Below are 54167 nucleotides of genomic sequence, written 5' to 3'. Positions count from 1 at the left end.
GTTGGGCAGGTTCAGCCCGAGGGGGATTTCCGACTCCTGGGCCAGGAGGGCCGTGGCCAGCAGGCACAGGGCGGATGCGCGGACGTTCATGGTCTCTCCTCGGAATGGGTGCCCAGCTCGTGGACCATCAGGCCGCCCAGACGCCCCGTCTGGATCAGCATCGTGAGCCAGGCTGCGCATAGGACCAGCCACAGGCCCAGCAGGAAGTTCAGCCTCGCCCGGCCAAGGGCTCCGGGCAGGAACCAGAGGAGGGCGAAGGCCGCGGTGAGCACGGCGAAGCCCGCAACCGTGAGCTGGGCGTAGTGTTCGTGGGCGGCCAGGGCCAGTCGCAGCGCAGGGGTCCGCTGGGCCAGGGAGGAGGCCGCCTCGCCGGTGACCAGGGCCGCCAGCCCGGACAGGACCCCCGCGGCCAGATCCATCAACGCCGCCAGGTGGATCCCCCTGCGCTGGGCGGGCCAGGCCAGGCCCAGCACCACCAGCGCCGGGGCGAACATCAGCAGGGCGATGGGGAAATGGACGATGAGCGGATGCAGGTGGTTGAAGGGGGGCATGGGGGCACCTTCACGGCCTGGCCGCCACGTCCCGGCCCTTGCGCGCGCCGCGGACGATGCGCACCAGGGTCGCGATCTCCTCCTCCGTGAACTGGTCCTTGTAGGACGGCATCTTCAGGCCGAAAAGCAGGCCCTTCCGGATGACGGAGGTCATCTCCGCATCCGTCACGCCCTCCATTTCCACGGCCGAGGTGAAGTTGCGCCCCTTCAGCCGGAGGCCCTCCGGAGAGACCCCTGAGCCGTCCCGGCCGTGGCAGGCCGCGCAGGTCCGTACGAAAACCTCGCGCAGTTCGGCTTCGGTGCGCGGTGGCGCTGCGAGGAGCAGGAGCGGCAGGAGGATGGGCATGGGACACCTGGAGGGGCAAGGGGAGGAACGGCTCCCAGGCAAGCATCCGTCCTCCCCGCAGGCCGCACAGATCCGGTCCCGAAATACCGACCCCTCCAGTCCGGAATCAGGCCAAGGAGCCCTGGGCCAGCGCCGCCCGCTCCAGCTCCGCCAGACGCCGCCGCAGTTCGGGCAGGTGCGGCAGCGAGCTGGTGGTGCGGAGGAATTTCCTCATGGGCTGCAAGGGGTAGCCCCCATAGGCTCCGGGCTCGGTGATGTCCTTGGTGACGGCGCTGAGACCGCCCAGGTGCACGCCGGAGCAGACGTTCACGTGGTCCGTGAGGGTGGTCCGGCCGCCCGTGACGCAGTGGTCGCCCACGGTGCTGGAGCCCGCCACGAAGAACCCCCCGGTGAGCAGGACGTGCTTGCCGATCTGGCAGTTGTGGGCGATGTGGCAGAGGTTGTCGATCTTGGTGCCCCGGCCGATGCGGGTGACGTCGAAGGCGGCGCGGTCGATGGCGCAGTTGGCCTGGATCTCCACGTCGTCCTCCACCACCACGATGCCCAGCTGGGGGACCTTGTGGTGATGCCCCTGGTCGTCCTGGGCGTAGGCGTAGCCGTCGCTGCCCACCGTGGTGTTGGGGTGGATCTCGCAGCGGTCGCCGACTTCGCAGCCGCGCCCCAGGAACACCATGGCGTGCAGCAGGGAATCGGCCCCGACCCGCGCGCCCTCCTCGATGACGCAGCCCGGACCGATGAGCGCCCCCTCCCCGATGACCGCGCCGGCGCCCACGTAGGCCCCGGGGCGGATGACGGCCCCCTTCCCGATCACCGCCTCCGGCGAGACGAAGGCGCCGGGATGCACGGGGGGCTGCTGGCGGAAGGGCTCGCGGGACGCGTCGAAGTGCCGCCGGAGCACGAGGGCCATGGCGAGCTTGACGTTCCGGGTGAAGAGGAAGGCGGCCCGGGCCCCTTCGGGGATGCGCCCTTCCAGCTTCAGGGGGAGGACGATGGCGCCGGCCCCGGCGGCCAGGGCCGTGAGGAGCATGCCCTCGTCGGAGGCGAACACGAGGCTGGCCCCGTCGGCGCGCTCCGGCGGCACGGCCCGCTCCAGGGTGACGCCCAGGTCCCCGAGGGTCCTGGGGAAGAGCTGGGCGAAGCCCGCGACAAGCTGATCGCATCCGATTTGCATGGGACTCCCATCGGCACGACCTGATCGACCGCACTCACCCATGGTAACCCGGGCGACCTCGTTTAACGATGCTCATCTCCGCCACGTGTAACGGTCGATGGTTTCGGGCGCGAACCCCATCTTGAGCCAGAAGTCCCGGGCCGTGTAACGGACCCGGTCGGCGACGATCAGGCCGTACCGGGTCTTGAAATGCGAGATGACGGCCCGGGCGTACCCGTGGCCCTCGTATTCCGGGTAGATCATGATCGAGAACACCGTGAAGCGGTCCGCTTCGATGCGGCAGCGGGACTTGCCCACCGGCGTCCCCCCCAGCTCCACGTCGAACCAGTCGTAGTCCCCCAGGTCGGGGCTGCGGGGGCGCTGGATCAGGTCCAGGCCTTCGTCGATGAGGGCGTTCATCCGGCGAACCCCCGGCAGAAGGCCAGCACGTTGGCGCCCAGGTGCGGGAGGTAGTAGCCCCCCTCCAGCACCGCGAAGCGCCGGCCGAGGCACAGGCGCAGGGAGGCCTCCCGCACCAGTTCGCCCAGGCGCGCGTAGTCGGGCGTGTCGAGCTTGCGGCCCACGTCCAGGCGATACGCGTCGAAGCCGGCCGACACCGCGAGGATCCCCGTGGGTCCGAGGCCGGCCAGGCGGGTCTCCACCACCTTCAGGTAGTCCCGGGCATCGTCGGCGAAGGGGTTGAAGACCGCGGCCCCGGGCCAGGAGGCCAGGGTGTTGCGGGTCCCGTCCCCGGTGTGGGCGTCGATGTCCAGGACGAAGGCCGAGTCGATGCGCTGTTCGGCCCGCAGGGCCAGCAGGGCCAGGGCCACGTTGCTGAAGGTGCAGTGGCCCCAGGCTTCGCCCGGCGAGGCGTGGTGTCCCGGAGGGCGGACGCAGGCGAAGGCCGGGTCGCCGCCGTGGGCCAGGCGCGCCGCCAGGATGGCCCCTCCCGCGGCCAGGCTGGCCATGGCGAAGCGGGGGCCGTCCTCGGCGACCCGGCGGAGATGGTCCTCGTCGTGGCCCAGGCGCAGCTGCTCCCATGTCGCCGGCGATGGGGCGACCACTTCCCAGACGCCCGCGATCCCGCTCATGGCGGCCTCCATGCGCCCGGCCATGGCCGCGTTGTCCTCGGCGTACCCGGGGGCGCGGAAGCGTTCGTCGAAGACGATCCTCATGGGTTCAGTCCTGGATCGGCGAGTGCGACACGTTGGCCAGGCAGGCCCGGATGAAGTCCGACGCGTCCCGGGTTATGGGGCTCCCGTGGCCGGGATAGACGGCGCGCACGTCCAGGCGGGAGAGGCGCTCCAGCGAGTCCAGGTAGGCCTGCGGATAGGACCCGAGGTGGTCGCTGATGCGGTAGAGGGTGTCCCCGGAGAAGAGCGTTCCGGTCGCGGGGAGGAACACGCACACGGAATCCTCCGAGTGCCCCGGGGTGTGAAGGAGGACCGCCGCCTGGTCCCCCACCGTCAGGGGCATGCCGTCCCGGATGGGGCGCGGGGCGCGGCCCGCGGGGTGCCAGGCGTAGACGTCCGGGGCGAACTGGTCCTCGATGCCCCGCAGGCCCCCCGAGTGATCGAAATGGCCGTGGGTGAGCACGACCTGCTCCACGGCTCGCTTTCCGACCCCCTTGGGCTGCCTGGCCATCACCCCCAGGAAATACTCCACGTTGGCGGGATCGGTGCTCCCGGTGTCGATGAGGGTGTTTCGATCGGCCGGTAGGTTGCTTTCCCCCAGCACCCAGTACGAGATGCATGAATAGTCGGCGTTGTCCGGCCGGTGGAGGGGAAGGACGCGCATGGTCAGGCGCCGGGCTTCCGGAACAGCGGGATGCCAGGTTCCACCTGGATGAAACGGCCCGCGAGGGCCCGGGGAAGCTCCTGGGCCCCGTCCATGGCCAGGTAGCCCCCAGGCACAAGACATTCATGGAACATCTCGAGCACACGCACCTGGTCGTCGGGCTGGAAATGCATGATGACGTTCTTGCAGACGATGAGGCCCTGCCCGGTCTCCGGCGGCTCGAGCGTGAGCAGGTCGTGCTGGAGGTAGCGCACCCGGTCGCGGATCTCCGTGGCCACCTGGTACACCTCGGGGTCGGCGGTGGCCTCGAAGTACGCGTCCCGGTGCTCCTGGGGCACCCAGAAGACGTCCTTGCGGCTGTACCTGCCGCTCCGGATCTGCTCGCCGAACTGCGGGAAGCTGCTCTCCTCGTAGTCGGTGGCGAGGATGTCCAGGTTGCGGAAGGGAAAGGGCCTCAGCTTCGATGCGAAGACGATGGCCAGCGTGAAGGCCTCCTCCCCGGTGGCGCAGCCCGCGTCCCAGACCCGGATCGAACGCCAGTGGGCGACGGCCGGAATGACGATCTCGCCGATGGCGTTCAGGGCATCGGTATCCCTGAAAAAGGACGTATAGGCCATGCTCCCAGCTTACTATACTCAAGAAGACCCCCGCCCCCGCCGAACAGGTAATCCCATGTATTTCGCCATGCGGAAGGACCCATGATGACCAGCCTCCACCCCTGCCCGGCGTTCCGAGGATCCAGGCATGGGCACTGAGACCATCCAGCCCTCCGACTTCCGGCTCATGCGGGAGTACATCGAGAAGAACTGCGGCATCGTTCTCGGCGAGGAGAAGGCCTACCTCGTGGAGACGCGCCTCGCGGGCCTCCTGATGGAGACGGGGTGCATGGACTACGGCGAGCTGTACCGGCGCGCCGCCAGCGAGACCGGCACCGCGATGCGCGACAGGATCGTGGACGCCATGACAACGAACGAGACGCTCTGGTTCAGGGACGGCCACCCCTTCGAGATCCTCCGGACCGTACTCCTTCCCGAGCTCGCGGCGCCGCTCGTCGCGGGCCTGCGCTTCCGCATCCGCATCTGGTCCGCGGCCAGTTCCACCGGGCAGGAACCCTATTCCATCGCCATCACCATCCTGGAGTTCTGCCGCAACAATCCCGGAGTGAGGCCGGACCAGTTCGAGATCCTGGCCTCGGACATCTCCCCCTCGGCGCTCTTCCTCGCCCGGGCGGGGCGGTACGACGCGGCGGCCCTGGGCCGGGGCATGCCCGACGAACTGCGGGCCCGGTACTTCCGGCAGGAGGGCCAGGTCTGGGTGGTCGACGACGCCGTGAAGAAGATGGTCACCCTCAAGAAGTTCAACCTCCAGGACCCGCTGGATCCCCTGGGGCGCTTCGACATCGTCTTCTGCCGCTACGTCACCATCTACTTCTCCGAAGCCTTCAAGCGCCAGATCTTCGAGGGCATCTCCAGGCTCACGGCCCAGGGCGGCTACTTCTTCACCAGCGCCGTGGAGAACCTCCAGACCTCCGAAGACCTCTTCGCACCCATCTACCACGGCTCGGGCACCTACTACCGCAGCCGGAAAGGCTAGCCCGATGCCCAGCAAGATCCTCTCCGTCGACGATTCCTCCACCATCCGGCGCATCGTGGGCCGCGTCGTGGCGACCCTGGGCATGGAGATGGTGGAGGCCGCCAACGGCCGCGAGGCCCTGGCCGTCCTGGAGCGGGACCACGCCGACATCGCCCTGGTGGTGCTGGACGTGAACATGCCCGAGATGGACGGCGGGGAGACCCTGGCCGCCATGAAGAAGGACCCGCGCTTCCAGTCCATCCCGGTCATGATGCTCACCACCGAGTCCGAGCGGGGACGCATCCTGGAATTCATCCAGGGCGGCGCCGCCAACTACCTGGTCAAGCCGTTCACGCCCGATGATCTGGCGGCCAAGATGGCCGCCTGCATGGGCGACCTTTTCTAGACCATCCCTCCGGGGATTCCACTACCATCGAGATCTATGTCCTCTCCCAAGCTCAGGATCCTCATCGTGGACGATACGGCGGTCTACCGCCGGATCCTCACGGAGGTCGTGGAGTCCTTCCAGCTCGACTGCGAGGTCGCCGCCTGCCCCAGCGGACGGCTGGCCCTCAACCGCCTGGACCAGGGCGAAACGGACCTGGTGCTCCTGGACGTGGAGATGCCGGACATGAGCGGGCTCGAGACGCTGCGCCTCATCCGGTCGCTCCATCCCGCCACGAGCGTGATCATGATCAGCGGCACCACGTCCGCCGCGGCCGCCTACACCGTGGAGGCGCTGGCCCTGGGAGCGCTCGAGTTCGTGAGCAAGCCCGAGGGGGCCGACGCCGAAGCCAGCCGGGCCGGGCTCAAGGACATCCTCCGGCCCCTGGTGCGCCACGTCCAGACCCGCGCCAACCTGCGCGTCGCGGCCTCCGGGATCCCTGCCCGGGAGGACCCCCGGATCCCCGCCCCTCCGGCGCCGCCACCGCCTCCGCCGGCGCCGCCCCGCCGCCACGCCCCGGGACCAACCCGGTTCGACGTGCTGGGCATCGGCGTCTCCACCGGGGGTCCCAACGCCCTGGGCGAACTGATCCCGGCCCTGCCGGCGAACCTTCGCGTGCCCGTGCTCATCGTGCAGCACATGCCCCCGCTCTTCACGGCCTCCCTGGCCGAGCACCTGAACCGGAACTCCCGCGTCCCCGTCCACGAGGCCGTCGAAGGCGAGCCGGTGCTCCCCGGCAAGGTCTACATCGCCCCCGGCGGCAAGCACATGGTCCTGCGCCGGTCCAGGGACGGGGACCAGGCCATCATCGGCCTGAACGAGAACCCCCCGGAGAACAGCTGCCGGCCCTCCGTGGACGTGCTCTTCAGGTCCATGGCCGCCCACTACGGCGGCAACATCCTCGCCGTGGTCATGACCGGCATGGGGAGCGACGGCTGCGAAGGCGTGCGCGCCATGAAGCGCGCCGGCTGCCACTGCCTCACCCAGTCCGAGGAGACCTGCGTGGTCTACGGCATGCCCATGGTGGTGGACGAGGCGGGGCTCTCCGACGAGCGCGTCCCCCTGCCCCTCCTGGCCTCCCGCATCTCCAGCCTCGTGGGGGCCGGGAGAACGTCATGAGTCCCGATGGAATCACCAGCGCCGAGTTCCGGCTGCTCCGGGACTACATCCAGGAGCACTGCGGCATCTGCCTGGGCGAGGAGAAGGCGTACCTCATCGAGGCGCGCCTCACCGGACTCCTGGCCAAGCACGGGTGCCCCGACTTCGGCACCTTCTACCGCCTGGCCAGGCACGACCCCTCCCCGGCGCTCCGGGAGGAGGTCATCGACGCGATGACCACCAACGAGACCCTCTGGTTCCGGGACGGCCACCCCTTCGCGATCCTGCGGGACAGGCTCCTGCCCCCCCTGGCGGAGGAGATCCTCCGGAAGGCCCGGGGCCGGATCCGCATCTGGTCCGCGGCTTGCTCCACGGGCCAGGAGCCCTATTCCATCGCGATGGCCATCCTCGAGTTCTGCCGCCTCAACCCCGGCGTCAACCCTGCCCAGTTCGAGATCCTGGCCTCGGACATCTCCCCTTCGGCCCTCTTCCTCGCAAGGTCCGGCCGCTACGACGAGAACGCCATGCGCCGCGGCCTTCCCCCCGAGATGAGGGACCGCTACTTCCATGCCGAGGACGCGTCCTGGGTCGTGAACGACGAGGTCAAGCGCCTGGTCACCTTCCGGAAGTTCAACCTGCAGGATCCCATGGATCCCCTGGGCCCCTTCGACGTGGTCTTCTGCCGCTACGTGACCATCTACTTCGCCGACGAGTTCAAGCGGCGAATCTTCGCCGGCATCGCCGGCCTCCTGGCCCCCTCCGGCCACCTCCTGATCAGCGCGGTCGAGTCCCTCCGGGGCATCGCCGACCACCTCCTGCCCAGGACCCACGCCGGCGGGCTCTACTACCAGTGCGACCCCTCGATTCCTGGAGGCGAGAAATGAAGATCCTGTCGGTGGACGATTCCACGACCATGAGAAGGATCATCGGCCGGGTCGTGGGCATGCTGGGCTACGACTTCGCCGAGGCCGCCAACGGGGTGGAGGCCCTGGAGCTCCTGGCCCGGGACCACGCCGACATCGCCCTGGTCATCATGGACATCAACATGCCGGAGATGGACGGGATAACCTGCCTGCAGACCATCAAGGCCGACGAGTCCCTCAAGCACCTCCCCGTCATGATGGTCACCACGGATTCCGACCGCACGCGCATCATCCAGGCGGTGCAGGCGGGGGCCGCGAACTACGTGACCAAGCCCTTCACGCACGACGACCTGGTGACGAAGATCGCGGCCACCCTGGGCGAGGACGAGTTCTAGAACCTGAGGCTCAGGTCCACCGACGGCGCGCTGTGGGTGAGGGCGCCCACGCTCAGGAAGTCCACCCCCGTCTCCGCCACGGCCCGGGCCCGGTCCAGGCCGAGGTTCCCGCTGGCCTCCAGGAAGACCCGGCTCCCGCCCCGCAGGATCACGGCCTCGGCCATCTGCGCGAGGGTCATGTGGTCCAGGAGCACCCCGTCCACGCCGGGCGTCGCGAGGCATTCGGCAAGCTGCTCCAGGGTCTCGGCCTCCACCTCGATGCGCACGAGGTTGGGGGCCGCGCTCCGGGCCTGCTCCACGGCCCCGCGGATGCCCCCGGCTGCGGCGATGTGGTTCTCCTTGAGCAGGACGCCGTCCCCCAGGGTGAGGCGGTGGTTGAACCCGCCCCCGCAGCGCACGGCGTACTTCTCCAGCAGCTTGAGGCCGGGCGTGGTCTTGCGGGTGTCCAGGATGCGGGCCCCGGTGCCGGCCACGGCGTCCACGAAGGCGCGCGTGAGGGTCGCCGTGCCCGACAGGCGCTGCAGGAGGTTGAGCATCACCCGCTCGGCCATGAGGATGGCCCGGCTGGACCCCTCGATGCGCATCACGACGGCCCCGGGCTCCACCGCGTCGCCGTCCTGGGCCCCGGGAACGATCTTCAGCGCCGGATCCACGGCCCGGAAGACCTCCGCGGCCACCGGCAGCCCCGCCAGGACCAGCCGTTCCTTGGCCACCACCCGCGCCTCCATGGGCCGGTCCGGAACCGAGGCCGTGGTCCAGTCCTGGGTGCCCCAGTCCTCCCTCAGGAAGGCCCGGACGGCGTCGACGTAGGTCAGGGGATGCGGGGGGTTGAACATGGCTAGACCATCTTTCCGGCCATGGGCCGGCCGCCGAGGAGGTGGAAGTGCAGGTGGAACACCGTCTGTCCCGCGTCGGGGCCGGCGTTGGACACCAGGCGCCACCCCGAGGCCACGCGTCCTTCATCGGCGGCCAGCTTCTTCGCGACGAGCCCGATCTTCCCCATGAGGGGCGCCAGGTCCGGCGTGAGGTCGTTGAGGCCGGAGAGGTGGACCCGCGGGATGATCACGATGTGGGTCGGCGCCTGGGGCGAGATGTCCCGGAAGGCCAGCACGTCCTCGTCCTCGTGCACGAAGGAGGCGGGGATCTGCCTGGCGGCGATCTTGCAGAAGATGCAGTTGGGGTCGGACATGGTGGCTCCCGGTTGCCCTGTATTTTGCCCGGATTATGATCGGAGGTATCGAAAGGTTGACCCCGTGCCCTTCCACATCGTCCTGCACCAGCCGGAAATCCCCCAGAACACCGGCAGCATCGGCCGCCTCTGCGTGTCCACCGACACCCGGCTCCACCTCGTCCACCCCCTGGGCTTCGACACCTCGGACTACTACCTGCGCCGCGCGGGCCTGGACTACTGGGAGCGGCTGAACCCCACCCACCACGCCTCCTGGGAGGCCTTCCTGGCCGCGGAACCGGAGATGCGGCTGTGGTTCTTCAGCACCAAGGGCGACCGCCGCCACACCGACGTGAGGTGGCAGGACGGCGACGGCCTCGTGTTCGGCCGGGAGACGGTCGGCCTGCCGCCAGAGATCATCGAAGCCCATCCCGAGCGGCTGGTGAAGATCCCCATGCGGGGGGAGTTCCACCGGAGCCTGAACTTGGCGCAGGCGGCGGCGGTGGGGCTGTACGAGGCACTGCGGCAGACGGAGGGCTGGTAGCGAAGTGGGAAAGTGGGTATTCCCACTTGCGACGGTATCCCACCTGACCCATACTTTTCCCGGAGGGTGGCAATGGCCGTCACTGAACCCAGGAAGTCGCTCCGTCCCGACAGCAAGGGCCGCATCACCCTCGGCAGCCTCGCCGCCGGCGCGAGCAGTTTCAAGGCCTACCGGGACGGCAAGGGCCGAATCATCCTCGAGCCGCAGGTCGAGGTGCCGGCCATCGAGGCGTGGCTCTGGAACAACCCCGAGGCCATGAAGGCCGTCCAGAAGGGATTGAAGGATTCCGCGGAAGGACGCATCGTGGAGCGCGGCAGTTTCGCCAAGCACGCGCAGGAGCCCGATGAGTGACCAGGCTGAGATTCACGGCTGAAGCCGATTCGAACTTATCGGATCTGGAAAGGGACAAAGGGCTTTCGAAGCGTCTCAAGGCCGTCAGGAAGGCCCTGGGCATCCTGGAGGTGGACCCTCGCCACAAGGGATTGAACACCCACGCGTATTCCTCTCTCACGGGTCCCGGCGGGGAGAAGGTCTTCGAGGCCTACGCCGAGAACCGCACCCCCGCCGCCTACCGCATCTTCTGGCACTACGGGCCAGGCAAGGACGTGATCACGATCCTCGCGATCACGCCGCATCCCTAGGACCCGTCCCACCTCAAGCAACGCGGTTTAAGCTTGGTGTGGGATGGGTCAACTCATGATGTCTAGAACGGACAATCCGCCGTCACCCGCATGGGGAAGGCCCCCTTCTCCACCGTGATCTCCGCCCGATCCCTTCCGGGCGCCGGCTCGCCGTCCATGTGCCAGGGGCAGGGCCGGTCCAGGCGCACCACGGCCCGCAGGAGGCGGCCCTCCTGACGCAGGGGGGTGCGCCCCCCCTCCCGGAACACCTGGGGCACCTCGGCCAGGATATCGAGCACGCCGGGGCGCTTGAGCCGGACCCAGCTGAGCATTCCGTCGGCGGGGTGCGCGCCGGGCGCGATCCAGAGGCCGGAGCCGTACTGGGGCAGGTTGGCGAAGCACAGGCTCCAGGCGGAAGCCGGCAGCTCGGGCTCGGGGCCCCTCCAGGCTGCCCTGAGCTTGTCCATGCGGCCCGCGGCCTCCTGCGCCGGAAGGTCGGCCTCCCAGCGCAGGCCCACGTCCTTGTGGTTCTTCCAGAGGGCCACGCAGTTGCGCGCGTAGGTCCTGAAGCCGCGGCCGTGGGCCTGGTCGAAGGCCAGGGCCACCTCGGCCTCGAAGCCGGTGCCGCAGAGGTTCAGGAAGGGCGCGCCGTCCAGGCGCCCCAGGTCCATGGCCAGGTCCCGGCCCTCCAGGAGCCTCAGGACGGCGCCGGCGGGGTCCAGGGGCGTGCGCAGGCCCCGGACGATGCCGTTGCCCGAACCGCCCGGGATCGCGCCCAGGGGCACCGGCAGGCCCAGCCCGGACAGGGCGGCGCCGGCGTGGTGGAGGGTGCCGTCGCCGCCCCACACGAGGAGCGGCCCCCCCGCGGCCAGGGCCTGGCGGATCCAGGGCTCGTAGTCGAAGGGGAGTTCCAGGGGCACCGGTTCCAGGCGGTCCCGGACCTCCCGGGGGAGCCGGGCCAGGAGCGCGGCGGGGTCCATCCGGCCGTGCCCCGACAGCGGGTTGAAGACCAGGGGCGTCCGGATCACGCAGGGTCCCCCAGGAACCGCCCGGGAGGCGCCACCAGGTCCATGCGCGCGCCGGTGATGGGGTGCTCGATGGAGAGCTTCCAGGCGTGGAGCCACAGGTGGTCGGACTTCTCGCCGAAGTAGAGGCCGTCGCCGTAGACCGGCGCCCCCAGGTGGGAGAGGTGGACCCTTATCTGGTGGGTGCGCCCGGTGTGCGGGGTGGCCACCACCCAGAAGCCGGGGAGGAAGCCCCCGGTCTCCTCCGCCGTGGCCGGGCGGAAGTCCGTGACCGAAGGCCTCGGATCCAGCAGGTCCCCGGTGCAGCCGAAGCGCGCCGGCCTGGATCCGCGCACGCGGCCGATGGGCAGGTCCACCGTGCAGGGTTCCAGGTGCCGGGAGACCCGGGCCAGGTAGGTCTTCCCGATGGTCCGGGCCTGGAACTGCGTGCCCAGGTGGGCGGAGGGGTCCTTGGCGATGACCAGGATGCCCGAGGTGCCCTGGTCCAGGCGGTGCTGGAGGGCCAGGAACCGCCCGGGGCGCTGCCGCTGCAGGAGGGCGGTGAGGTCGTGCAGGTCCGAGGCCTGGGTGCCCTGGGAGGCCATGCCCGCGGGCTTGTCCACCACCAGGAGGAAGTCGTCCTCGAATAGAACGGGGACGACCAGGTCCAGGGGCTGGCCCAGCGAGTCGTCCAGGGACACCGCCACTTCGGTCCCGGGCCTCAGCTGCTTGGAGGCCACCTTGATGCGCTTGCGGTGGGCCTGGACGCCCCCGAGCTGGAGCACCTCCCGGGCCTTCCTGCGGCTGAGGCCGGTATGGGCCGAGACCAGCTGGTCCAGCCTCATGCCCTCCTCGGCGGGGTCTACCGTGAATTTCCAGCTTTGTGTCGCCATCCCATTAGCTTACCGTGCCTGGACTTGGTAGGGTGATTGCATGGAATCCGAAGGTCCCGCGTTCAGGCTGCTCGCGCTGCCCGGGGAGGCCGCCCGCGGTCTCGGGGGAAACATCCGGTCGGCCTTCGCCCAGGTAGGCTCGCTCGCCTGGCTTTTCATCGCCTGCGTGAAGGGGGTCCTGCGCCTGCGGGGCGAGCAGGTGCGCGTGGTGCTGGAAGTGACCCGCACCCAGATCCGGTTCACGGCCCTGGACGCCCTGCCCCTCTGCACCCTGGCGGCCCTGCTGATCGGCGGGATCACGCTGCTGCAGGTCTTCGGACAGCTCTCGGGCTTCGGCATGGAGAACTACATCTGCCAGATACTCGCCCAGCTGGTCATCCGCGAGCTGGGGCCGCTTCTGGTGGGCATCGTTGTCATCAGCCGCAGCGGCACGGCCATCGCCACCGAGATGGCCTCCCGCCAGCTCAGCGGGGAGATCGACGCCCTCTACCTCAACGGGGTGGACCCGGTGCAGTACCTCCTCGTTCCCCGGCTCCTGGGCGGCATCATCTCGCTCTTCGCCCTGATCATCTACTTCGACACGGTGGCCCTCATGGGCGGATTCCTGGTGGCCTGGCTCCGGCTGCCGCTGTCGTTCTCGGCCTTCGCCGACGCCCTGGTGCGGGCCGTGGGCCCCCGGGAGCTGGCGGCGACCCTGTGCAAGGCCCTCGTGTTCGGCACCGCCATCCCGCTGCTGTGCACGTCCTTCGGCCTGCGGGTGAGGGTGAGCACCACCGAGATCCCCCAGGCCGTCACGAAGGCCGCCGTGGGCTCCCTGGCGATCCTGCTGCTGGCGGGCGCCTTCCTGTCGGTGCTGATCTATGCCTGAGCCGCTCCTCGCCCTGGAAGGGGTCTCCCTGGCGTCCCCCGACGGGCGCATGGTGTTCGAGGGGCTCGACTGGCGCCTGGAGAAGGGCGCGCGGTGGCACCTCCAGGGCGGCCTGGGAACCGGGGCCACCGCCCTCCTGAGGCTCTGCTCGGGCCTGGCCCGGCCCCAGGCGGGCCGGGTGCTGCTGGACGGCGCCGAGGTCGACGTGGACGCCTTGAGCCACCCCTACATCAATTCCGGCGACCTGGGCTGGGTGCCCACCGACGGCGGGCTCGCCGTGAACCTGACCCTCCTGGACAACGTGGCCCTGCCCTTGCGGTTCGCGCGAAAAGCCGGGCGGGACGAGGCCCGCGAGGAGGCCATGCGCTGGCTGGAGCGGGCCGGGCTGGAGCGGTCCGCCGCCGCGAGGCCGCGCATCCCCGCGGACCGGGCCAGCTGGATGGCGGCCCTGGCCCGGGCCGGCGCCAAGGGCTCGAAGCTCTGGCTCGTGGACCGGCCCGCGGGGGGCCTGGACGCCGGCAGCCGCCGGGCCGCCCACGCCATGCTGGAATGGGCGGCCCGGGATCCGGAGACCACCCTCGTCCTGGTGGGGGACGACTGGATGGGTGACCTGGGAGCGGAGCTGCGCATCGAAGACGGACGCCTCACGGCCGGGAGGACCCCATGAAGCTCGAAAAGGACGACGCCAAGATCGGCCTGCTGGTGTTCCTGGCCCTGGCGGTGTTCGCCGGATTCCTCTTCCACCGCAGCCTCACGGCCATCCTCACCAAGGAGACCCCGTACCAGGTGGCCCTGGAGACCGCCTCGGACCTGTCGGAGGGCACGGAGGTCCAGCTCCAGGGCCTGCGGGTGGGCCAGGTGAAGGGGATCCGCCTGCAGCGCGACGGCGTGGAGTACCGGTTCCTGGCGACCCTCGGCCTGCGAACCGACATCGTCCTGTGGCAGGGCACCCGCGCCGTGGTGGTGGCCAAGCCCCTGGGCGGCTCCTTCGTGGACCTGCAGCTGCCCGAGCCCCCCCTGCGCCTCGCGGCGCTCCAGCCCGGCGCCACCCTGCGCGGCGCCGCCAGCGCGTCCCTGGCCACCCTCCTGGAGGACGCCAGCCACCTCATCGCCAACCTGGACGGCGCCGTCACCGACCTGCGCGGCCCGTTCAAGGCCAAGGGCGCCGGGGCCGTGCTGGACAGCCCGAGGATCGCCAAGGTGCTGGCCGACCTGGACGAGACCCTCCTGGAGTTCCGCAGGCTGGCCCTGGAGGGCCAGGCCCTGGCCCGGCACGGCGACGCCTCCATGGCCGTGGCCGACCGCAGCCTGGTGAACCTGGACAAGAGCCTCGCCACCGTCCAGGGCCTCCTGGACAAGCGCTCCGGGGACCTGGACGCCATCGTGGCGCACCTGGCGGTCACCCTCCGGGAATCCGGCGAACTCGCCAAGGAGGCCCGCGCCCTCCTGAAGACGGCGGGCCCCGGCGCCGACGCGGCCCTCAAGGCCCTGGACCGGAACCTCCGGTCCACCGAGGAGCTCCTGGAGATCCTCAAGGCCAAGCCCAACCGCATCGTCTGGGGCAAGCCCTCCCAGGCCGAGCGGGACGACGCCGCCCGGCGCGCCGAGGAGAACCGGAAGAAGTAGCTACCTGGCCCCGGTGCGGGCGGCGGTGGGATCAGGCACCGACGCGAAGATGCCGGAGAACTGCGAAACCCCCGACTGGGTCATCAGGGCGAGGCCGGTCCTCGCGCCCTTGAGACGGAAGGCCACCCCGGTAAACGTCATGGCGGACCCGTCCGCGGCGTCGTAGGGCGTATAGGTGAACGCCACGTTGAACCCGTTGGTCCCGGCCACGGGCTGCGTCACCGTGCCTGAAAGGGAGCCCAAGGCCGCGTCCCCTCCGGAAAGGGTGCCGTTCTCCCCGATGTGGACCGTCGCACCGGTTCCGTTGGAGGCGTCCTGCGCGGAGGCGGTGTAGGTGCCCGCCAGGTCCTTGAGCGCGGTGGTCCCGTTGGAGTCCGGCTCCAGGTTGAAGGCGGCCGACATCGCGGCGCCGGCGCCGTCGGTGGCCGTGAGGCTGATGGCGCCCGCGGAGGCGCCTCCGCCGAGCGTCAAGCGGTTGGGGGCCCCCTGGACGTCGGGCGCGCCAGGCGCGAAAGCAAAGGCCTGGCCCTCCACCATGCTGCCGTTCAGATCGAACGTCCCGTAGACCAGGCTGCGGTCGGTGGCCAGCCAGCTGAAGGTCCCGTCGCCCGCCTTGATCAAGGCGTAGTGGAGCCTGCCGGCCGCGTCCTTACCGGAATAGATCCCGCCCATGTTCCCCAGGGTGGGAGCGGGGAGGTTCCTCGTTCCGCCGCATCCGATCAGGCTAACGAGCGCCAGGGACAGGGCGCCCAGGGGAAATCTAGTCAAGGTCATTGCCGTCCTCCATGGGTTGCAGGCAAGACCAATAATAAATTATTAATTTATTTCCGCAATGCAAGGCACATTATTTTTTAACCCCTTTTGAGCGGGCAAAAAGAGCAAACGGACGCAGGTTTGATGATTATTAAATATTACAGAACCTTGGTGAAGATCCCTGCCAGCTGCCCCGTGCCGTTGTCGGTCATGAGCACGATCGAAGGACCGGTCCCCGGCCGGTAGAACGCCAGACCGGCGTAGGCCTTGGGCGCTGCGCCCGCGGGGGTGTAGGTGATCGCCACGTTGAACGCGTTCACGCCCGGGGCCACCTGCTGGAACGTGCCGGTGAGGGTCCCGGCCGGGTCCGACCCCGTCAGGCTGCCATCGGCGGCAAGGGTCAGGGTGCCGCCGGCGGAGGAGGCGGTGTTGGCTGCGTCGGCCGCATACGTGCCCGCCAGGGCGGAGAGCTGGACCGTCCCGTTGTTCGGGGTGTCCGGCGTCAGCGACGTGGTGGCCGTGCCCGCGGCCAGGGTGATGGTGTCCGTGATCGCCGAGGCCGAGCCGGTCCCGCTGATGGTGCCCTGCTGGACCGGGTATCCGATGGCGACGAGGGCCGCGGTGGGGAAGACGGTGATGGTCCCGCCCAGGGCGCTCCCGCTCAGGGTGAATTTCCCGGAGCCCTGGAGCATGTTCGAATCCAGGCTGCGGAAGGTGAAGGACGTGGGAAGAACCAGCACATGGTAGGTGGTGTTCCGGGTGTCCGTGGCGGCCCAGACGCCTGCCAGGCTGACCGACGGAGGCGGCGGGGGGGCGGCCGGGGATGAGCTGGAACTTCCTCCGCAATTCATCAAGGCGCTCGCCAGGAGGGCGGTGGCGCAGACGATACCTGCACGACGGAATCGCGTCATGTTTGCTCCTTGGCTCTGAGAAGTCGTCTCAAAATAAATTCAAAATAGAATTTCGCAACCGGAATTTATTAGTTATAAATTTAAAGGTTCAAGAAAGGGGCTCAGTGCCCCCTCATGGAGGTGGACCGGTCCATCCGCCGGGCCTGGATGAACCGCTGCAGGACCTCGCGGGTCTCGGGGGGCAGGTCCACCAGCACCAGACCCACCCGGGTCGGCAGCTCGTCGCCCTCCAGGGCCTCGGAGTGGCGCACGTCGCCGGAGACCGTGAGCACCTCGTTGCCGGGGAGGTTCGTGACCACCTCGAGCTGGTCGTGGTAGGCGAAGGTGAGCGCGTCCTTGAAGCCGAGACCCATGCCCATGTCCGTGAGGTTCAGCAGCTTGGCCTCGAGCCGCTGGCCCTGCCAGAGGATGGTGGCCTCCAGGGGGGGCAGGTCCGGGGTGGCCACGCGCACCTCGCGCCGGGGGTGGATCTCCAGGGGTTCCGTGGGCCACGCGGCCTGGAGCACGGGGGGGAGCTTGGGCTCGGACTCGGTGAGGATGGGTTCCAGGAGCCGGGTGCGGATGGAGATCACCTCGTCGCCCTGGATGAGGGTGAGGGTGACGGCGGTGCCCGCGGGGGGCAGGATGTCCCTGAGCTTGAGGCCCTCCAACTGAATGGAGGTGCCCGTCTCCAGGCTGCGCACATGCAGATGCCCGAGCATCTTCACGGCGCCTTCCGCCCGCAGGCTGGCCGAGGTTCCGGATTTCTTCGCCTTCTTGAGGATGGCTTCCAGGTGCTGATCGAGGGATTGCGGGGCTTTCATGGGGGTGCCTCAGATTCCGTGGTGCAGGCGTTCGGCGAGGTTGCTGTGGAGGCCAGCGGCCAGGATGGCCCGGGACGCGCCGGCGTGGTCGTAGTCCAGGCGGTGGAGCTTGACCCGGCGATGCAGGGGATCGTAGGTCATGAAGGAGAGCCTCGGGTCGCGGTCCCGGGGCTGGCCCACGGACCCGGGATTGATCAGGTACTTGCAGCCCTCCCGCAGCTGGAACCAGGTGCCCGCTTCGAAGGTGACGAACGTGAGGCGCTGGGCCGGGTCATCCAGCTCGTAGGCCCCGGGCAGGTGGGTGTGCCCGAAAAAGCACACCTGACCGGGAAAGCCGTCGAAGGCCGCCAGGGCCTCCCGGGGATGCAGCAGGTAGTCGTCCTCGTCCAGGGGGCTGCCGTGGGCGATGGTGTAGCCCGCTTCCAGCGTCAGCGGCCCCATGGGGATGTTCTCGAGGAACCAGGCGTTCTCCTCGGAGAGCTGCCCCCGGGTCCAGCTCACCGCCATGCGCGCGGGGAGGCTGAAGGCGTTGTCGGACCCCGGGGTGATGCAGGCCCGGTCGTGGTTGCCGCGCACCAGCACCCGGGGCTCCAATTGGCGGATGAGGTCCAGGGTCTCGTTGGGGTTGGCTCCGTACCCCACCAGATCGCCCAGCAGGACGAAGCGTTCGATGCTGCGCTTTTTTGCATAACGCAAAACGATCCGCAGCGCGTGCAGATTCGAGTGGATGTCGGAGAGGATCAGGTCCATGGGAGTCTAGTGCTGCCGTAGTGTCGCAGATTTCCTGAAAACCGGGGCAGACCCGGAGCCGGAGGCGCGAATTGGGAGTAAGGAATTGACGATTTAAAGGTTACCCCAATGCGGGAGCGAAATTGTCACGGATAGGTGCACCCATCTTTTTTTACAAGCTCGTCAGCCAGTTCGCCAGGAGTCCGCCCCAGGGGCAACACCATGGGAGCCTCCCACCAGGCGGCGGTCCGCCGACGGTAGCGGCCCAGGAACGCCTCGCGCTCGGCCGCCAGGGGCCGGTCGGGGTCTCCCCCCACCCGGGCCCACGCCAGGGCCGGCACCTCCGCCAGCCACAGGGCCGTGAAGCCCGCCTCGCGCACGCGCCGCCGGGTGGCCGGGTCCTCCCAGGCGCCCCCGCCCAGGGCGGCCACGCAGGGGCGCTCGAGGCACCGGGCGACGCTCTCGGCCTCCAGGAGCCGGAAGCCCGCCTCGCCCCGCTCCCGGAAGAGGTCCGGGATGGACCCGCCGATCTCCCGGTCCGAATCCCGGGCCGGCAGGCCCAGGCGCCTGGCCAGGGCCCGGGCCAGGGTGGACTTCCCCGCCCCGCTGCCCCCGATGATGACGACGCCCCGCCCCCGCTCCAGGACCGGCCGCGCCGCCCACCGCGCCGCCTGGGCCGCCCACAGGAGCTCGCGGGGATTGCCGCTGCGGCTGATCTCCCCCACCATGGCCAGCGCCTCCGCCCCGGCGCCGAAGCAGGCGGAGGCGTCCGCGCCCGTGAGGCCCCCGATGGCCACCGGGGCCACCCCGCGGGTCCGCAGGGCGGAGGCGCCTTCCCGGAGGCCCTGGAGCCCCACGGGGGGCTCGTGGTCGCCCTTGGTGGACGTGGGGCGGAAGGGCCCGACGCCGGCGTGGTCGAAGGCGGGGTCCGGGGCGTTCCACTCCCCGGGTCCGTGGGTGGAGGCGCCGAGGTGGCAGGCCCCCAGGCCCGGCAGGCGCAGGGCCTCCGCGGGCGGCAGGTCCGTCTGTCCCAGGTGCAGCCCCCAGGGCGCCAGTCCCTCGGCGGCGGCCAGCACCGCCAGGTCGGCGCGGTCGTTGACGCAGATGGCCGGCCACCCGCCCCGCTCCGCGGCGCCAGCCAGGGCGGCCCGCAGTTCCGTCCACTGGGCGGCGGCGTCCAGGGGCTTGCCCCGGAACTGCACAAGGGGAAAGCCGGCTTCACCCAGGTTCAGGACCTGGGTGGATAGGGGCACGGGCGACCGGGGGTCGGTGATGGGATACAGGGGGGGCAGGTGGAGGACCATCCCCCCATTAGACCGCGAATGCCTCCAGGCCGTCGAAGCTCCGGGACGCCTCCCTCCCCAGGGTGTTCCCCAGGAAGGCGTGCTCCCGGCTGTCCAGCACGATCGGCAGGTCCTGTTCGATGGGCAGGCCGGCGTGGTGCTCCCCCACCACGCAGGTGGGCAAGCCTGGCCTCGATCCCGTCGAGCTTGGCGTTCAGACGCTCCAGACCTCCTTGGCCAGGGTCCGGTGCAACATGCTGGTGAATTCGGACGCCCGGTAGGGCTGCCGGAGGATGCCGGCCAGCCCCTGGATGGCCAGGGTCCGGTCCGGGACCTCGAAGTGTCCGCCGAGGACCACCGGGACCTCGCGGTCGATGGCGCGCATCGCCCTGAAGGCCCGCTTCCCGCCGAGGGCCGGCATGGCGAAGCCCATGAGGACGAGGACCAGATCCCGGTGATGCTGCCGGAAGAGCGCGATGGCCTCCATGCCCCCTCCCGCCTCGAGGACGGAGAAGCCCAGATCCTCGGCCAGCGTCCGCACCCCCCGCAGCGCCTCGGGATCCTCGTCCACCATGAGGATGGCGCCGGAGCCCCGCTCCTGGACCCGGACCTCCAGGTCCTTGGCCGTCCGCGCCTCGGTCATGGCGGGCAGGTAGATCTTGAAGGAGGAGCCGCATCCGGGCCGGCTCCGGACGGTGAGCCCCCCGCCGTGGCTCCGGATGATCCCGATCACCGCGGCCAGGCCCAGGCCCCGACCGGTGAACTTGGTCGAGAAGAAAGGCTCGAAGATCCGGGCCAGGACCTCGGGGGCCATGCCCGCGCCCGAATCGGTCACCTCCAGGGTGGCGAAGCGGCCCGGGGCCGCCGGGAGCACCCAGTCCGGGGACTCCCCCCGGGCCTCCGGCAGCGCCTCCGACTGGGTCCGGACGGCGATGTGTCCGGGGGCGCCCTCAAAGGATTCGCTGGCGTTGGTGATGAGGTTCAGCAGGACCTGGAAGATCTGGGTGGCGTCCCCCTTCACGAAGGGCAGGCGTTCGGACAGATCGAACGCCAGGGTGACCGAACTCGGGATGGAAGCCTGGAGCAGGAGGCTGATCTCCTTGACCACCACGCCGAGGTCCACCTCGGCCAGGTCCTGGTGCCCCTTGCCCACGTAGGCCAGGAGCTGGCGCGTGAGGTCGGCGGCCCGGTGGGCGGTCTTCTCGATCACCGCGAAGTAGGGGGCCGCGTTGCCGTGCTCCTCCACCGCGGTGGCGCCCATGCTGGCATTGCCCAGGATCGCGGTGAGGAGGTTGTTGAAGTCGTGGGCGACCCCGCCCGCCAGGACACCCAGGGATTCCTGCTTCTGGACCTCCTGGAGCTGGCGCTCCATCCTGCTCAGGCGGGCGATCTCGGCGGTGGCGCGGTCGGCCTCCTCGGCCATGGACTGGGCCTTGACGGCCGCGATGACGAGGCATTCGTTCGCCTCCTGCAGCTGGGCGCGGGTCGTGCCGATGGCCTGGGCCACCGGCGCCACGGACCGGAGCCGGGACGCGAGGCGCCGGTCCACCTGGGCCAGGCGCCGGGGCAGAGCTCCGGGGCGACTGGCCCGGCGCCTGGAGCCGGCGTGGCGGGTGCGGGCCATCCCGGAGCCCTCCGGCCGGCCCCTCAGGGCCCTTGGAGCCGCCGGGACGGGCAGGTCGTCCGGGTGGGCCATGTCCGGCGCGAAGACCTGGACATTGTTGCGCCCCAGGGCTTTCGCGCGGTACATGGCGGCGTCCGCATGCCTGACGACGGCCTCGAGATCCTGGCCGTCGTCGGGATACCGGCTGATCCCGATGCTCAGGGTCACGGGGACCGGCCGCCCATCGATCATCTGGGGCCGGGCCATCGCGGCCAGGAACTTCCGGGCGATGAGGGCGGCGTCATCGAGGGCCTCCACCTCCGGCAGCAGGACGACGAACTCGTCGCCCCCCTGGCGGCAGAGGGTGTCGGAGGCCCGCAGGCAGGCCAGCAGGCGCTGGGCCACGGACTGCAGCACCTGATCGCCCAGGGTGTGCCCCAGGGTGTCGTTGATGAGCTTGAAGTTGTCGATGTCGAGGTACATGAGCGCCAAGCTCTTGCCGTTGCGCCGGGCCAGCGAGATGGCCTGGGTGAGGCGGTCGGTGAGCAGGGAGCGGTTGGGCAGCCCCGTCAGGAAATCATGCTCGGCGGCGTACGCGTGCCCGGCGGATTCGCTCTGGGCGGCCTCGGCCTGGCGCTGGGCCTCGACCGTGGCGAGCACGAGGCGCTCGTTGGCGTCCCGGAGGTCCACGCGTGTCGCGGGCATGGGCCCGCGTTCGTAGGCTGTCATGACTCTTTTCCGTTCCAGCATGGCCATTCCGGACCTCCTACCATGGCTCGGGTCCCGTCCCCGGCGGCTCGGGGCCGGTCGCCTTCCTGTGGGCGGGCTGGCCCCCGAGGAGCCCCTCGAACTCGGCCAGGCGCTTGCCGATGATGATGCCGCCGTCCGTGATCTCGTACTGCCGCAGCTGGTCGCTGTGGTCGCTGCCCCGGACCTTCACCACCGCCATCACCCGCCGCAGCCGGCTGCCGATCTCGACGTAGCGCTGGACGATGATCGCGTCCGTGAGGAAGGCGGAGCCGTAGGAGCTGAACCGCAGGTCGGTGAACCGGTCCTCCAGTTCCGCGGTCATCAGCACCGTCACCCCCATGCCTGAAAGCTGGGAGACCATGCGGAACAGGGACTCCTTGAATTCCTCCCGGAACGTCGGCGCCACCGCCAGCTCGAAGCCGGACAGGGAGTCCAGGACGACGCGCCTGGCCTTCAGCCGCCGGATGGCCTCCGCCAGGCGCTGGACGATCTCGTCGATGGAGAGGTCCGGCAGGCGCGTGTTGATGAGGCCGATCTTCCCGGCCCGGACCAGGTCGTCGATGGTGCGGGTCCAGGACTGGCTCGGGGTCTGCTCGAAGGCCACCATCACCCCCGGCTGGCCGAGGCGGACCCCCTCTTCCAGGAAGGCGGTGGCCAGGATGGTCTTCCCGGATCCCGAAGGCCCCGCCACCAGCAGGGAGTACCCCGCCGGGAGCCCCCCGCCCAGCATCTCGTCGAGGCCCGGAACGCCCATCGCCAGGCGGCGCCGGAGGTGCGGACCCGGGTCAGCGGCCTGCAGGGACCCGTCGTCCGCGGAGATCACGGCCGAAGGATAGACCTCGATGCCGGCTTCGGCGATGCGGAAGGAATGGATTCCCGGGCAGGTGGCCTGGCCCCTCATCTTCTGGATCTGGAGCTTGCGGACGATGGAGTTCCGGAGGACGCTCTGGGAGAGCACGAAAATGCCGTCGGCCACGGTCAGGGTGGAGGTGTTCCCGCCCTCGGACGGCGGGTCCCCGATGAGGAAGGACGTGATCTGCCAGCTGCTCAGCTGCATCCCGAGCCGGTGGGCGAATTCGTCCGAATGGGATCCGCCGATGCTGCCGATCAGGGACCGCACGGAATCCATGAACACCAGTCCCGGGGCGTGGTCCAGGACCTCCTGCATGATGCGCGCCAGGACCTTCTGGTAGTCCCCGGTGCCCAGCTCGCCGGCCAGGCTCACGAAGCGTACCGACGTGTTGATCATGGCGGCATCGAAGAAGGCGAACTGCTGCTGGTAGCGCAGCATCTTGAGCGGGGACTCCCCCAGGACCGTGAAGTAGAGCGCGGGGCGGGCCTCGGTGGCTAGGGAGAACATCAGCTGGTGGGCCAGGGTGGTCTTTCCGGTTCCAGGCTGGCCGACGATGAGGTTGAAGGAGAATTCGGGGAGGCCGCCGCCCAGGACGGCATCGAGTCCAGGCACGCCGGTGGGCAGGCGCTTGATGGTCACGTTTCGGGTCATGGGGCGGACTCCTTGGATGCGGGTGGGGACGGGACGCGCCAGACGGGATCCAGCAGCCGCCGGGCCAGGCCCGGCCCCACCAGGGTCTCCAGCAGTTCCGCGAAGGCAGCCAGGAGCTCGACGCTGGCCTCGGCCGCGGCATCCGGATCGCGGGCCGCCAGGCAGTCTGCGAAGGCTTCCGCAGGGAAGGCGCCATCGGGCGCTTCCGGCCCGGCCGCCAGCCATGGGAATTCCCCCTGGGCCAATTGGATGGAGCGCCGGAAGAGGGAATCCACGCCGCGCGGGCCGATGATCGGCGCCAGCTGCGCCACCACCCGGGTCCAGGCGCGAACCGAGGCCGACGCCACGCTCGCGGAATCGGAAGGGGCGCCGGGAGCCACGATGACTCCGCGGACCAACCCACGCAGCGCCTCGGGATCTCGAACCATAGCGTTTGTCTCCACCCCTCCATCGCACGAATTGGGCCATGAATTTAAGTCAAATTATTTCTGTTTTAGGGTTGGAACATGGAGGATTTCCCTCCGGCAGGGGGATCAGAATGGTTGGGTTGATCCTTCAATTGGAACGAACGGGGCCCGGTGGCGATTCCGTCGATTTGAAGGCGGCCATCCATCACCCTGATTGGAAGCCCCGCCCGCCCGGGCCCTTCGGCCTACATCCAGAGGCGTTAACGGATGGCCCGGATTTTGCTCCCCCACCCTGCCACGTCTTCGGGAGGCACGGACCACCATGAGCAGCGGAATCATCGAACCTGGACTGTCCAGCGAAGCGCACAACATCCACCGGGCCCTGGCCAGCCTGCAGGAGGAGCTCGAAGCCATCGACTTCTACCACCAGCGCGTGGACGTGGCCCGGGACGAGTCCCTGAAGGCCATCCTGGCCCACAACCGCGACGACGAGATGGAGCACGCCATGATGCTGCTGGAATGGCTGCGCCGGGCCATGCCCGAATTCGACCCCCAGATGCGCAAGTTCCTGTTCTCCACGGGGGACCTGGTGGCCCTGGCCGCCCGGAAGGCGGAACCCGGGGCCCAGGGGCTCGGGCTGGGACTTGGAACCACGAAGTGATTGGGCGTCCAGCCCGGGAGGGAAATCCATGACCGATCTGTTCAGGCGCGCAATGGCGCCCATCGTCGACAAAGCTTGGGAAGAGATCGACCTCCACTGTTCCCGGATCCTGAAGGGCAACCTGTCGGGACGGAAGGTGGTGGACTTCGTCGGTCCCCTCGGAATGGCCTTCGCGGCCGTGAACCTCGGCCGGCTGACCGCCAGCGGCCCGGCCGCGGGCGAGGTGGCCTGGGGCCTGCACCGCGTCCTGCCCCTCGTGGAGATCCGCGTCCCCTTCACCCTGGGGATCTGGGAACTGGACGACGTGGAGCGCGGCGCGAAGAACCCCGACCTGAAGGCCCTGGGCGAAGCCGCCCGCAAGGCCGCGGCCTTCGAGGAGCAGGCCATCTACCGGGGCTTCCCCGGAGGGTGCATGCTCGGGATGCTGGAAGCCTCCCCCCATCCGCCGGTGCCCCTGCACGCCGACCCCAACCGGCTCACCGAATCCGTGGAAACCGCCCTGCTGGCCATCCAGGAGGCTGAGATCGGCGGCCCCTTCGCCCTGGTGCTCGGCACGGCGCCCTACAAGAGCCTGATGGTGGGCAGCCCCAAGGCCTACCCTCTGCGCCAGCGCGTCGAGGCGATGGTCACCGGGGGCATCCACTGGAGCCCGGCGCTGGAGGGCGGCGCCCTGCTGTCCCGCCGGGGCGGGGACTTCGAACTGACCGTGGGCCAGGACCTGGCCATCGGCTACAAGAACCACGACGCGCGGGAGGTGCACCTCTACCTCACCGAATCCTTCGCCTTCCGGGTCCTGGAACCGGCCGCGGCCGTGGCCCTGGAGCTGGTCGACGGCTAGCTCCGGTTCAGGTTCGCCGAGAAAAAAAGGGGTGTCCAGGGACACCCCTTGGGTTTCAAGCCTCACTCAGCTCTTGCGACTCCCGGCCACCAGCAGGCCGACGCCCGCCAGCACCGCCACCGCGCCCAGGATGGGCTGCAGGGGGACCGTCCGGGTCCGGTCGGCCGTGATCCGGATGGGCCCGGCATCCACCACCTTCTCCCGGCTCGTATAGGAGAAACCCTGGTAGATGAAGACCAAGGCGCCGCCCACGATCAGGATGACGCCGATCAGGCTGGCCGGTTTCATCGGTGGTACCCGCCCCGGCGGCGGGTCTCGTGCGGCCAGTGGGAGCGGGGCAGTTCCCGGCGGGCGCCATCCAGCCTGTCGGAGTAGTACCAGCGGTCGTCCGTGTAGAAGTAATGGTAGCCGCCCTGGGCGTAGTACGAATCGTCACCCAGTTCGACGACGGTCGGAAGGATCGGGACGACCGACAGGCCGCCATCAGGCCGGGCGGTCACCATGCAGCCCGTGACCACCAGGGCCATGGGCACCAGGAAAGCCAGTTTCAGATTCATCGCAGTTCCCCTTGGGACGGGGCGGCACCCGTGCGCTCCCGGCTGGAGCCCCGGTTGGCCGTCCCGGTGGTTGGTAAGGTCCATCCTTTGAAGGCCCTGGCGCGAATCGGAAGGGCCTGCCCAACGGGAGCAATCCCCAGGCCACGATCTAAGCAATCTATTTACATATGTTTATAGCGATCGAGCCGGCCGCTGGAACCAGCGGAGCATCACAATGATCGATCCGTTCACTCAATCCGGAGCAGCGGGCCGTCAGGAAGCGGCCGCCTCCCCCTCGAACTGGAGCCGCACCAGCTTGGCGTAGGTGCCGCCCTGCTCCATGAGGCCGTCGTGGCTGCCCCGCTCCACCAGCTGCCCCTGGTCCATGACCCAGATCTCGTCGGCGTCCTTGATGGTGCTGAGGCGGTGGGCGATGGTGAAGGTGGTCAGGCGGTGGCTCACGCGCTCGATGACCTGCTGGATCTTGTGCTCGGTCTCGCTGTCGATGTTGGCGGTGGCCTCGTCCAGCAGCAGGATCTCGGGCTCCTGGTAGAGCATGCGCGCGAAGGCCACAAGCTGGCGCTCGCCGGCGGAGAGCTTCTGGCCCCGCTCCCCCACCTGGGTCAGGAGGCCCATGGGCAGGCGCCCCACCAGGTCCTCCAGCTGGCTCTGCTCGAGCACCGAGGCCAGGCGCTCGGCGTTGAAGGGCCGGCCCAGCACGATGTTCTCTTCCAGGGTCCCCGAGAAGATGAAGACGTCCTGGAGCACCAGGCCGAAGAGGCCCCGCAGGCGCTTGAGGCCGGCTTCCCGCACGTCCACGCCGTCCACCGTGACGCTGCCCCCGTCCACGTCGTAGAACCGCATGAGCAGGTTGATGAGCGTGGACTTCCCGGCCCCGGTGTGGCCCACCACCGCCACGCGCCGGCCCTTGGGGATGACGCCCGAGAGGTCCCGCACCACCTTGCGGCCCCCGGCCTCGTAGGCGAAGGTGACGCCCTCCAGGCGCACCTCCTTCGTGAAGGCCACCTGCCTGGGCTCGGCCACTTCGCGGATCTCGTCCTGGTTGTCCAGGAGCTTGAAGATGCGCTCGCTGGAGGCCAGGGCGGTCTGCATCACGTTGTAGCGTTCCGCCAGTTCCCGGATGGGCCGGAAGAAGCGCCCCGACTGCTGGATGAAGGCCAGCAGCAGCCCCAGGGTGAGGGTGCCGGCCTTCAGCTTGTAGCCGGAATAGAGGATCAGCGCGGCCAGGGTGCCGTTGGTGATGAACTCCACCACCGGGAAGAACACCGCGTACGCGAAGATCGTGCGCAGGAACGCGTCCAGGTACTTCTGGTTCAGGTCGCCGAACAGCGCGCGGCTCGCGGCCTCCTGGGCGTTCATCTGCACGAGCGACATGCCCGAGAGCTGCTCGGCCAGGTAGGCCTGGATGGCGGCGTAGCGGCCCTGCGTCTCGCGGTAGGCGGCCGACGCGTAGCGGCGGAAGATCTCGGTGGACAGCAGCAGGAGCGGCATGATCCCCACCGCCACCAGGGCCAGCCCCACGTGCTTGCTGAACATCCAGAGAACGATGGCCGTCAGGGAAAGGGCGTCCCCCACGATGGCCACGAAGCCCGACGAGAACATTTCATTGAGGTTCTGAACATCGCTGATGACCCGGGTCATGAGCCGGCCCACGGGGTTTCGGTGGAAGAAGTGGGTGCTGCGCTTCATGAGGTGGCGGAACACCTGCATGCGCAGGTCCAGCATGGCCATCTGGCCCACCCAGGCCAGGAGGCCGTAGCGCACCACCTGCACCACGAAGCCCAGCAGGACGAAGCCCAGGAAGGCGGCCACCAGGGGGCCCGAACCCCGCAGGGTCCCCTGGGCCAGGTGGTGGTCGATCAGGCGCAGCGTGAACTCCGAGGGGAGCACGTCCAGCGCCGCCCCCGCCGCCATGAGCACCAGGAGGGCGCAGAGGCCCGCCCAGTAGGGGCGGAGGTAGCCCACGAGGCGCACCAGCAGGGCCTTGCGCCCGGGTTGCTCCTCGACCTGGTCGGACTGGAAAAAACTACTGGAAGAATCAGCCATGAAACCATTCTTTCATGATTGCTGTCATGCCATCATGTTTGATCCGCATGTGCGGATCTATTCAAATTCCCGGGGAAAGCCCCGAATTCAGGATGGCAGCCATGATGCGATGTGCCGTTTTCATCGATGGTAACAATATCTTCCATTCCGCACGGCAGCTCGGCTTTGAGGTGGACTACAGCCGCCTGCTAGCTCTTCTGGTCGGCAGGGACCGGGAGCTTCTCCGGGCTTTCTTCTACACCGGCGTGGACGAGACCGCGGACCGCCAGCGGGGCTTCCTCCACTGGATGCGCCGCAACGGCTTCCGGGTGGTGCAGAAGCCCGTGAAGCTCGAGCGCGACGGCACCCGCAGGGCGCGCCTGGAAGTGGAGATCACCACGGACATGATGAACTACGCCGACAAGGTGGACCTCATCATCCTGGTGAGCGGCGACGAGGACTTCGCCTACCCCCTCCAGGCCCTGGCCCAGAACGGCGTCCGGGTCGAGGTGGCCGGGTTCAGGTCCGCCATGGCCAACAAGGTCATGGACGTGGCCGACCGCTACATCGAACTGGACCTCCTGGGGGACCGCTTCCGCAAGGAAGCCGGCAGCGACGACGACGCGGACGAATACCGGGAAAAGCTCTAGATGCGCCCAATCCTCCTCTCCTGCCTGACCCTCGTCCTCGCGGGCCAGAGCCCGGAGGAGCGCATGCGCCGGGACCTGACGTTCCTGGCCTCCCCGGCCCTGGACGGGCGCGGCAACGGCACCCCCTCCCTGGACGCCGCCGCGGAGTACGTGGCCGCAAGCTACCGCAGCCTCGGGCTCAGCCCCGAGGTGCAGCGCTTCCCCTTCGTGGCGCGGATCCGGCGCGCCGAGAGCCTGGCGGCCCTGGGCGGCAGGCCCCTGGCCTGGGGCAAGGACATCGAGGCCGTGGGCTTTTCCGGCGACGGCGCCCTGAAGGACCTGCCCCTGCGCTTCGCGGGCTACGGCATGAAGGCCGGCGACTACGACGACCTGGGCGGCCTGAAGGGCCAGGGCGCCGTGATCTTCCGCAAGGTCCCCGACCTGCCGGTGTTCAAGACGGCCCGGCGCATGGAGACGTCGCTCCCCGTGCGCATCCAGAAGCTCCAGGCCGCCGGCGCCGTCCTCGTCATCATCGCGGAGGAGGGGGACGCCCCCGCGCCCCTCCAGAAGGAGGAGGGCCCCAATGCCGTCGGCGTGCCCGTGGTGAGCGTGCCCATGGCGGCCTTCGCCGGCGTGCTGGACCTGCCCGCCCTCAAGGCCCGCATCGCCCAGACCGGAAGGGCCCAGGAGGCCCCGGTCCCCGCGGCCCGCTTCGACCTGACCCTCAGGCTCGCCCGCGAGGAGGCCCAGGTGCCCAACCTCACCGTGCGCCTCCCGGGCACGGACCCCGCGCTCAAGGACGAGTACATCGCCGTGGGCGCCCACATGGACCACCTCGGCCACGGCGAGCGCCACAGCATGGGGGGCTCCGCCGCCCGCGGCCAGGTGCATCCCGGCGCCGACGACAACGCCTCCGGCACGGCCATGGTCATGGAGCTGGCCCGCCACTTCAAGGCCCATCCCGCCCCGCGCCCCATCGTCTTCCTGCACTTCGGGGGCGAGGAGGAGGGCCTGCTGGGCTCGGCCGAGTGGATCAAGCGCCCCGCGGTGCCGCTGGCTTCCGTGAAGTTCATGGTCAACCTGGACATGGTGGGGCGCCTGGATCCCGTGAACCCGACCCTCAACATCGCGGGCCTGGGCGCGCCCAAGGCCGCCGTCGCCCGGGCCGGGACCCACGCCCCCCAGGGCGTGAAGCTGGGCGGCGACACCGGGGTGGCCGTGGGCGGCTCGGACCATATGTCCTTCTCCGCCGCGAAGATCCCCACGTTCTTCTTCTTCACCGGCCTCCACGGCGACTACCACCGGCCCACGGACACCTCCGACCGCATCAACTACCCGGCCATGGCCCAGGTGGAGACGATGGTGGAGAAGGTCGTCGGGGACCTGGCCGCCGGTCCCGTGCCCGCCTTCGACCCCGAGACCGCCAAACTGGCTTCGGGCGGCGAGCGCAACGCGCTGGCGGTGTATTTCGGCATCCTCCCGGACTTCGCGGAATGCCCGGACGGCTTCCGCATCGGCGGCACCATGGCCGGCACCACGTCGGAGGCCGTGGGCCTCAAGGCCGGCGACATCATCGTGAAGTTCGGCGACGTGACCGTGAAGAACATCTACGACTACATGGCGGCCCTCGGGACGTACAAGCCCGGCCAGAAGGCCGTGGTCAAATGGCTGCGCGCGGGCGCGGAAATGCAGGCCGAGGCCTCGCTGAAAGGCCGCTGAATGGAGATCGCCCTGCCGGACGGCTTCCCCACCCGCGTCTTCGTGGAGGAGAAACCCGCCCCGGGACTGCTTCCTTCCGGCGCCTGGACCCTGGTGGGCGACGAGGCCGTGCGCGCCTCCTGGCGCGAGGCCGGCATGCCGGAGCCTCCGGGCGCGCTGTGGGTCCCCGTCTCCGAGGCCGGCAAGCGCCTGGCCGCCCTCATCCCCTGGCTGGAGGCCTGGGCCGCCATCCCCCTGGACCGGCAGTCCACCGTGGTGGCGGTGGGCGGGGGCGTCCTCACGGACATGGCGGGCCTGGGGGCGGCCCTCTACATGCGGGGCATCGCCTGGCAGGCCTGGCCGACCACCCTCCTGGCCCAGGTGGACGCGGGCCTGGGCGGAAAGACCGCCTGCGACCTGGAGGCCGGCAAGAACCTGGCCGGCGCCTTCCATCCCCCCTCCCGGTTCGTGGCCTGCCGGTCCTTCCTGGAGACCCTGCCCGTGCGCCAGCTTGAATCCGGGGCCTGGGAGCTCTTCAAGATGGCCCTGGTGGAGGGCGACCTGGCCTGGGCGGAGGACCTCCTCGCCCCCGGCGTGCCCTCCCCGGAATCCCTGCTCCGGGCCCTGCGGGCCAAGGCCTGGATCGTCCACCGCGACCCGAGGGAGGCCGGGGAGCGCCGCCTCCTGAACCTGGGGCACACCCTGGGCCACGCCCTGGAGGCCGCCTCGGGCTACCGGCTCCTGCACGGCGAGGCCGTGGGTCTGGGCACCCTGGCGGCCTGCGCCCTGGCGGACCAGGAGGGCCTGGGGCCCTTCCCGCCTGCGTTCCTGGCGCGCGCAGCCTCCCGCATGAGGCACCTCCTGCCCGCCGTCCCGCCCTGGGAGGCCTGCCTTCCCTTGCTCCGGGTTGACAAAAAGAGCGCGTCCCCGGGGCCCGGCGGCGGATCGGCGATACACTGCATCCTGCCCCGTCCCGGCGCCGCGGCGGAACAGAAGGTGCTCCCCCCCGAAGCCTGGCGCGGCCCCCACGAGCGCATGACCACCCTCCTCATCGACCCCGAGATGCCCACGTGACGAACAAGCTGCTTCCCGCCCTGGCCCTGATGACGCTGATCGGGACCGGCGCTCCCGCCTTCTCCGAGGACGATCCGAGGGCGCTCATGCTCCAGGCCCGGTCCATGCAGCGCCGGGGCGGCGGCGACGACCCCAAGGGCGCGGCCGCGCTCTACCGCAAGGTCATCGCCCTGATGCCCGGGAGCTCCCAGGCCCAGCTCCGGCTTTCCGAGGCCATTCTCGAATCCGGGGACCTGGAGGGCGCCGTCGCCCCCGCGGTCAAGGCCGCCGAGCTGGACCCCCGCAGCGGGGAGGCCGCGGCCCACCTCGCCCTTCTCCGCTACTACCTCAGCCAGGGCAGCCCCGGCGCCCAGGTCCAGGCCGCCCGCGCCCTCAAGAGGGCCACCGCCCTCCTGCCCAACGACGCCGAGATGTGGACGCGCCTGGCGGAGATCGAGGAGAACGAGAAGGACGAGGAGGGCGCCCTTCAGGCCTGGCTCGCCGTGGGCCGGCTGCACCCCTTCCCCAGCTACAAGGGAAAGCTGCTCTACGAGTACGCCTACGAGCGCGCCGTGGAGCTCGCCATGAAGCGCAAGCAGTACGAGGCCCGCCGGGAGGCGGTGCTCGCGCTCTGCTCCCGTCCCAATCCCGACCAGCGGTACCTGCGCATGCTCGAGGAGCTGGCCCGGGACCAGGTGGACGCGGGCTTCCTGGGCCACGCCGAGGAGAGCTTCACGCGCCTGGCCCAGTTCGTGCCGCAGGAGCCCGCCATCTGGGAGAACATCGCCCTGGTGCAGCTGCGCACCTCCCGGTTCGACGTGGCCCTGGCCACCCTGGAGAAGGCCGAGGCCCTCCACACCTCCATGCGGATCTCCTTCAACATCGGCCTCTGCCTCATGAAGGTGGGCCGGCTCCAGGAGGCCGAGGCGAGGTGGAAGGCCCTGCTCCCCTCCATCCAGGAGGCCAAGCCCGAGGATCCCACCCTGGCGCTGCCGGTCAAGGTGCTCTACGCCTCCTGCCTGCTCATGGAAGGCCGCGCGAGGGACCTCCTCGACGTGGTCCGGACCTGGCCGGAGGCCGCCACCAACGCGGAGCTGGCCTCCCTCCAGGCCCAGGCGCTCATCCAGCGCGGCGACTGGAAGCCGGCCCGGAACCTCCTGCGGGAGGGCATCCAGCGGTTCCCCAAGCAGGACCTGTTCAAGAAGGCCTCCCGCATCCCCCCCGGGACCTTCGAGGAGGGGATGATCTTCAAGTCCGAGTCCCGCGGCGCCCTGACCCAGCTCGACCAGGAGGCCATGGCGGTGCTCTGGTCCGAGTTCAACGCCTGGGACAAGTGCCTGGCCGCGGTGCGCGCCGCCCGCAGGACGGGTCCCGTGCGCAACGTCGACCTTCTCCTGCTGGAAGCCAACGCCCTCGAGAGCCTCGGCCAGGATGACCAGGCCATGACCGTGCTGCGCGAGGGCCAGCGGCTGGATCCCGCCAACCCCACCCTCCAGAACAACCTCGGCTACCTCCTCCTGGAGAAGGGCGGCGACCTCACCGAAGCCGCGCGCCTCATCCAGGCGGCCCTGGAGAAGGAACCCGGCAACAGCTCCACCATGGACAGCTGGGGCTGGGCCCTCTACAAGCAGGGCAGGTTCAAGGAGGCCGAGGAGGCGCTGCGCAAGGCCTCGGCCATCAGCCCCTACAGCCCCGAGATCCACAAGCATCTGGGCGAGGCCCTCCTGAAGCTGGACCGCCTCCAGGAAGCCCTGGACGAGTGGGAGCGGGCGCTGGCCTTCGTCTTCCCCGACCGCAAGGGCCTGGAAAAGCAGGTGCTCGATCTGCGGACGCGGGTGGCCCGCAACCGCAGCGCGGCCCTGGCGGAGGCCGGGCCCGTCCCCGAGCCGGACGACGCCGGCGCGGACGACGACGGACCGGATCCGCTATGAGGGGTCTCGTCGCCGCGGCCTGCCTCGCCCTCCCCCTCTGCGCCCAGGCCCCCCCCGTGAAGGCCCAGTACGCCTGGGGCTATGCCAGCCCCGACGGCCAGGGCAAGGGCACCCTCAACGTCCTCCTGGACCCCGCCACCGGCAGGACCATCGTCGAGCTGCAGGGCCTGGGCGAGCGCCTCCTCCTCCTCGAGGGCAACCCCAAGGACGGCTTCCACCTGCAGATCCCCCGCCGGGAGGTGGACCAGAGGGCCCCCTCCCTGGCCGGGCTCAGCCTGCCCTTCCTTCCCAGGCTGGGCAGCCCCGAAGGCCTCTACCAGCTCCTCACCAAGGGCGAGGCCGCCGGCGTGAAGGTCACCAGCAGGGACAAGGACGGCCCGGTGAAGATGCGCTACCAGGGCGTGGACGAGAACGGCAAGGAGCTGACGGTATGGCTCACGCGCACCCGTTGGGAGCGCGGCTAGTGTAGGCCGCCAGAAGAACAGGTAACACCTTGTCCCCCCCCTTCGCCTCGGGTCCAGTTCAGGGCTTGGTGTTGACGAGTCGCTTGGTGCCCCCGTCCTTGAGGGGCCAGTTATGAAAATTGATCAGCAGGCCCACTTCGAAATTTGCAAAGTGGAGGCAACTATTCAGTTGGGCGAAGTCGGCATCCGAAAACTTCGCAATGGCCTTCGCCTCGACGACCACCTTGTGGTCCACCACGATATCCATGATGTAGGCATTCTCGACGCACAATTCCTTGTAGGTGATGTCGAGGTGAACCTCGCGTAGGGCCTCGTGTCCGGCCAACCTGAGTTCATGGGCGAGGCAAGCCTTGTAGGCATTTTCCAGGAGTCCAGGCCCCAGAACTATCTGCACCCTGATGGCAGCGAGGATGATGGCTTCGGTGATATCTCGATGGGGATAGTTGTCGCCCCAATCTTCGCCCCAATGCCGACCCATGACTTCCTCCTTCGGGTCAGGAGTGCGCTCAATCACGCCGGGACGTTCAGGCCAGAATTCTTTCCTCGGTATCCTCGGCCTCCTCGGCGCCTCGGCGATGGGCTTTTCGACGGGTGCTTCGGCGCATGTAATCTTTGCGCCGACTGATACTTGAGAAAGCCATCGCCGAGGCGCCGAGGAGGCCGAGGATACCGAGGAAAAGAAAAAGGCAGGTTCGCCGTCAACCCTTGGCAGAGGCCGTCCGAATGGCCGCGAGGGCCTGCCGTGCTCGTGTCACCTTGGCGAGGATATCGTTCGGGGACGCGGTCCAAACAAATGGTTTCGGAGCGGCATTGTGTCTCGCGATATAGGTGTGGATCGCTGCTTCGAGTTCCGGGACGGATCTGAAAATACCCCTTCGGATGCGGTTCTCCGTGATGTCCCGGAAAAATCGCTCCACCATGTTCAACCACGATGAACTGGTGGGGGTGAAGTGAACGTGGACCCTCGAATGGCCTTTCAACCAGCTTTTGACCGCCGGATGTTTGTGGGTGGCGTAGTTGTCGCAAATGATGTGCAGAGCGAGTCGCTTCGACGTACCCCGCTCAAGCCGCTTGAGGAACTTCAGCCACTCCTCATGGCGATGACGTGGCATCGTGGCCGAGATCACCGTACCATCCAGCGTGTTCATGGCCGCAAAGAGGGTGGTCGTTCCATTGCGCTTGTAGTCGTGCGTCATGGTGCCGCAGCGACCCTTCTTCATCGGTAGGCCAGGCTGAGTCCGGTCCAGGGCCTGAATCTGGCTCTTCTCATCTACGCTCAGCACGATGACATGCTCCGGAGGGTCCAGATACAGGGCCACGATGTCCACCAACTTCTCTTCGAAATGAGGATCGTTGCTTAACTTGAAACCAACGGTGCGGTGCGGCTTGAGGCCATTCTGACGCCAAATGCGTCCCACCGTGCTCTCGCTCACCCCGGTGGCCTGCGCCATGGAGGCCCGGCTCCAGTGCGTGGCATTGACGGGCTGTTCCTGCGTCGTCTTATGGAGCACCTCTTGCCCCTTCAAAGCAATCACCCAAGACTTCCGGCCTCGACCTGGGCGTTCCCTCTCGAGGCCATCGAAGCCCGCTTCCTCCCATCGCTTGAGGCATTGCCAAGCAGTCCGATGATCACAGCCCAAAGCCTGGCCGATGTCACGAAAGGACTCGCCAGAAGCTCGATGAAGAACAATCTTGGCCCGCAGGACGCTGCGCGCAGGCAAGGTCCGGCTCCGCGCCATTTCCTCAAGGCGTCTGAATTGCTCCACAGTTAGATCAACTCGCCCCACTTGCGCCAAAGTTCTCACCTGCCGCTTGGATGCGACGAGCTGTATTGGCGTTACAGGTATTTCTGGCGGCCTACACTAGGAGGCTGTGCATGGACGAGGACCGCCAGGGCATCATCGACGCCGAGCACCTGCGCCTGCTGGCCCTGGGCTGGCGGATCTCGGCCGGGATCAGCGCGTTCATCTCCCTCTTCGGCCTGCTCTACGTGGCCATCGGGGTCCTCCTCTCCACCGTGCTCTCCCACCTGCCCCAGACCGGCCACGGCGGCCCGCCGCCCCCCGCCGTCGTGGGGTGGATCATGGGCTGCTTCGGATTCGCGTTCTTCCTTCTCTCGGCGGCGCTGGCGGTCCTCAAGTTCTACGTGGCCAGGAACCTGGACCGGAGGAAGGCCCGCACCTTCTGCCAGGTGGTGGCCGGCCTTTGCTGCCTGGGCATCCCCTACGGCACGATCCTGGGCGCGTTCACGTTCATCGTGCTGAGCCGGATGACGGTGAGGGACCTGTTCGCTACCAGATCCTGACCCGGTCCTTGGGCTCCAGGTAGAGCTTCTGCCCCGCCTTCACCCCGAAGGCCCGGTACCAGTCATCCAGGTTGCGCACCGCATCGGCCCGGTACTCGTCCGGCGCGTGGCCGTCCGTGAGGACCTGCTGGCGCAGGGCCGGCTCGCGCCGCTTCTCCCGCCAGGACTGGGCGAAGCTCAGGAAGAACTGCTGGTCGCCGGTGAAGCCCTGGCGCACCGGGTCGGGCCTGCCGCCCAGGGACAGGTGGTAGGCGTCGAACGAGGCCGCGAGGCCGGCCACGTCGGCGATGTTCTCGCTGAGGGTCAGGGCGCCGTTGACGGCGAGGTCGGGAAGGGGGCGGTAGGCGTCGTACTGCCTGACCAGCTGCGCCCCGGAAGCCTTGAAGTGGGCGAAGTCCTCGGGGGTCCACCAGTTGCTCAGGCGCCCCCGGGCGTCGAAGAGGGCGCCGGTGTCGTCGAAGCTGTGGCTGATCTCGTGGCCGATGGTGGCGCCGGTGGCGCCGTAGTCCAGGGCCTCGGCCCGTGCCGGGTCGAAGAAGGGCGGCTGGAGGATGGCGGCGGGGAAGTTCAGGGCGTTCATGGCCGGCAGGTTCACGGCGTTGACGGTCTGGGGGGTCATGACCCACTCGCCGCGGTCCACGGGCCTGCCGAGCTTGGCGAGGTTCCGGCGGTACTCGAACAGGTCGGCGCGCTCGGCGTTGCCGAAGGCGTCGCCGGGCACGACCTTGAGGCCGGCGTAGTCCGCCCAGCGGTCCGGGTAGCCCACCCCCACCTTCAGCACGGCGAGCTTGGCCTTGGCCTTGGCCTTGGTCCCGGGGGCCATCCACTCCAGGGCGTCGATGCGGCGCGCGAAGGCGGCCAGGATGTTCTTGACCATGGCCTGCGCCCGGGCCTTCTCGGCGGCGGGGAAGTGGCGCCTGACGTAGAGCTTGCCCACGGCCTCGCCCAGGGCCGCGTTGGTGGCGTCCACCCCGCGCTTCCACCGTTCGCGCAGCTCCGGCGTGCCCTGGAGCACCCGGCCGTGGAAGGCGAAGGACGCCTCCACGAAGGCCCGGGACAGATTGGGGGCGGCCTTCTCGATGGCGTGGAAGGCCAGCCAGTCCTTCCAGACATCGAGCGGCTCGGCCGCGACGAGCGCCGACAGCCCGATGAGGGCCGAGGGCTGCCACACCACGAACGTCCTTCGCCCTTCCAGCCCCGCGGCCCGGAAGAAGGCCTCCCAGTCCAGCCCCGGGGCCCGGGTGCCGAAGTCCTCCCGTTTCCAGTGGTTGTTCCCCTTCTGGACGTCGGCGGTGTCGAGGTTGTCCACGTGGATCCGGGCGATGCGCCCCTCCAGGGCCAGGATGCGCGCGGCCCTGGCGGCGGCGTCCTCGATCCCGGCCAGCCTCAGCATCGTCTCGATGTGGGCCAGGTAGTGGGACCGGGTCCCCTTCATGACCTCCGAGTCCGACAGGTAGTACTCCCGGTCCGGAAGGCCCAGGCCCCCCTGGAGGAGGAAGGGCGAATAGCGGGCGGGATCGTCCAGGTCCTGGGCCACCCACAGGCCCAGCAGGTTCGGGGTGGCGTAGTCGGAGTTGTTGAGGACGTCCACGTCGGCGCGCAGGGTGCGCCCCAGGGCCCCGGCCAGGGCCCGGGGGCCGTCCACGGCCCGGATGCGGGCCAGGGCGGGCTGGAGGGGCCTCGCGCCCAGCGCCTCGATGGCGGCCTCGTCCATGAAGCTGGCGTAGAAGTCGCCGATCTTGCGGGCCTCGGTGCCGGGCCGGGCCTTGACTGCCGCCTTGACGATGGCCGCGGTGCGCAGGGCCGTGAGCTCGGCCAGCTGGGTCCCGACGCCGGTGGAGCTGCGGTCGGGAGGGATGGCGGCGGCGCGCAGCCAGGCGCCGTTGGCGAAGGCGAAGAAGTCGTCGCCCGGGACCTTCGTGCGGTCCATGCCCTGGAGATCCAGGCCCTGGGGCCCGGCGTAGGCCACGAGGGCCGGAAGCGCGGCGAGGACCGGGAGACGCACGGTCCTAGTCCCTCACGATGCGGGTGCCGACCTTGGCGTAGTCCTCCCGCTCCAGGGCCTCGGGGCTGGTGATCAGCACCTCGTGGCCGCCGGAGGCCAGGAAGGCCAGGGCGGATTCGATCTTGGGTCCCATGGAGCCGGCGGGGAACTGGCCATCCGCCAGGTGCTTGGCGGCCTCGGTGGCCGTGAGCCGGTCCACCCAGCGCTGCGTGGGCTTGCCGAAGTCCAGGGCGACCTTGGGCACGCCGGTGAGGATGACGTAGGTGTCGGCCTTGAGCTTTTCGGCCAGCAGGGAGGAGAGGCGGTCCTTGTCGATGACGGCCTCCACGCCCACCAGGTACCCCGAGGCGTCGCGGATGACCGGGATGCCGCCCCCACCCCCGGCGATGACGCAGTGGCCGGCCTCCAGCAGGAGCTTGACGGCCTCCAGCTGGACGATCTCCACGGGCTTGGGGCTGGGGACCACCTTGCGCCACCCGCGTCCGGAGTCCTCCTTCATGTGCCAGCGCTTCTGGGCCTGCAGCTCCTTGGCGCGGTGCTCGCGGTAGAAGGGGCCCACGGGCTTGGTGGGGTTCTGGAACCCGGGGTCGTCCTTGTCCACCACCACCTCGGTGAGGATGGTGGTCACGGGCACCTGGAGGTTCAGGAAGCCCAGGCGGTTGATGAGCATGCGCTCGATCATGTAGCCCATGGAGCCCTGCGTCATGGCGTCGCAGATGTCGAGGGTGTAGGGGGGGATGCGGTTGGCGGCCTCCTCCTGCTGGATGAGGATGTTGCCCACCTGGGGACCGTTGCCGTGCACCACGCAGAGGGCGTAGCCGGCCTTGATGACGTTGCCGAACATCTCCGCGGTCTGCCTCGCGTTCTCCAGCTGCTCCTCCTGGACTCCGAGCTGCTTCTCCTGCAGGAGCGCGTTGCCGCCGATGGCGATGAGAGCGATTTTGCGGGTCATGGTCATCCCAATGAAAACGTTGATTCTACTTAGGCCTTCCCAGGAAGCAAGGACCTTGGGCACAACCTCCCCGGGCCCGGGGGACATTCGCCCCTGACGGATCGCCGGATCCAGGGTAAAATCCAGGTTTTCTGCGGATTCCCATGCACATCCAAGAACTGATCCTCCGACTGCAGCGCTTCTGGGCCGACCGGGGGTGCCTCATCGGCCAGCCCTACGACCTCGAGAAGGGCGCCGGCACGATGAACCCCCTCACCTTCTTCGGCGCCCTGGGCGCCAAGCCCTGGAACGTGGCGTACGTGGAGCCCTCCCGCCGCCCCAGCGACGGCCGCTACGGCGAGAACCCCTTCCGCCTCTACAAGCACCTGCAGATGCAGGTGCTCCTCAAGCCCTCCCCGGCGCGGGTGCAGGACCTCTACATCGAGAGCCTCGAGGCCATGGGCGTGGACCTGCGCAAGCACGACCTGCGCTTCGAGGAGGACAACTGGGAGGCCCCGACCCTGGGCGCCTGGGGCGTGGGCTGGCAGGTGATGCTCGACGGCATGGAGATCACCCAGTTCACCTACTTCCAGCAGGTGGGCGGCATGGACTGCCGGCCCGTGTCGGCCGAGATCACCTACGGCATCGAGCGCATCTGCATGTTCCTGGGCGGGCTGGACAACATCTACGACATCACCTGGGGCAACGTGAAGACCGACGACGGCACCTTCCCGGTGTCCTACGGCGCCGTGCGCCAGCGGGAGGAGTTCGAGCTCTCCGCCTACAGCTTCGAGCACGCCGACCTGGACCTGCACTGGAAGACCTTCGAGGCCTACGAGAAGGAGGCCTGGAGGCTCCTGGACGGCCACGGCCACTTCCTCTCGGGCTACGAGCAGGCCCTCAAGATGAGCCACACCTTCAACGTCCTGAACGCCCGGGGCGCGGTGTCCACCACCGAGCGCGCCGGCCTCATCAAGCGGGTGCGGGACCTCACCTGCGCCTGCGCGAGGGCCTTCGCCGCACATGAAGCGGCCGGGACGGAGGTGAAGGCATGAGAGAGCTCCTTCTGGAAATCCACTGCGAGGAGATCCCCGCGCGCTTCCTCTCCCCCCTCTCCACCGAGTTCGCCGACGGGCTCCAGGCCTGGATCAAGGAGAACCTGAAGGTCGAACTGCCCGTGGAGCGCTTCTATTCGCCCCGCAAGCTGGCCTGGCGCGTGCTCGAGCTGCCCGAGCTGCAGCCCGACCAGAGCGAGGTGCAGGTGGGCCCGCCCCAGCGCATGTGCGTGGACGCCGAGGGCCGGCCCTCCCAGACCGGCCTGAAGTTCGCCGAGAAGTGGGGCGTGGACTTCGGCGAGGTGAAGTTCGAGCAGCCCGCGGGCAAGAAGGAGCCCGTGGCGGTCGTCACCCTGGTCAAGCGGGGCCGGCCCACCATGGACCTGCTCGCCGAGGTCCTGCCCCGCCTCGTCGCGGGCCTCCACGTGCCCCGGGCCATGCGCTGGGGCTCCTCGGAGTTCGAGTTCGTGCGGCCCATCCGCAGCGTCGTCGCCCTCTACGGGCAGGACGTGGTCCACTTCGAGCTGGACGGCGTCAAGTCCGGATTCTCCACCTGGGGCCACCGGCTCTTCCACATGGACCACCCGGGCAAGGTGACCGTGGGCTGGCCCAAGGCCTACGAGGCCGTCCTCGAGGAGGCCGGCGTCGTGGTGGGCTTCCAGGAGCGCCGCGACCGCATGGCCAGGCAGATCGACGAGCTGGCCCTCGCGGCCGGGGGCCGCGTGGTGGCCGACGAGGAGCTGCTGTCCACCCTGGCGGAGATCGTGGAGTACCCGCGCATCGTGGCGGGCTCGTTCCCGGTGGACTTCCTGGACCTGCCCAAGGAGGTGCTGGTCGTCTCCCTCAAGGAGCACCAGAAGGCCTTCTGCGTGGAGGACGCCTCGGGCGCGCTGCTGCCCTGCTTCCTCACCGCCGCCAACCGCCCCGACGATCCCGACGGCTTCATCAAGAGCGGCAACGAGTGGGTGCTCCGGGCCCGGCTCTACGACGCCCGGTTCTTCTTCTCCGAGGACCGCAAGGCGCCGCTGCGCGACCGCATGGAGCGGCTCAAGCACCTCACCTTCCAGCGGGAGCTGGGCAGCTACTTCGACAAGACCCAGCGCATCGCGGCGCTCAGCTCGGCCATCGCCAGCGCCCTGGGCCTGGACGGCACCGACGGCCGGCTCGTGGCCGAGAGCTGCAAGTGCGACCTGGTGACCCTCATGGTCGGGGAGTTCCCCGAGCTGCAGGGCATCATGGGCGGCGAGTACCTCAAGCGCGAGAATGCCCACCCCAAGGTGTGGCAGGCCGTGAAGGAGCACTACCAGCCCATCTCCGCCGACGCCCCCATCCCCGCCTCCGACCTGGGCGGCGTGCTGGCCCTGGCCGACAAGCTGGACACGGTGGCCGGGTGCTTCTCCATCGGCATCATCCCCACCGGCTCCAAGGACCCGCTGGCCCTGCGCCGCGCGGGCCAGGGCATCGTGCGCATCCTCTTCGAGAAGGGCTGGAACCTCAACCCGGTTCGCGCCGCGGCCCTCGCCCTGGACGAGGTGGGCGCCAAGGCCACCCGGCCCAGGCAGGAGACCCTCGAGGCCCTGGAGAGCTTCTTCCGGGACCGCGTCGCCTACCAGCTGGAGCAGGCCGGCTACGCCGGCCCCGTGCGCCGCGCGGCGCTGGCCGCGGGCTGGACCGACCTGGTGGACCTCAAGGCCCGCTGCGAGGCCCTCGCGGCCTTCGGCGACGACCCCCGCTTCCTCAGCCTGGGCCAGAGCGCCAAGCGCATCGCCAACATCCTCAAGGACGAGACCCCCGGGGACCTGGACCCCGCACGGCTCCAGGAGCCCGAGGAGAAGGTCCTCGCGGCCACCCTGCCGGGCCTGGAAGGCGATCCGGACCACGCGTCCCTCCTGGCCGCCCTGGCCGGCCTGGCGGAGCCCCTGGAGGCCTTCTTCAACGCCGTGATGGTGAAGTGCGAGGATCCCGCCCTCCGGGCCGCGCGCCTCGCGCTGCTGCACCGTCTGCGCAGGGCCTTCCTGCGCGTGGCGGACTTCAGCCTCTGGCAGTAGCCCCTTCCGCACGTCCCCAGAGCCGTCCTCCGGCCGGAGTGGAGTATCCTGGCTCCCCGGGGGAGGCTCCATGGCCCAGCGGAACAAGGCATTCCAGGAAAACGCCGCCGGCGCGATGTTCGTGGACAGTTCCTGCATCGACTGCGGTACCTGCTACACCTTCCTGCCGTCGGTCTTCCGGGACGCGGGGGAGCACAGCGTCGTGCACCGCCAGCCCGGGGACCCCGCGGAGCGCCACCGGGCCCTGATGGCCCTCCTGGCCTGCCCCACCGCCTCCATCGGCACGTCGGAGAAGGAGGGCATGGCCCAGGCCATGGCGGGCTTCCCCGACCCCGTGGAGGACGAGGTGTCCTTCTGCGGCTTCACCTCCGAGAAGAGCTTCGGCGCCTGGAGCTGGTTCATCCGCCGGGAAGCCGGGAACGTGCTCATGGACTCCCCCCGGGCCGTCCCCGCCCTCCTGGCGCGCCTGGAGGCCCTGGGCGGGGTGGACCTGATGGTCCTCTCCCACAAGGACGACGTGGCCGACCATGCGCTCATCCATGAGCGCCTGGGCTGCCGGCGGGTCATGCACCGCGCCGACCTGGCGACTCCCCTGGAGTGGCCCGTGGAGGGCGAGGACCCCGTGGCCCTGGCCCCCGACCTGCTCCTCATCCCCACCCCCGGCCACACCGCCGGGAGCGTCTGCCTCCTCTACCGGGAGACCTTCCTCTTCACCGGCGACCACCTGTGGTGGAACCCCCGCCGGGGCAGGCTGTCGGCATCGAAGTCCTTCTGCTGGCACAGCTGGCCCCGGCAGCTGAAGAGCCTGGAGCGCCTGCTGGACTTCCGGTTCCGGTGGGTGCTGCCAGGGCACGGGCAGAGCTACCGGGCGGAAGACCCGGAAGCCATGCGCCGGGACCTGGAGACGGCCATCAGCCACCTGAAGAGGCTCTGATCACCTGGACATGTCCGGCTATTCCTTGCGCTCCCGCTCCGCCTCGCCGTACACCCCGTGGGGCAGGTCGAACTGGACGATCAGGTACCCGGCGAGGCCCGCATCGGCCGCCACCAGCACCCGGCGGTCCATCACGGCGATCTGCCAGGGTCTCCGGAGGTTCGCGCAATCCCTGAGGGCCTTCTGCCGGGCGAACGCATGCAGGGGACCCGGGCGGTTGTATTCCAGGGGATTCCCCTGGTGGAGCCTGTGGAGGGTCCGGTCCGCGAGGTTGAAGGCCAGGATCTGATCCCCCGAAGGTTGGCAAATGTAGAGGATCCCCGCCTGGAAGGCGAGCCCCTGCGGGTTGTCGAGGCAAGGGACGCCCTCGGCGATCCGGGTGGGCGCCGGGGGCGCCGTCACGAACCGGCTGCCGTCCAGGGAGCCCAGGACGGTGGTCACGGCGCCATCCGGCCGGACCCGGCGGATCGCATTGATGTCGCTCACGTAGAGGTCGCCCGAGGCGGCGTCCAGGGCGGAGCCGGCGATCCAGCCGAAGCGGGCGCTGGTCCCGGCGCCATCCTGGGCCGCCACGACCCCGTCCCCTCCACCGGCGAGCAGGGTCACCCGCCCCTCCGGGTCGATTCTCCGGATCCGCTGGGGCTCCAGGACCAGGATGTTCCCCGCCGAATCCAGGACCGTTCGCGCAAGATGCGAGAACTGCATGGACGGTCCAGGCCCTTCGGGCGGCAGGCTGGGGCCGCTGAACAGGGGCTGGGAGCTGCCGGCGATGGGCCAGACGGTCCCGTCCGGGTCCAGGCCGCAGATATAGGTCTCCTCCTCCATTCCATGGACCCGGGTAAGGACCGCCACCATCCGCCTCCGGCCGCCGATGGGGCTCCCCGCTGGCCGGACGCTCACATCCACGCACCGGAACGCCTGGAACCCATCGGCCTCCATGGAGGGCAGCCCCGAGGCCAGCTGCCCCCGGAAGCGGATGGGGGTGAGGGACCCGGGCCCATCGATCCGGCAGAGGCGGTCCGCCGTGACGGCCAGGCTTTTCCCATGGAGTTCCCTCAAGGCGGGATCCGGGTCGCCCACCATCTCGATCTTCATGAGGCTCCCCAGATAGGACTTTTCCAGCAGGGAACCCTGCAACTGCCCCGCCACCCCCGTGACCGTGGGAACATCCACGACGGGTCCGAACACCTGGGGCTGGGCCAGGGTGTTCAGCCCCGTCTGGACCTTGTGCGGAACCCCTTCGCGCGGCAGGACCCTCAGGGTGTAGACGGCGCTTTCCCCCCGGGCGGGGTCCGTGACCCGCACATGGACCACCCGGGGCGCCAGGACGAAGGGCGCCTGGTAGGCCATGCGGGCCCGGCCCTGGCCGCTGACGAAGCGGCCCCCGTCGGGCTCATCCAGGGTCCAGTGCCAGGCGCGGGGCCTGCCGTCGGCATGGGCCGCCGTGAAGCCGCAGGTGAGCCTGGAGAGCACCTGGTTCGGCGCGTTCGGGCCCACGGGGACGCCCTTCTGGGTGGCCAGGGCGATGGTCACCTGGCCCCAGGCGGGGGAAAGCGCCACGAGGGCGCCGATGGCGGGGAGGAAGGATCTTGGGTTTCGCATGGTGAAGGTTTTCTCCGGAGTTCCGTTATAAATGCTTAGTATCGGAACCCGGTTCCCCCTCCCGCGAAAAAATCACTCCTCCCGGCGCACCTCCACGATCTCCCCGCTGGTGTCGGCCAGCAGGCGCTGGAAGGAGGGATCGGCCCGCAGCACGTCCTCGGGACGCTCCCGATTCTCGGTCTCATAGGTGATGGCGGTGCGCGCGAGGCCCGGCAGGACCTGGCGCAGGGCCTCCAGGAGGTGGGGGTTGGAAAGCTCCCGCTCCAGGTCCTGGGCCGTGTTGCGCACGTTGGGAGGGAAGAGCCACTGGAGGACGCCGTCCTGGAACGTGAGGGCCGTGGCCATGTGCGGCAGGGAACCCAGGGTGCGGGGAAGCCCGCCGGGGGCCTGGCGGAGGGCCTCGCCCACGCCCTTGCGCAACTGCTCGAGGTTCCCGGGGTCCTTCACGGGGGCCGGGGCTGCGCTGGGGGAGGGCGCGGCGGAGGGTGCCTCAACCTGCCCGGATGTCGGGGCGGCCGTCATGGCGGGCCGGGTGCCGGGAGCGGGCGACGGAGGGACCGGAGGCGTGGGCCGGGCGGCGGGCGCCAGAACGGAAGGCTGGGCGGAGCCGGGGGCAGGACGAACGGGCGGAGGCGGCGCCATGGGGGCGGCGGCCATGGCCGTGCCGGTCACGGGCAGCGGCCTGGTGCCGCCGGGGCGGGCGGCGGGGGCGGGCTGGCCCTTCACCATGGCGTCCAGGGGAGCCAGGTGGGGCAGCTGCGCGGCGGTGAGGAGGGCCAGTTCCACCACCACGTCGGGCAGGCTGGTGTCCCGCAGGTCCCGTTCCCGGGAAAGCAGCAGCTGGAGCATGCGGGCCCAGCGCAGGAGGTCCTGGGGGCCGGCCCCCTGGCGCACGTCGGACTCCATGCGGTCCCGGAAGGCCATCATGAGCTCCCGCCAGAAGCTGATCCAGTCGGTGCCCAGCTCGGTGAGGGCCCGGCAGTTGTCCAGCACCGCCCCGCTGTCGGCCGCCAGCAGCGCCTCCAGCATGGCCTGCACCCGCACGGCGGGCACGATGCCCAGCTGTTCGCGGACCATGGCCTCGCCCACGTGGCCTTCGCCGGCGGAGATGACCCGGTCCAGGGTGGTGAGGGCGTCGCGCATGGAGCCCTGCCCCGCCTCGGCCAGGAGGCGCAGGGAGCCCTCCTCCCAGGTGACCCCCTCCTGCTCGCACACCCACCGCAGGCGGGCTTCCACCATGGCCACGGGGATGAGGCGGAAGGGGAAGATCTGCACGCGGCTCTTGATGGTGTCGGGCACGTCCTGCAGCTCGGTGGTGGCCAGGACGAAGACGGCGTGGCTTGGCGGCTCCTCCAGGATCTTGAGCAGCGCGTCGAAGGCGCTGCGGCTCATCATGTGCACTTCGTCGATGATGTAGACCCGGTAGCGGCAGAAGGCGGGCCGGGTCTGAACCTGCTCGCGCAGGGCCCGGGCGTCCTCCACGGAGGAGCGGGAGGCGGCGTCGATCTCCACGATGTCCATGTTCTGGTCCGGCTGTTCCGACGCCCTGCAGGAATCGCAGACGCCGCAGGGCTCGGCGGTGGGGCCCTCCATGCAGTTGAGGGCGCGGGCCAGGATGCGGGCGGTGGAGGTCTTTCCGGTGCCGCGGACGCCGGCGAACAGGAAGGCCTGGTGGTGGATGGCCCCTCCGCTCGCCTTGGCCTTCTTCAAGGCGTTGGCGAGGGCGCGGACGCTGGCCTCCTGCCCCACCAGGTCGGAAAGAATGCGGGGACGGTATTTGAGGGCGAGTGTAATCATGGAACCGTCATTCTCCCATGATCCCGCGTCGCGCCGACATCACATGCTCTCGAAAAGGCTGCGGTGGGCGGCGACGAGGGGGCGGCACGGCGGCACGACCCGGGTTTCCTTGGCCTCCCGCCTCCGGGACCGCGGGAAGGTCGCCTGGAGGACGCCCGCCACCTGCGCCACGTAGTCCCCATCCAGGATGAACAGCCAGTCGTTGCGGGCCAGCACGTCATAGAAAGGGTCGTCCTTGAGCAGGCGCAGGCCGCCCACCCAGGCCCCGGAGGCCCCGCTGTCCTTGGCCCGGCGGGCGAAGGCCCCGGGGTTGTGCACGGGCATGAGGGGGGCCACGGCCAGGTTCACTTCGATCCCGGCCTTGGCCAGGCGCTCCATGGCGGCCCAGCGGGAGGGGATGGGCGGGGACCGGGGCTCCACCACCTGGCGCACCGTGTCGTCGTCCGTGGGGATGGAGAAGCCCACCCGCACCCGGGGCCCGAAGGCCTTGAGCAGTTCCAGGTCCTGCAGCACCAGGGGGGAGCGGGTGTGCACCAGCACGCGGGTGGTGGGGCACTTCAGGAGCACTTCCAGGCAGGCCCGGGTGAGGCGGAACTCCCGCTCCAGGGGCTGGTAGGGGTCGGTGGCGGAGGCGAGGAACACCGTCTGGCCGTGCAGGCGGTGACGCTGGTTCCAGAGGAGTTCGGGGGCGTTCAGCTTGGGCACGGCCCAGGTGCCCCACAGGGCCCGGTCCACGGGCTTCCCCTTCTCCCCGGGCAGGGCCTGGGGGTAGTCCCGCACGTAGCAGTAGCGGCAGCCGTGCTCGCAGCCCCGGTAGGGGCTGAGGGCGAACCCGAAGCCGTAGCGGTCGTCCTTCTGGGGCCGCAGGATGCTCCGGGCCTCCTCGGGCTCCACCTGGAGGTCGTGGAACAGCTCCCTGGGATGCTCGAGGGCGAGAAGCGGCGGCGTCATACCTGTATGATTCGCCTTTTTTTCGTGGCGTCAAGGGTGCATTCCGTCACGACCCCCGCCAGCCCGTTGACGCGGCCCCCTCCAGGCAGCCTAGACTTCCTTAAATCATTATCCAGTTTGCGATTACCGGAAGGATGGCCCATGCGTCAACTCAAAGGCAAAGCCGTGGTCGCCCAGGGGGGCGGTCCCACCGCCGTCATCAACCAGAGCCTGGTGGGCCTGGTGATCGAGGCCCGGAAATGGCGCTACATCACCAACGTCTACGGCGCGCGGTTCGGCGTGAGCGGCATCATCAACGAGGACTTCCTCGACCTCTCCCAGACCACCACCCACAACCTCGAGATGGTCGCCGCCAGCCCCTCCTCGGCCCTGGGCTCCACCCGGGTCAAGCCCGACGAGGCCTACTGCGCGCGCATGGTGGAGGTCTTCCAGAAGCACGGGGTGCGGTACTTCTTCTACATCGGCGGCAACGACTCCGCCGAGACCTGCCGCATCGTGGCCACCTACGCCAGGCTCGTGAACTACGAGCTGCGGGTCATCCACATCCCCAAGACCATCGACAACGACCTGGCGGTGACCGACCACTGCCCGGGCTTCGGGTCCGCGGCGCGCTTCGTGACCTCGGCCTTCGCGTGCCTGGACCTGGACAACTTCGCCATCCCCGGCGTCTTCCTGGGCGTGGTCATGGGGCGTCACGCGGGCTGGCTCACGGCGAGCTCGGTCATGGCCCGGCGCGACCCCAAGGACGGGCCGCATCTCATCTACGTGCCCGAGCGGGTCTTCGACACGGACCGCTTCCTGGACGACGTGGAGCGCGTCCATTCCGCCTACGGCCGCTGCGTGGTGGCGCTCTCCGAGGGCATCGTGGGCGCCGACCACCGGCCCGTGCTCACGCACCTGCAGCCCGAGTCCGAGTTCGACGCCTTCGGCAACGTGCAGCTCTCCGGCCGCGGCACCCTGGGCGACGCGCTCTCCGACGCCATCAAGCAGCGCCTGGGCATCAAGCGCGTGCGGTGCGACACGTTCGGGTACCTCCAGCGCTCCTTCCTGGGCGTCATCTCCGACTCGGATTCCAGCGAGGCCCGGGACGTGGGGGAGACCGCCGTGCACTTCGCCTTCAACCGCCAGGTGAACGGTTCGGTGGCCATCCGCCGCACCGGGGACTACTCCGTGGACTACTTCCTTACGCCGCTGGAGACCGTCGCCGCCCACACCAAGCTGCTCCCGCCCGAATACCTCAAGGGCGACAGCGACATCGACGAGTCCTTCCGCGACTACGCCCGGCCCCTCATCGGGACCATCCCGCACTTCGACCGCATCATCGCGCCCAGGGTCGATCCCGCGAGCGCCGAAGCCTGAAGGAGTCCGCCATGATCCGCCTGTCCCTCGCCCTCTGCGCCGCCCTCCTCGCGGGCGCCCAGGAACCCCTGAGCCTCCCGGCCGTCCCGGCCGAAGGCCCCTCCCTCGCCTCCGCCCTCAAGGGCCGCGCCACGGTGCGCCTCCTGGTCGGACCCGCGCCCGCCCTGGCCGAGGCCGGCCAGCTCCTGTGGGCCGCCCAGGGCGAGAACCGTCCCGGCAGGCGCACCGTACCCTCCGCCAAGGCGAAGTATCCCCTTGAGCTCTATATCCTCACCGCCGATGGGCCGGGGATCAAGGCGGGCTTCTACCACTACCTCCCCGGGGGCCACAGGCTGGCCCGGCTGGGCGACGCCGCCCCGGAGGTCCTGGGCCGGATCAAGGGCATGCAGCCCTGGATCAAGGACGCCCCCGCGGTCTTCGTGGTGGCGGGCGATCCCACCCGCCTCGAGAAGTCCGGCACGGGCCCCGCCCTCGCCTTCACCTACTACGAGGCCGGCTCCGCCGCCCAGGCCCTCCTCCTCCAGGCCACGGCCCTGGGGCTGGGCGCCGGCACCGCCGCGGGCGTCGATCTGGCGGCCGTGGGGGCCGAGCTCAAGCTGCCCGCGGGGATCCAGACCCTCATGCTCCTGCCTGTGGGACATCCGAAGCGCTGAGCGCGCCCAGGCGCTCCTGCAGTTCCTCCATGCTGAAGGGCTTGGACATCAGGGTGACCCGGGGCCAGGCCTCGACCAGATCCAGGGCGGTCTGGTCCACCCGGCCCGTGGCCAGGAGCACGGGCACGTCCGGCCTGAGGGCCCGCAGGAGCGGGAGGGTTCCGGCCCCGCCCAGCCCGGGCATGTTCATGTCCAGGATCACCACGTCGGGGCTGCTTGATTCAAGCAGGGCCAGGGCCTCCTCGCCGCTGCGCGCGGCGGCGATGCCGTGGCCCAGGATGCCCAGCAGGATCCCGGTGGACGTCTGGATCAGCTCGTCGTCGTCCACCAGGAGCACCTGGAGGGTCCCCTGGCCGGGGCGCGCCGCGGACGCGCCGGAGGCGGCGGAGGGCGCGGGCGCGGCCTCGCAGGCCGGGAATCTCATCGCCACGAGGGTGCCCTGCCCCGGCCAGCTCTTCAGCTCCAGGACGCCCCGGTGGGCCTTCACGGTGCTGTAGACCAGGGACAGGCCCAGCCCGGTGCCCTTGCCCACGCCCTTGGTGGTGAAGAACGGATCCAGGGCCTTCTCCAGGACCTCGGGGGCCATGCCGGCGCCGGTGTCCTCCACCTGGACCTCGATCCAGGCGTCGCCCACGTTGCGGGTGCGCAGGGCCAGGGTGCCGCCTTGGGGCATGGCGTCCACGGCGTTGACGCAGAGGTTCATGAACGCGTGGGCCAGGGCGCCGGGATCCCCGCGCATGGGCCTCAGGGCGGGCGCCAGGGCCAGTTCCAGCTGCACCCGGGAGAGGGTGGTGCGCTCCAGGATCCGCACGTTGTCCATGAGGACCGCGTTCACGTCCAGTTCCGTGTCCTCCGCGAGGCTGCGCCGGGCGAAGGCCAGGAGGCTCTTCACCAGCTCCCGGCCCCGCACCGCGGCCCTGGTGATGGTGTCGAAGGCCTGGTGGGCCGGGCTCTCCGGGGGCTGGACCTCCAGGTGGGCCGTGGCCAGGCCCAGGATCGCCCCCAGGACGTTGTTCATGTCGTGGGCAACGCCTCCCGCGAGGCTGCCCAGGCTTTCCATCTTTTGGGTCTGCTGGAGCTGGGCCGACAGGACCTGGCGCTGGGCCTCGGCCTGGCGGCGCTCGGTGATATCCAGGATCAGAGCCACGAAGTAGTCCACCCCGCCCCCGGGCGTCCTCACGCAGCGCACCGCCAGTTCCGCCTCCAGGATCCCTCCGTCCTTCTTCAGGAACCGCTTCTCGAGGGCGTAGCCTTCCAGTTCGCCCCGCATGACCTGCTCGAAGCGGACCTGGTCCGCGGCGAGGTCCCCGGGATGGGTGAGATCCGCCCAGCTCCTGCCCTTGAGCTCCTCCCGGCCGTAGCCCAGCATGTCGCAGAGGTGGTCGTTGACCTCCAGCCACCCCTTTTCCGGCGAGGTGATGCAGATCCCGATGAGCGGGAGGTCGAACCAGGCGCGGAAGCGCGCCTCGCCCTCCCGGGCGGCCACGGCCTTGATGCGCCGGGCGGTCTCCCGCTCCAGCTCGCGGGTGGACGCCTGGAGCTTGTCGGTCATGGCGTCGATGGATCCGGCCAATTCCCCGAATTCGTCCATGGGGCCGGCGCCGAAGCGGAAGTCCAGGTCGCCGTCGGCAACCCTCCTCACCCCCGCGTGAAGCGGCTCGAGGCGCCTCCGGATGAGCCGGGCGAGATGCGTGGCCGCGAGGCTGGTGACGACGGCCAGGGTGGACGCGAACAGGCCGATGATGATGGCGAGCCGCCGGTAGGCTTCCTCCACCCGGGCCCCGGTGCCCCTTTCAAGGTTCGCGGCGAGACCGTTGTAGGTGGCGGCCTTGAGGAGCATCTGGCTGTAGAGCCTTTTGTCGAGCTCCTCCAGGATCTCCCGGTTCCCGCCGGCCCTCTGCAGGGCGCCGGTGTTGGCCACGATGCGCTGGAAGATGGAGGCGTTCTCCTTCAGGAGCAAGCGCAGCTCCTCGATCGTGCCCGCATCCCCCTCCTCGCGGAAGAGGGCGCCGGCCTTGAGCAGCAGCGCGTCGCCCTCGTCCAGGTGAAGGAACCACTGCCGCTTCGCGCGCTCCTCCCGGTGCAGGAAGTACTGGTCCCGGGCCGAGTTGCGCTCCAGGAAATTGACCTTGACGGCGTTGGCCAGGAGGTATTCGCTCTTGGCGCGCCGGAAGGCCAGCAGGGACCCCGCCACCACCGGCACCATGAGGAGGAGGGCCGCCAGCGTCGCGGCGGAGATGAGCCTCAGGCGGGACGCGATGCGCATGCCGGGCTACCGCGTGAACCGCACGGCCTCGGGCCGCACCGCCCGGAGGCTGTCGAGGTGGATGTAGTCCCGGTAGTCCGGCATCGCCTTCCGCTCCGCGAGGTTGTTGTTCATGGCCCACCGCGTCTCGTCCTCCAGGGTGATCAGGAGGGTCTGGTCCAGGAGGACCCGGTAGCGGAAGCTGTTCCACACCTCCCGCACCAGCTCCGGGGCCGTGCCCGTGGCCTTGGCCACGATGGCCTGGGCCTCCCCGGGATGTTCCTTGACGAAGCCTTCCGCCCGGATCAGGGCGCGGAGCAGGCGCTCCGCCGCCGCGGGGTTCCGGCGCACGAAGGCCTGCTGGGCGGCGATGTTGAAGGTCTCGGTGAAGACCTCCCGGTCGTAGATCAGGATCCCGTTGGCGCCCAGGCGCCGCTTGATGATGGCCAGGGGGTAGTTCCAGGTGCAGGCCGCGTCCACCCGCCCCTCCATCAGCGCCCGCTCCATCTCGTCGGACCCCATGGGCACCCCGTGGATGCCCGTCCTCGGGAGCCCGACGGCAAGGAGGATGGCGTCCATGAAGACCTCGGACGTGGTCCCCGGCGTGAAGGCGATGCGCTTGCCCCGCAGGTGCGCCGGTTCGGAGATGCCCGCGTCCCGCCGGGCCACCACGGCGACGTTCATGTCGCTGGCCTCGATGTTGGCGATGATGGTGATCCTCTCGCCCTTGAGCACGCTGAACATGAAGGGCGTCTCGGCGACGGTGGCGAAATCCGCCTTCCCCTCCACCACGTCCTGGAGGCAGGCCTTGCCGTAGCTGTGGATGACCGGGCTGACCTCGAGGCCCTCGGCGGCGAAGTATCCCTTGGCCGCGGCCACGTTGACCAGGGTGCTCTGGGGCTGGATCGTGTAGGCGAGGGTGATGCGGTCCCCCGGACCCGCGGCCGCGGACCGCCGGCACCCCGGGGCCGCGCACGCGAGAAGGCCGCAGATCAGCAGGAGGGCGTGGGAAAGGACGGTCCGGAGGGCCATGGGCTGCCTGTAAAGTGTTGAGCAGCCTGGATTATGAACTATCTTTTTGGTCCAGAAAGGGGAAAGTTGAGTTTTCCAAACAGGGAACCGCCCAGCCTTCCCGCGGGTCATGGGAAAGCCGGGGATCGCCCGGGACCCCGCGGATGCGTTCAAGAACCCGCGGGTGCCCCCGGAATCATCCCCCGCCGGGTGGATCAGGCCCAGGTCATCTCGGCCGTGAAGTGCCGCAGGTACTTGGTCTGCTTGGCGATGCGCACGCCGCGCACCTCGTGGGCCTTGGCCTTGAGTTCGCAGATCACCTCGGCGGCGAAGTCGAAGTGGCTCTGGGTGTAGACCCGGCGCGGGAAGGCCAGGCGCACCAGCTCCATGGGGCCGTAGTGCTCCACCCCGTCGTCGTCGCGGCGCCCGAACATCACCGAGCCGATCTCCACGCCCCGGATGCCGCCCTCCAGGTAGAGGGCGTTGGCCAGGGACCAGGCCGGATAGTCCTGGGGTCCCAGGTGGGGCAGGAACGCCTTGGCGTCGATGTAGACGGCGTGGCCGCCGGTGGGCTCCACGATGGCCACGCCCCCGGCCAGGAGCTTCTCGCCCATGTACTCGGCGGTGCGCAGGCGGTAGCGCAGGTAGTCCTCCTGAAGGACCTCCTCCAGGCCCACGGCCAGGGCCTCCAGGTCGCGCCCGGCCAGGCCCCCGTAGGTGGGGAAGCCCTCGGTGAGGATGAGGTTGTTGCGCGCGGCCTCCACCCAGCGTTCGTCCTTGAGGGCGATGAAGCCCCCGATGTTGACCATGCCGTCCTTCTTGGCGCTCATGGTGCAGCCGTCGGCGTACCGGAACATCTCCTGGGCGATGCTCTCGATGGTGCGGTCCTGCATGCCCTCCTCGCGGAGCTTGATGAACATGGCGTTCTCGGCGAAGCGGCACACGTCCAGGATGAGGGGCTTGCCGTAGCGCTTGAGGAGCTCGCTGTAGGCGCGGATGTTGGCCATGGACACGGGCTGGCCGCCGCCGGAGTTGTTGGTGATCGTGAGCATGCCGAAGGGAACGCGGTCCCCCTTGGTCTTCAGCAGGTCCTCCACCTTGCCCAGGTCGATGTTGCCCTTGAAGGGGTGGATGGTGCGGGGCTGGGTGCCTTCGGGGATCACCAGGTCCGCGGCCTCGACGCCGCCGAACTCCAGGTTGGCGCGGGTGGTGTCGAAGTGCGTGTTGTTGGGGACGATGTCGCCGTTCTTCGTGGCCACGCCGAAGAAGATGCGCTCGGCGGCGCGGCCCTGGTGCGTGGGGATGATGTGGGGGTAGCCGGTGAGCTTCTGCAGCACGGCCTGGAGGCGGAAGAAGCTGCGCGCGCCGGCATAGCTCTCGTCGCCCTCCATGATGGCGCCCCACTGCCTGGCGCTCATGGCGCCGGTGCCGGAGTCGGTGAGGAAGTCGAGGATGACGTCCTGGGCGCGGAGCTTGAAGACGTTGAGTTTCGCGTCGGCCAGGAGCACGTCGCGCTCGGCGCGGGTGGTCATGCGGATGGGTTCGACGCTCTTGATGCGGAAGGGTTCGATCATGGTCTTGGGCATGGGTACCTCGGAGGGTGGGTTCGTGGAGGAAGGGGGGACGCGGCTGCTCAGAGCGCCCTATCCTCGCACGCGGAGCGCGCTTCGTGCTCCGCCCTCCGCTGCTTGCTCCGGCACCCAGGAATCATTCAAGCCTCCGCGAGGGTCCG

General features: G+C 69.5%; 59 protein-coding genes (2 of these 59 running past the window's edge). 24 read left to right on the top strand and 35 right to left on the bottom strand.

The features are described from left to right. The 8 genes from RAH40_RS00795 to RAH40_RS00760 form a co-directional block, all read right to left on the bottom strand. Positions 1 to 90 carry the start of a DUF5777 family beta-barrel protein gene (locus RAH40_RS00795; RefSeq protein ID WP_306600141.1) on the bottom strand. It extends 687 nt beyond the left edge of the window, so the window shows 90 of its 777 coding nt (coding positions 1-90); it begins with the start codon at positions 88 to 90; the stop codon falls past the left edge of the window. Continuing rightward, on the bottom strand, positions 87 to 551 hold the full coding sequence (locus tag RAH40_RS00790; RefSeq protein ID WP_306600140.1) for a DUF2231 domain-containing protein: 465 nt from the start codon (positions 549 to 551) through the stop codon (positions 87 to 89). Before RAH40_RS00790 ends, RAH40_RS00795 begins: the two co-directional genes overlap by 4 nt. Before the next feature lie 10 nt (positions 552 to 561). Continuing rightward, positions 562 to 897 carry a cytochrome c gene (locus RAH40_RS00785; protein WP_306600139.1) on the bottom strand — a complete coding sequence of 112 codons (336 nt, stop codon included), beginning with the start codon at positions 895 to 897 and terminating at the stop codon, positions 562 to 564. 106 nt (positions 898 to 1003) lie between these two features. Further along, entirely contained in the window at positions 1004 to 2068 is a 1065-nt protein-coding gene (gene lpxD, locus RAH40_RS00780) for a UDP-3-O-(3-hydroxymyristoyl)glucosamine N-acyltransferase (protein WP_306600138.1), read from the bottom strand. A gap of 72 nt (positions 2069 to 2140) precedes the next feature. Further along, positions 2141 to 2467, bottom strand: a complete 327-nt coding sequence (locus RAH40_RS00775) for a GNAT family N-acetyltransferase (protein ID WP_306600137.1) — start codon at positions 2465 to 2467, stop codon at positions 2141 to 2143. Further along, the gene (locus RAH40_RS00770) at positions 2464 to 3222 is read right to left on the bottom strand and encodes a hypothetical protein (RefSeq protein ID WP_306600136.1); all 759 of its coding nucleotides are present in this window, start codon (positions 3220 to 3222) and stop codon (positions 2464 to 2466) included. Before RAH40_RS00770 ends, RAH40_RS00775 begins: the two co-directional genes overlap by 4 nt. 4 nt (positions 3223 to 3226) lie before the next feature. Beyond that, positions 3227 to 3844 carry an MBL fold metallo-hydrolase gene (locus RAH40_RS00765; protein WP_306600135.1) on the bottom strand — a complete coding sequence of 206 codons (618 nt, stop codon included), beginning with the start codon at positions 3842 to 3844 and terminating at the stop codon, positions 3227 to 3229. Between the two features lie 2 nt (positions 3845 to 3846). Continuing rightward, positions 3847 to 4461, bottom strand: a complete 615-nt coding sequence (locus RAH40_RS00760) for a protein-glutamate O-methyltransferase CheR (RefSeq protein WP_306600134.1) — start codon at positions 4459 to 4461, stop codon at positions 3847 to 3849. Positions 4462 to 4588: 127 nt separating this feature from the next. On the opposite strand from RAH40_RS00760, the gene RAH40_RS00755 reads away from it, so the two are divergent. Genes RAH40_RS00755 through RAH40_RS00735 form a run of 5 tightly spaced genes read left to right on the top strand, consistent with a single transcriptional unit; the run spans position 4589 to position 8217 of the window. Further along, positions 4589 to 5437 carry a protein-glutamate O-methyltransferase CheR gene (locus tag RAH40_RS00755; RefSeq protein WP_306600133.1) on the top strand — a complete coding sequence of 283 codons (849 nt, stop codon included), beginning with the start codon at positions 4589 to 4591 and terminating at the stop codon, positions 5435 to 5437. A gap of 4 nt (positions 5438 to 5441) precedes the next feature. Then, positions 5442 to 5822, top strand: coding sequence for a response regulator (locus tag RAH40_RS00750; protein ID WP_306600132.1), 381 nt, complete (start codon positions 5442 to 5444; stop codon positions 5820 to 5822). Between the two features lie 36 nt (positions 5823 to 5858). After that, positions 5859 to 6980 (top strand): chemotaxis response regulator protein-glutamate methylesterase, encoded by a 1122-nt coding sequence (locus RAH40_RS00745; protein ID WP_306600131.1) that lies wholly within the window; start codon positions 5859 to 5861, stop codon positions 6978 to 6980. Further along, on the top strand, positions 6977 to 7843 hold the full coding sequence (locus RAH40_RS00740) for a protein-glutamate O-methyltransferase CheR (RefSeq protein ID WP_306600130.1): 867 nt from the start codon (positions 6977 to 6979) through the stop codon (positions 7841 to 7843). Before RAH40_RS00745 ends, RAH40_RS00740 begins: the two co-directional genes overlap by 4 nt. Beyond that, positions 7840 to 8217, top strand: a complete 378-nt coding sequence (locus tag RAH40_RS00735) for a response regulator (protein ID WP_306600129.1) — start codon at positions 7840 to 7842, stop codon at positions 8215 to 8217. The genes RAH40_RS00740 and RAH40_RS00735 overlap by 4 nt, the downstream gene beginning before the upstream one ends. Here RAH40_RS00735 and nadC read toward each other — a convergent pair. Together nadC and RAH40_RS00725 are read right to left on the bottom strand one after the other, a co-directional pair. After that, positions 8214 to 9053, bottom strand: coding sequence for a carboxylating nicotinate-nucleotide diphosphorylase (gene nadC, locus RAH40_RS00730; RefSeq protein WP_306600128.1), 840 nt, complete (start codon positions 9051 to 9053; stop codon positions 8214 to 8216). The two genes, RAH40_RS00735 and nadC, sit on opposite strands and share 4 nt — an antisense overlap. A 2-nt stretch (positions 9054 to 9055) precedes the next feature. Further along, entirely contained in the window at positions 9056 to 9406 is a 351-nt protein-coding gene (locus RAH40_RS00725) for a histidine triad nucleotide-binding protein (protein WP_306600127.1), read from the bottom strand. A gap of 64 nt (positions 9407 to 9470) precedes the next feature. Between RAH40_RS00725 and RAH40_RS00720 the strand changes: the two genes are divergently transcribed. The 3 genes from RAH40_RS00720 to RAH40_RS00710 all read left to right on the top strand — a co-directional run bounded on the left by RAH40_RS00720 (position 9471) and on the right by RAH40_RS00710 (position 10570). Continuing rightward, a complete protein-coding gene (locus RAH40_RS00720; protein ID WP_306600126.1) occupies positions 9471 to 9929 on the top strand; it encodes a tRNA (cytidine(34)-2'-O)-methyltransferase in 459 nt (152 codons plus the stop codon). A 72-nt stretch (positions 9930 to 10001) separates the two neighbouring features. Beyond that, entirely contained in the window at positions 10002 to 10280 is a 279-nt protein-coding gene (locus tag RAH40_RS00715; RefSeq protein ID WP_306600125.1) for a hypothetical protein, read from the top strand. Then, on the top strand, positions 10277 to 10570 hold the full coding sequence (locus RAH40_RS00710; RefSeq protein ID WP_306600124.1) for a hypothetical protein: 294 nt from the start codon (positions 10277 to 10279) through the stop codon (positions 10568 to 10570). The genes RAH40_RS00715 and RAH40_RS00710 overlap by 4 nt, the downstream gene beginning before the upstream one ends. Before the next feature lie 62 nt (positions 10571 to 10632). Here RAH40_RS00710 and RAH40_RS00705 read toward each other — a convergent pair whose 3' ends face one another. Continuing rightward, positions 10633 to 11577 (bottom strand): diacylglycerol kinase family protein, encoded by a 945-nt coding sequence (locus RAH40_RS00705; protein ID WP_306600123.1) that lies wholly within the window; start codon positions 11575 to 11577, stop codon positions 10633 to 10635. Beyond that, on the bottom strand, positions 11574 to 12398 hold the full coding sequence (locus tag RAH40_RS00700; protein WP_306600122.1) for an RluA family pseudouridine synthase: 825 nt from the start codon (positions 12396 to 12398) through the stop codon (positions 11574 to 11576). Before RAH40_RS00700 ends, RAH40_RS00705 begins: the two co-directional genes overlap by 4 nt. Positions 12399 to 12486: 88 nt before the next feature. Here RAH40_RS00700 and RAH40_RS00695 point away from each other — a divergent pair, with 88 nt between their 5' ends. The 3 genes from RAH40_RS00695 to RAH40_RS00685 are packed head-to-tail and all read left to right on the top strand — an operon-like array spanning position 12487 to position 14940. Then, a complete protein-coding gene (locus RAH40_RS00695) occupies positions 12487 to 13314 on the top strand; it encodes an ABC transporter permease (RefSeq protein WP_306600121.1) in 828 nt (275 codons plus the stop codon). Beyond that, positions 13307 to 13981, top strand: coding sequence for an ATP-binding cassette domain-containing protein (locus tag RAH40_RS00690; RefSeq protein WP_306600120.1), 675 nt, complete (start codon positions 13307 to 13309; stop codon positions 13979 to 13981). The genes RAH40_RS00695 and RAH40_RS00690 overlap by 8 nt, the downstream gene beginning before the upstream one ends. After that, positions 13978 to 14940 carry an MlaD family protein gene (locus RAH40_RS00685; RefSeq protein ID WP_306600119.1) on the top strand — a complete coding sequence of 321 codons (963 nt, stop codon included), beginning with the start codon at positions 13978 to 13980 and terminating at the stop codon, positions 14938 to 14940. The genes RAH40_RS00690 and RAH40_RS00685 overlap by 4 nt, the downstream gene beginning before the upstream one ends. On the opposite strand, the gene RAH40_RS00680 is transcribed toward RAH40_RS00685, so the two are convergent. The 9 genes from RAH40_RS00680 to RAH40_RS00640 all read right to left on the bottom strand — a co-directional run bounded on the left by RAH40_RS00680 (position 14941) and on the right by RAH40_RS00640 (position 23656). Next, positions 14941 to 15714 (bottom strand): hypothetical protein, encoded by a 774-nt coding sequence (locus RAH40_RS00680; RefSeq protein WP_306600118.1) that lies wholly within the window; start codon positions 15712 to 15714, stop codon positions 14941 to 14943. It lies immediately after the preceding gene. Between the two features lie 137 nt (positions 15715 to 15851). Further along, a complete protein-coding gene (locus tag RAH40_RS00675; RefSeq protein WP_306600116.1) occupies positions 15852 to 16604 on the bottom strand; it encodes a hypothetical protein in 753 nt (250 codons plus the stop codon). Positions 16605 to 16705: 101 nt separating this feature from the next. Then, positions 16706 to 17407 carry a flagellar brake protein gene (locus RAH40_RS00670; protein WP_306600115.1) on the bottom strand — a complete coding sequence of 234 codons (702 nt, stop codon included), beginning with the start codon at positions 17405 to 17407 and terminating at the stop codon, positions 16706 to 16708. Between the two features lie 9 nt (positions 17408 to 17416). Then, the gene (locus tag RAH40_RS00665) at positions 17417 to 18157 is read right to left on the bottom strand and encodes a metallophosphoesterase (protein WP_306600114.1); all 741 of its coding nucleotides are present in this window, start codon (positions 18155 to 18157) and stop codon (positions 17417 to 17419) included. 125 nt (positions 18158 to 18282) lie between these two features. Beyond that, positions 18283 to 19440 (bottom strand): thiamine phosphate synthase, encoded by a 1158-nt coding sequence (locus RAH40_RS00660; RefSeq protein ID WP_306600113.1) that lies wholly within the window; start codon positions 19438 to 19440, stop codon positions 18283 to 18285. Between the two features lie 7 nt (positions 19441 to 19447). After that, positions 19448 to 19603, bottom strand: coding sequence for a hypothetical protein (locus RAH40_RS00655; RefSeq protein ID WP_306600112.1), 156 nt, complete (start codon positions 19601 to 19603; stop codon positions 19448 to 19450). A 30-nt stretch (positions 19604 to 19633) separates the two neighbouring features. Further along, positions 19634 to 21751 (bottom strand): diguanylate cyclase domain-containing protein, encoded by a 2118-nt coding sequence (locus tag RAH40_RS00650; RefSeq protein WP_306600111.1) that lies wholly within the window; start codon positions 21749 to 21751, stop codon positions 19634 to 19636. A gap of 37 nt (positions 21752 to 21788) precedes the next feature. Next, entirely contained in the window at positions 21789 to 23276 is a 1488-nt protein-coding gene (locus tag RAH40_RS00645) for an ATPase domain-containing protein (RefSeq protein WP_306600110.1), read from the bottom strand. Next, the gene (locus RAH40_RS00640) at positions 23273 to 23656 is read right to left on the bottom strand and encodes a hypothetical protein (RefSeq protein WP_306600109.1); all 384 of its coding nucleotides are present in this window, start codon (positions 23654 to 23656) and stop codon (positions 23273 to 23275) included. Before RAH40_RS00640 ends, RAH40_RS00645 begins: the two co-directional genes overlap by 4 nt. A gap of 349 nt (positions 23657 to 24005) precedes the next feature. Between RAH40_RS00640 and RAH40_RS00635 the strand changes: the two genes are divergently transcribed. Both RAH40_RS00635 and RAH40_RS00630 read left to right on the top strand, forming a co-directional pair. Beyond that, a complete protein-coding gene (locus RAH40_RS00635; protein ID WP_306600108.1) occupies positions 24006 to 24344 on the top strand; it encodes a hypothetical protein in 339 nt (112 codons plus the stop codon). Positions 24345 to 24372: 28 nt separating this feature from the next. Then, a complete protein-coding gene (locus tag RAH40_RS00630; protein WP_306600107.1) occupies positions 24373 to 25182 on the top strand; it encodes a family 1 encapsulin nanocompartment shell protein in 810 nt (269 codons plus the stop codon). A 66-nt stretch (positions 25183 to 25248) separates the two neighbouring features. On the opposite strand, the gene RAH40_RS00625 is transcribed toward RAH40_RS00630, so the two are convergent. The 3 genes from RAH40_RS00625 to RAH40_RS00615 form a co-directional block, all read right to left on the bottom strand. Further along, complete coding sequence (locus RAH40_RS00625; RefSeq protein WP_306600106.1) at positions 25249 to 25470, bottom strand: hypothetical protein; 222 nt, start codon at positions 25468 to 25470, stop codon at positions 25249 to 25251. Beyond that, positions 25467 to 25739, bottom strand: coding sequence for a hypothetical protein (locus RAH40_RS00620; protein ID WP_306600105.1), 273 nt, complete (start codon positions 25737 to 25739; stop codon positions 25467 to 25469). Before RAH40_RS00620 ends, RAH40_RS00625 begins: the two co-directional genes overlap by 4 nt. Before the next feature lie 252 nt (positions 25740 to 25991). Beyond that, complete coding sequence (locus tag RAH40_RS00615; protein ID WP_306600103.1) at positions 25992 to 27785, bottom strand: ABC transporter ATP-binding protein; 1794 nt, start codon at positions 27783 to 27785, stop codon at positions 25992 to 25994. A 101-nt stretch (positions 27786 to 27886) separates the two neighbouring features. On the opposite strand from RAH40_RS00615, the gene RAH40_RS00610 reads away from it, so the two are divergent. Genes RAH40_RS00610 through RAH40_RS00590 form a run of 5 tightly spaced genes read left to right on the top strand, consistent with a single transcriptional unit; the run spans position 27887 to position 33539 of the window. Beyond that, entirely contained in the window at positions 27887 to 28414 is a 528-nt protein-coding gene (locus RAH40_RS00610; RefSeq protein ID WP_306600102.1) for an NYN domain-containing protein, read from the top strand. After that, complete coding sequence (locus tag RAH40_RS00605) at positions 28415 to 30112, top strand: M28 family peptidase (RefSeq protein WP_306600101.1); 1698 nt, start codon at positions 28415 to 28417, stop codon at positions 30110 to 30112. Then, entirely contained in the window at positions 30113 to 31165 is a 1053-nt protein-coding gene (locus RAH40_RS00600; protein WP_306600100.1) for a 3-dehydroquinate synthase family protein, read from the top strand. Next, on the top strand, positions 31162 to 33075 hold the full coding sequence (locus RAH40_RS00595) for a tetratricopeptide repeat protein (RefSeq protein ID WP_306600099.1): 1914 nt from the start codon (positions 31162 to 31164) through the stop codon (positions 33073 to 33075). Before RAH40_RS00600 ends, RAH40_RS00595 begins: the two co-directional genes overlap by 4 nt. Further along, positions 33072 to 33539, top strand: a complete 468-nt coding sequence (locus RAH40_RS00590; RefSeq protein ID WP_306600098.1) for a hypothetical protein — start codon at positions 33072 to 33074, stop codon at positions 33537 to 33539. The genes RAH40_RS00595 and RAH40_RS00590 overlap by 4 nt, the downstream gene beginning before the upstream one ends. Before the next feature lie 58 nt (positions 33540 to 33597). Here RAH40_RS00590 and RAH40_RS00585 read toward each other — a convergent pair whose 3' ends face one another. Both RAH40_RS00585 and RAH40_RS00580 read right to left on the bottom strand, forming a co-directional pair. Next, positions 33598 to 34017 (bottom strand): GxxExxY protein, encoded by a 420-nt coding sequence (locus tag RAH40_RS00585; RefSeq protein WP_306600097.1) that lies wholly within the window; start codon positions 34015 to 34017, stop codon positions 33598 to 33600. 220 nt (positions 34018 to 34237) lie between these two features. Beyond that, complete coding sequence (locus tag RAH40_RS00580; RefSeq protein WP_306600096.1) at positions 34238 to 35278, bottom strand: IS630 family transposase; 1041 nt, start codon at positions 35276 to 35278, stop codon at positions 34238 to 34240. Between the two features lie 137 nt (positions 35279 to 35415). On the opposite strand from RAH40_RS00580, the gene RAH40_RS00575 reads away from it, so the two are divergent. Then, on the top strand, positions 35416 to 35844 hold the full coding sequence (locus tag RAH40_RS00575; RefSeq protein ID WP_306600095.1) for a hypothetical protein: 429 nt from the start codon (positions 35416 to 35418) through the stop codon (positions 35842 to 35844). Here the strand turns inward: RAH40_RS00575 and RAH40_RS00570 are convergent. Together RAH40_RS00570 and arcC are read right to left on the bottom strand one after the other, a co-directional pair. After that, a complete protein-coding gene (locus RAH40_RS00570) occupies positions 35831 to 37849 on the bottom strand; it encodes a M13 family metallopeptidase (protein ID WP_306600094.1) in 2019 nt (672 codons plus the stop codon). The two genes, RAH40_RS00575 and RAH40_RS00570, sit on opposite strands and share 14 nt — an antisense overlap. A 4-nt stretch (positions 37850 to 37853) precedes the next feature. After that, on the bottom strand, positions 37854 to 38801 hold the full coding sequence (gene arcC / locus RAH40_RS00565; protein ID WP_306600093.1) for a carbamate kinase: 948 nt from the start codon (positions 38799 to 38801) through the stop codon (positions 37854 to 37856). A gap of 143 nt (positions 38802 to 38944) precedes the next feature. On the opposite strand from arcC, the gene RAH40_RS00560 reads away from it, so the two are divergent. The 3 genes from RAH40_RS00560 to RAH40_RS00550 all read left to right on the top strand — a co-directional run bounded on the left by RAH40_RS00560 (position 38945) and on the right by RAH40_RS00550 (position 42817). Next, positions 38945 to 39835, top strand: coding sequence for a glycine--tRNA ligase subunit alpha (locus RAH40_RS00560; RefSeq protein WP_306600092.1), 891 nt, complete (start codon positions 38945 to 38947; stop codon positions 39833 to 39835). After that, a complete protein-coding gene (glyS, locus tag RAH40_RS00555) occupies positions 39832 to 41883 on the top strand; it encodes a glycine--tRNA ligase subunit beta (RefSeq protein ID WP_306600091.1) in 2052 nt (683 codons plus the stop codon). Before RAH40_RS00560 ends, glyS begins: the two co-directional genes overlap by 4 nt. Before the next feature lie 70 nt (positions 41884 to 41953). Further along, the gene (locus RAH40_RS00550; protein ID WP_306600090.1) at positions 41954 to 42817 is read left to right on the top strand and encodes an MBL fold metallo-hydrolase; all 864 of its coding nucleotides are present in this window, start codon (positions 41954 to 41956) and stop codon (positions 42815 to 42817) included. A gap of 18 nt (positions 42818 to 42835) precedes the next feature. Here the strand turns inward: RAH40_RS00550 and RAH40_RS00545 are convergent, their stop codons facing one another. From RAH40_RS00545 to RAH40_RS00535, 3 genes are all read right to left on the bottom strand, one after another. After that, a complete protein-coding gene (locus RAH40_RS00545; protein WP_306600089.1) occupies positions 42836 to 44419 on the bottom strand; it encodes a hypothetical protein in 1584 nt (527 codons plus the stop codon). Between the two features lie 72 nt (positions 44420 to 44491). Next, the gene (dnaX, locus tag RAH40_RS00540) at positions 44492 to 46216 is read right to left on the bottom strand and encodes a DNA polymerase III subunit gamma/tau (protein WP_306600088.1); all 1725 of its coding nucleotides are present in this window, start codon (positions 46214 to 46216) and stop codon (positions 44492 to 44494) included. A 39-nt stretch (positions 46217 to 46255) separates the two neighbouring features. Continuing rightward, positions 46256 to 47167, bottom strand: a complete 912-nt coding sequence (locus RAH40_RS00535) for a radical SAM protein (RefSeq protein ID WP_306600087.1) — start codon at positions 47165 to 47167, stop codon at positions 46256 to 46258. A 141-nt stretch (positions 47168 to 47308) separates the two neighbouring features. Between RAH40_RS00535 and RAH40_RS00530 the strand changes: the two genes are divergently transcribed. Further along, the gene (locus RAH40_RS00530; RefSeq protein ID WP_306600086.1) at positions 47309 to 48526 is read left to right on the top strand and encodes a 6-phosphofructokinase; all 1218 of its coding nucleotides are present in this window, start codon (positions 47309 to 47311) and stop codon (positions 48524 to 48526) included. 11 nt (positions 48527 to 48537) lie between these two features. After that, the gene (locus tag RAH40_RS00525; RefSeq protein ID WP_306600085.1) at positions 48538 to 49179 is read left to right on the top strand and encodes a SagB/ThcOx family dehydrogenase; all 642 of its coding nucleotides are present in this window, start codon (positions 48538 to 48540) and stop codon (positions 49177 to 49179) included. Here the strand turns inward: RAH40_RS00525 and RAH40_RS00520 are convergent. The 4 genes from RAH40_RS00520 to RAH40_RS00505 form a co-directional block, all read right to left on the bottom strand. After that, positions 49145 to 51445 (bottom strand): PAS domain S-box protein, encoded by a 2301-nt coding sequence (locus RAH40_RS00520; RefSeq protein ID WP_306600084.1) that lies wholly within the window; start codon positions 51443 to 51445, stop codon positions 49145 to 49147. The two genes, RAH40_RS00525 and RAH40_RS00520, sit on opposite strands and share 35 nt — an antisense overlap. 6 nt (positions 51446 to 51451) lie before the next feature. Continuing rightward, on the bottom strand, positions 51452 to 52456 hold the full coding sequence (locus tag RAH40_RS00515; protein WP_306600083.1) for an ABC transporter substrate-binding protein: 1005 nt from the start codon (positions 52454 to 52456) through the stop codon (positions 51452 to 51454). A gap of 194 nt (positions 52457 to 52650) precedes the next feature. Then, positions 52651 to 54021, bottom strand: a complete 1371-nt coding sequence (locus RAH40_RS00510) for a tryptophanase (protein WP_306600082.1) — start codon at positions 54019 to 54021, stop codon at positions 52651 to 52653. Positions 54022 to 54146: 125 nt separating this feature from the next. Continuing rightward, positions 54147 to 54167, bottom strand: partial view of an acetate--CoA ligase family protein gene (locus tag RAH40_RS00505; RefSeq protein ID WP_306600081.1) — the end only. 2118 nt of this gene lie beyond the right edge of the window; the window shows 21 of its 2139 coding nt (coding positions 2119-2139); its start codon lies off the right edge, out of view; the stop codon is at positions 54147 to 54149.

The organism is Geothrix sp. 21YS21S-2, from assembly GCF_030846775.1.
GTDB lineage: Bacteria > Acidobacteriota > Holophagae > Holophagales > Holophagaceae > Mesoterricola.
This window is presented reverse-complemented; position numbering and strand designations above follow the sequence as displayed.

Bases quoted from the DNA above. Each gene is read 5' to 3' on its own strand.
- RAH40_RS00620 (WP_306600105.1), bottom strand. From the start codon at position 25,739: ATGAATCTGAAACTGGCTTTCCTGGTGCCCATGGCCCTGGTGGTCACG.
- RAH40_RS00580 (WP_306600096.1), bottom strand. From the start codon at position 35,278: ATGGCGCGGAGCCGGACCTTGCCTGCGCGCAGCGTCCTGCGGGCCAAG.
- RAH40_RS00520 (WP_306600084.1), bottom strand. From the start codon at position 51,445: ATGCGCATCGCGTCCCGCCTGAGGCTCATCTCCGCCGCGACGCTGGCG.
- RAH40_RS00605 (WP_306600101.1), top strand. From the start codon at position 28,415: ATGCGCCCAATCCTCCTCTCCTGCCTGACCCTCGTCCTCGCGGGCCAG.
- RAH40_RS00600 (WP_306600100.1), top strand. From the start codon at position 30,113: ATGGAGATCGCCCTGCCGGACGGCTTCCCCACCCGCGTCTTCGTGGAG.
- RAH40_RS00790 (WP_306600140.1), bottom strand. From the start codon at position 551: ATGCCCCCCTTCAACCACCTGCATCCGCTCATCGTCCATTTCCCCATC.
- RAH40_RS00615 (WP_306600103.1), bottom strand. From the start codon at position 27,785: ATGGCTGATTCTTCCAGTAGTTTTTTCCAGTCCGACCAGGTCGAGGAG.
- RAH40_RS00785 (WP_306600139.1), bottom strand. From the start codon at position 897: ATGCCCATCCTCCTGCCGCTCCTGCTCCTCGCAGCGCCACCGCGCACC.
- nadC (WP_306600128.1), bottom strand. From the start codon at position 9,053: ATGTTCAACCCCCCGCATCCCCTGACCTACGTCGACGCCGTCCGGGCC.
- RAH40_RS00645 (WP_306600110.1), bottom strand. From the start codon at position 23,276: ATGACCCGAAACGTGACCATCAAGCGCCTGCCCACCGGCGTGCCTGGA.
- RAH40_RS00545 (WP_306600089.1), bottom strand. From the start codon at position 44,419: ATGCGAAACCCAAGATCCTTCCTCCCCGCCATCGGCGCCCTCGTGGCG.
- RAH40_RS00775 (WP_306600137.1), bottom strand. From the start codon at position 2,467: ATGAACGCCCTCATCGACGAAGGCCTGGACCTGATCCAGCGCCCCCGC.
- RAH40_RS00770 (WP_306600136.1), bottom strand. From the start codon at position 3,222: ATGAGGATCGTCTTCGACGAACGCTTCCGCGCCCCCGGGTACGCCGAG.
- RAH40_RS00685 (WP_306600119.1), top strand. From the start codon at position 13,978: ATGAAGCTCGAAAAGGACGACGCCAAGATCGGCCTGCTGGTGTTCCTG.
- RAH40_RS00575 (WP_306600095.1), top strand. From the start codon at position 35,416: ATGGACGAGGACCGCCAGGGCATCATCGACGCCGAGCACCTGCGCCTG.
- RAH40_RS00530 (WP_306600086.1), top strand. From the start codon at position 47,309: ATGCGTCAACTCAAAGGCAAAGCCGTGGTCGCCCAGGGGGGCGGTCCC.
- RAH40_RS00690 (WP_306600120.1), top strand. From the start codon at position 13,307: ATGCCTGAGCCGCTCCTCGCCCTGGAAGGGGTCTCCCTGGCGTCCCCC.
- RAH40_RS00510 (WP_306600082.1), bottom strand. From the start codon at position 54,021: ATGCCCAAGACCATGATCGAACCCTTCCGCATCAAGAGCGTCGAACCC.
- RAH40_RS00665 (WP_306600114.1), bottom strand. From the start codon at position 18,157: ATGGACCTGATCCTCTCCGACATCCACTCGAATCTGCACGCGCTGCGG.
- RAH40_RS00590 (WP_306600098.1), top strand. From the start codon at position 33,072: ATGAGGGGTCTCGTCGCCGCGGCCTGCCTCGCCCTCCCCCTCTGCGCC.
- glyS (WP_306600091.1), top strand. From the start codon at position 39,832: ATGAGAGAGCTCCTTCTGGAAATCCACTGCGAGGAGATCCCCGCGCGC.
- RAH40_RS00765 (WP_306600135.1), bottom strand. From the start codon at position 3,844: ATGCGCGTCCTTCCCCTCCACCGGCCGGACAACGCCGACTATTCATGC.
- RAH40_RS00680 (WP_306600118.1), bottom strand. From the start codon at position 15,714: ATGACCTTGACTAGATTTCCCCTGGGCGCCCTGTCCCTGGCGCTCGTT.
- RAH40_RS00695 (WP_306600121.1), top strand. From the start codon at position 12,487: ATGGAATCCGAAGGTCCCGCGTTCAGGCTGCTCGCGCTGCCCGGGGAG.
- RAH40_RS00750 (WP_306600132.1), top strand. From the start codon at position 5,442: ATGCCCAGCAAGATCCTCTCCGTCGACGATTCCTCCACCATCCGGCGC.
- RAH40_RS00700 (WP_306600122.1), bottom strand. From the start codon at position 12,398: ATGAGGCTGGACCAGCTGGTCTCGGCCCATACCGGCCTCAGCCGCAGG.
- RAH40_RS00670 (WP_306600115.1), bottom strand. From the start codon at position 17,407: ATGAAAGCCCCGCAATCCCTCGATCAGCACCTGGAAGCCATCCTCAAG.
- RAH40_RS00635 (WP_306600108.1), top strand. From the start codon at position 24,006: ATGAGCAGCGGAATCATCGAACCTGGACTGTCCAGCGAAGCGCACAAC.
- RAH40_RS00525 (WP_306600085.1), top strand. From the start codon at position 48,538: ATGATCCGCCTGTCCCTCGCCCTCTGCGCCGCCCTCCTCGCGGGCGCC.
- RAH40_RS00715 (WP_306600125.1), top strand. From the start codon at position 10,002: ATGGCCGTCACTGAACCCAGGAAGTCGCTCCGTCCCGACAGCAAGGGC.
- RAH40_RS00760 (WP_306600134.1), bottom strand. From the start codon at position 4,461: ATGGCCTATACGTCCTTTTTCAGGGATACCGATGCCCTGAACGCCATC.
- RAH40_RS00630 (WP_306600107.1), top strand. From the start codon at position 24,373: ATGACCGATCTGTTCAGGCGCGCAATGGCGCCCATCGTCGACAAAGCT.
- RAH40_RS00755 (WP_306600133.1), top strand. From the start codon at position 4,589: ATGGGCACTGAGACCATCCAGCCCTCCGACTTCCGGCTCATGCGGGAG.
- RAH40_RS00560 (WP_306600092.1), top strand. From the start codon at position 38,945: ATGCACATCCAAGAACTGATCCTCCGACTGCAGCGCTTCTGGGCCGAC.
- dnaX (WP_306600088.1), bottom strand. From the start codon at position 46,216: ATGATTACACTCGCCCTCAAATACCGTCCCCGCATTCTTTCCGACCTG.
- RAH40_RS00735 (WP_306600129.1), top strand. From the start codon at position 7,840: ATGAAGATCCTGTCGGTGGACGATTCCACGACCATGAGAAGGATCATC.
- RAH40_RS00535 (WP_306600087.1), bottom strand. From the start codon at position 47,167: ATGACGCCGCCGCTTCTCGCCCTCGAGCATCCCAGGGAGCTGTTCCAC.
- RAH40_RS00550 (WP_306600090.1), top strand. From the start codon at position 41,954: ATGGCCCAGCGGAACAAGGCATTCCAGGAAAACGCCGCCGGCGCGATG.
- lpxD (WP_306600138.1), bottom strand. From the start codon at position 2,068: ATGCAAATCGGATGCGATCAGCTTGTCGCGGGCTTCGCCCAGCTCTTC.
- RAH40_RS00610 (WP_306600102.1), top strand. From the start codon at position 27,887: ATGATGCGATGTGCCGTTTTCATCGATGGTAACAATATCTTCCATTCC.
- arcC (WP_306600093.1), bottom strand. From the start codon at position 38,801: ATGACCCGCAAAATCGCTCTCATCGCCATCGGCGGCAACGCGCTCCTG.
- RAH40_RS00585 (WP_306600097.1), bottom strand. From the start codon at position 34,017: ATGGGTCGGCATTGGGGCGAAGATTGGGGCGACAACTATCCCCATCGA.
- RAH40_RS00745 (WP_306600131.1), top strand. From the start codon at position 5,859: ATGTCCTCTCCCAAGCTCAGGATCCTCATCGTGGACGATACGGCGGTC.
- RAH40_RS00650 (WP_306600111.1), bottom strand. From the start codon at position 21,751: ATGACAGCCTACGAACGCGGGCCCATGCCCGCGACACGCGTGGACCTC.
- RAH40_RS00515 (WP_306600083.1), bottom strand. From the start codon at position 52,456: ATGGCCCTCCGGACCGTCCTTTCCCACGCCCTCCTGCTGATCTGCGGC.
- RAH40_RS00725 (WP_306600127.1), bottom strand. From the start codon at position 9,406: ATGTCCGACCCCAACTGCATCTTCTGCAAGATCGCCGCCAGGCAGATC.
- RAH40_RS00675 (WP_306600116.1), bottom strand. From the start codon at position 16,604: ATGACGCGATTCCGTCGTGCAGGTATCGTCTGCGCCACCGCCCTCCTG.
- RAH40_RS00660 (WP_306600113.1), bottom strand. From the start codon at position 19,440: ATGGTCCTCCACCTGCCCCCCCTGTATCCCATCACCGACCCCCGGTCG.
- RAH40_RS00740 (WP_306600130.1), top strand. From the start codon at position 6,977: ATGAGTCCCGATGGAATCACCAGCGCCGAGTTCCGGCTGCTCCGGGAC.
- RAH40_RS00625 (WP_306600106.1), bottom strand. From the start codon at position 25,470: ATGAAACCGGCCAGCCTGATCGGCGTCATCCTGATCGTGGGCGGCGCC.